Below are 55,748 nucleotides of genomic sequence, written 5' to 3'. Positions count from 1 at the left end.
GCAGCATCTACGACTACCGGGTGCCCGGAACAACGTACGGCTTCACCTACCCGCCGTTCGCGGCTCTCGGCATGCTGCCGATGGCCCTGGTCGGGCTGCACGCGGCGATCGCCGCCGCCCTGCTGCTCAATCTCGCCGCGCTCACGCTGGTCACGGGCATCCTGGCCGGGCCCGAACTGCGCCGCTACCGCTGGTTCGGCTGTGCTCTGGCGGCCTGTCTGCTGGCCCTGCTCGAACCGGTCCGCGACACCTTCAGCTTCGGCCAGGTCAACCTGGTGCTGCTCGCCCTCGTCCTGAGCGACGCCTGGCTGCTGTCGCGCGGGCGGGGCCGCTGGGCGGGCGTCGGTATCGGTCTCGCCGCGGCGGTCAAGCTCACCCCGGCGCTGTTCATCGTGCTGCTGCTGCTCGGCCGCCGTCGGCGGCCCGCCGGTGTCGCTACCGCCGTCGCCGGGGCGGCGACCGCCCTGGCGGCCTGGGCGATGCCGGACGCCTCGCGCTTCTACTGGACCGACGCGCTGTGGGACACGACCCGCATCGGGCGTCTGGACTATGTCTCCAACCAGTCGCTTCAGGGGGTGCTGGCACGGCTCGTGGCACCGGAGGAGCCGAGCAGGGCGCTGTGGGCGACGCTGGCCCTGCTGGTCCTGTGCGTCTGGGCGCGGCGGACCTCGCGTGCCCTCGCCGACGAGGACTGGATCGCCGCCTTCGCCCTGACCGGGCTGGCCGCCTGTCTCGTCAGCCCGATCACCTGGGTGCACCACCTCGTCTGGCTGCTGCCGTCCTTCGCCGTGCTGCTGCGGCGGCGCCGGCTGCGGCTCGCGGCGGCCCTGTACGCGGTGCTGTGCAGCAGCGTGGTGTGGCTGTGGTTCGACGACGCTTCGGGCCTCGACGGCTTCCTCGGCAGCAACACGTATGCGTGGATCACACTCGGGCTGCTGCTGTGGCTGCCGGTGGGTCAGCCGCGCCCCGACCGGCCCGCCTTGAGCCGCAGGGCCAGCGCTACGCCCGCCGCTCCCAGCACGGCGGCCCCGGCGATCTCGGCCGCGCCGGACCAGCCGAGCCCCTGGTCCTCGGGGGGCGCGGCGGCCATCGGCCGTGCGCTGTTCACGGGCTGGGCGGTGTCGGGCCGGGCGGTCGTAGCGGGCCGGGCCGCGCGACCGGGGCGCGTGGCGGGTCCGGAGGGGGCGGAGGGTCCGGCCGCGGGGACGGCACGTGTGTCGAGCAGTGTCCCCACGGGATCGACACGGCCGGCCGCCGCGAAGCCCCAGTCGAGCAGCGAGCGCGCCTCCTCGTACACGGCCAGTCCGCCGCCCGCCTGAGGGTTCATCACCGTGACGACGAGGGTGCGCGTGCCGTGCCTGGCGGCGGCGACCAGGGTGTTTCCCGCGTTGGTGGTGTAGCCGTTCTTGACACCGATCAGACCCGGGTACCGCTCCACCCCGTTGGCGCCGGTGAGCAGCCGGTTGGTGTTCTGGATCCCGTACGTGGAGCTGCCCTCGCCGGGGAACATCGCCTCGGCGGTGGAGCAGTAACGGGCGAAGTCGGGGTTGCGCAGTCCGGCCCGCCCGAACACCGCCAGGTCGTACGCCGACGAGACCTGCCCGGGTGTGTCGTATCCGTCGGGCGAGACGACGTGGGTGTCGTTCGCGCCGAGGGAGCGGGCCTTGGCCTGCATCTGGGCGGCGGTGCTCGTCCAGCCGCCGTTCATCGAGGCGAGGACGTGCACGGCGTCGTTGCCCGAGTTGAGGAAGACACCGCGCCACAGGTCCGCCACGCGGTACGTGATTCCCTCGGCCACGCCGACCATGCTGCTGCCGGCGCCGATGCCCTCCAGTTCCGGCTCCCTGACGGTGTGCAGGGTGGTGCCGGGCAGGGTCGGCAGGACGGTGAGGGCGAACAGGGTCTTGAGGGTGCTCGCGGGCGGCAGTCTGCGGTGGGCGTTGTGTGCGCCGAGGACGTCGCCGGTGCGGGCGTCGGCCACCACCCAGGACAGCGCGGAGACGTCGGGGACCTCGGGCGCGTCGGCCCGGGGCCGTACCTGTGTGCCTTGCTGATAGAGCGTCGAAGGCGGCGGCGCGGCGGGCCGGGGCGCCCCGGGGCCCGCGTCGGAGAGCGCGGTGGCCGGGCTCTGCGCCGCGGCCAGCAGACCGGCCGCGCAGACGGCGGAACAGGTCAGGGCGGTCCGCGCGACCGCGGAGCGAGAAGCGACGGTCCGGAATGAGAATCCGATGGTCATACCGCAAACGTAGGAACGGACGCGGGACACGCCGGGGTGGCCGGGCCGAGCGGCGCCGTCGAGCACCCGGATGCCGCAGGCGCGGCGGGTCAGGACAGCAGGGTGGGCTGGATGTGGCGCAGGAAGGTCGCGTTGTCCGGTGTGGCGCGCAGCCGTTCCAGGAGCGTTTCCAGGCCGGTCTGCCCGTCCCGGGTCAGCAGGGCCCGGCGCAGCCCTCGTACCGCGGTCGACTCGGCCGCCGACAGCAGGAGTTCCTCGCGGCGGGTGCCGGAGGGGGTGATGTCGACCGAAGGGAAGACCCGCCGGGCGGCCAGGGTCCGGTCCAGCCGGAGCTCCATGTTGCCGGTGCCCTTGAGCTCCTCGAAGAAGAAGTCGTCGGCGCGGGAACCGGTCTCCACCAGGGCGGTGGCGAGGATGGTGAGCGAGCCGCCCTCCTCGGCGAGGCGCGCCGCGCCGAAGACCCGCTTGGGGCCCTGGAGGGCGGCGGCGTCGACTCCGCCGCTCAGGGTGCGGCCGCCGGCGGCGGCCGCGTTGTTGTGCGCCCGGCACAGCCGGGTGAGCGAGTCGAGCAGGATCACGACGTCCTGGCCCGCTTCGACGAGCCGCTTGGCCCGCTCGACGACGAGCTCGGCGAGCGCGATGTGCTGCCTGGGCGTCTGGTCGAAGGTGGAGGCGTAGACCTCGCCGCGTACGGAGCGCCGCATGTCGGTGACCTCCTCGGGCCGCTCGTCGAGCAGCACCACCATGAGATGGCATTCGGGGTGGTTGCCGGCCACGGCGGCGGCGATCTGCTGGAGCAGCACCGTCTTGCCGGTCTTGGGCGGGGCGACGATCAGGCCGCGCTGGCCCTTGCCGACGGGCGTGACCAGGTCCATGAGCCGTCCGGCCGGTCCGCTCGCCGGGTGCTCCAGCCGGAGCCGGTCACGCGGGTGCAGCGGGGTGAGGTCGCCGAAGTGCGGGCGGCGGCGCAGCTCTTCGGGGGTGCGGCCGTTGATCCGCTCGACCTCGGTGAGGGTCCGGGACCCGCCGCGGACACCTTCCACGGTGTCGCCCTTGCGCAGGCCGTGACGGCGGATCAGCGCGGGGGAGACCTGGAGATCGTCGGGTGACGGAAGGAGGTTCGGGGAGCGCAGGTGCCCCTTCCCGCTGCCGTCGATGTCGAGGACACCGGTGGCGGTCCGGGCCTGGGGCCGCTGCTGTACGGGAGGGTGTTCGAGTGTGGTGGTGGTCATGAGGTGTCCTCTCGGGGACGGGATCGCATGGGCATGCGTGAGGAAGGGGGAGGCCGCGAAGGCAGGGCGCGGGGCGCGCCTGTGGCTGCGGCGGGAACATCACCTCGGACACGACGGGAGGGATCCCCGGGTGTGTGCGGGAGGCGGTGCAGAGAAGCCGGTCCGCCCGTCGGAATCGACGGCGTGACAACGGGAGAAAGGAACTGGCACCGGCGCCTGAAGAGTGGCGTACACGAGTGCTGATGGCAGAGTACCACCGGTTGGGGTGGTTGAGGTGTGATCCGGGTCTCAGTGCGTCGTGGGCCCGGTGTGCGGCCCGGGTTGGCGCGAACCGCTGAAGGCTGTCCGGGCCGGTGGCGTGCCTGTTCGGGCCTCCGCCGGATTCATCGCCTCCGAGCCGGCGTGGTCTTGACGGCGATGCCCCGGCGTCAGCGCAGGCGCCCGAGGACGTCCGGAGACAGCCGTTCGGCGAGCCGCTCCAGGAGGTCGACCGTCTCGGTGATCGCCGCGCCGTCCTCGGTGCCGAGGGCGGCGCCGAGCGCCGCGTCGATCGGGGTCGCCACGACCTCGGCCCGGCGGCCGGTGATCTCGGGGTTGCGCCGGATCAGGGAGCGGCGGCGGTCGGCGGGGTCGGTCGCGGTGAGGACCGAGCCGGCCTCCCTGAGACGCGCCACGCACGCGGACACGGCGCTCTGCGGCAGGCCCGTGCGGACGGCGACCTCGCCGACCGTCGTGTCGGGGTTGGCGTACACGTCGAGCATCACGATCAGCATGGACCGGGTGCTCGTGGACCGTCGTCCGGCCCCCTCGGCGGGGATGGCCTCCTCGCCGATCTTCATCAGGGTCCGGCCGAGAAGGAAGAGTTCCGCTCCGTTCATGGCCCGGATCGTATCAAGCGAGATGCATCAGGAATAATGCATCTCTCTTGATGTATCAAAAATGATGGAGTACGTTCGGGGCACGCGACATCGAGCGGTGTACGCGAGCGACCAGCCGAGGAGCCCGTCATGCCTGCCACCCGAACCGGCCGACTGTCCGTCCCCGGCGCCGCCCTCCACTACGAAGTGCGCGGTGACGGGCCCCTGTTGCTCGTGTCGCAGAGCGGCGAGGGCGACGCCAACCGCAGCGACACGATGGTCGACCACCTCGTCGACGCGTACACCGTGGTGACGTACGACCGGCGCGGACTGTCCCGCAGCGTTCTCGACGACCCGGCCCGCGGCGCCACGCTCGACGAGCACGTGGACGACGTGGACCGGCTGCTGGCCCACCTCGCCGACGGTCCCGCGCGGATGCTCGGGTGCAGTATGGGCGCCGTCATCGGACTCCGGCTCGCCCGGCGGCGGCCCGAGCGGCTGAGCGTCCTGGTCGCCCACGAGCCCGCCATCCCCGGCATGCTGCCCGAGGACGAGAAGCTGCGCGCGCGGCGGGAGTTGGACGAGATGCGTGAGGTCTTCCACCAGGACGGGTGGATCGCCGGGGTGCGCAGGATCGGCGAGATCCTCGGCATCGACCCGGCCCGTCAGGAGGTCGAACCAGGCGCCGGAATGCCCCCGTTGGACGCCACCCGCGAGGCGAACTTCACCTTCTTCATCGAGTACGACGCCCTGACCATGTGCCGGGCCGAACTCGGACAGGAGGAGATCGCCGCGCTCGGGCGAGGACCGGTCCGCATCGTCCCGGCGGCCGGACGCACCACGCCACGCCAGGTGTTCGACTACCGCTGCGCCGAGGAACTCGCCGCCGGGCTCGGTGTCGCACCGGTCCACTTCCCCGGTGGTCACAACGGCAACCTGACCCACCCGAAGGGCTTCGCCGAGCTGCTGCGCATGCTGATCTGAGCAGGCACAATCGATCGTCGTACGACGCCGACGGGGTCGTACGACCGTCAACTCGGCCCAGCAGCAAGGAGAACACGGTGGACACCTCGGCCGGCACACCGCACCGTCCGGACCCCGCGGGCGGCTGCCCGCACGCCGACAACCAGCGGCTGCTCGCCCGGGGAGCCGTCGCGGCGGTGGAGCTGCCCGGCGCGGTGGAAGGCGCGGTGGTGCTCGGGCACGAGGCGCTGAAGGAGTTCCTCGCCCACCCGGACGTCGCCAAGGGTGCCCGGCACTTCACGGCCCTGCGCGAGGGGAGGATAGCCGCCGGCTGGCCGCTCATGACCTTCGCCACCGTGCAGGGGATGACGACCGCCGACGGCGACGACCACCGGCGGCTGCGCTCCCTCGTCAGCAAGGCCTTCACCGCCCGACGGGTCGAGCAACTGCGTCCCCGCATAGAGGAGTTGACCGCCGGGCTGCTCGACGGCCTGCACGCGGCGGCCGAGGAGGGCGGGGGAGCGGCCGACCTGCGCGAGCACTTCGCGCTCCCGCTGCCGATGAGCGTCATCGGTGAACTCCTCGGTGTCGGCGCCGAGTACCGCGACCGGCTCCACCATCTGACGAACCAGGTCGTCGCCACCGACATCGGCCCCGAGCAGGCCGTCGCCGCCAACCGGGAACTGGTGGCCGTGCTGAGCGCCGTCGCCGCCGCCCGCGCCGAGAACCCCGGCGACGACCTCACCAGCGCGCTGATCGCCGCCCGGGACGAGGAGGGCGACCGGCTCAGCCAGCAGGAACTCATCGGCACCCTGGTACTCATGATCATCGCCGGGCACGAGACCACCCTGAACCTGATCACCAACGCCGTACGGGCGCTGTGCGGGCACCGGGACCAGCTCGAGTCCGTCCAAAAGGGCGAATCGAGCTGGGGGGACGTCGTGGAGGAGACCCTGCGCTGGGACGCCCCCGTCAGCTACTTCCCTTTCCGCTACCCCGTGCGGGACCTGACCGTCGAAGGGACCGTCATTCCCCGGGGCACGCCCGTCCTCGCCGGCTACTCGGCCGCGGGACGCGACCGTGCCGCCCACGGAGCGGACGCCGACCGCTTCGACATCACCCGCTCCCGGCGGCCCGACGCCGTCCGCCACCTCTCCCTCGGGCACGGCGCCCACTACTGCCTCGGCGCCCCGCTCGCCCGGATGGAGGCCACCATCGCCCTGGAACGGCTGTTCACCCGCTTCCCCGACCTGGACCTCGCCGTGTCCGAGGCGGAACTCACCCGGCAGACCAGCTTCGTCGGCAACAGCGTCCAGGTCCTTCCCGTGCGGCCCGGCACCTCCCGCGTCTGACGGCGTTCGAGAAAAAAGATTTCACCGCCTGTCGATTCGCCGGGGCGCCGTCCGTCGGTGGGGTGTAGGAAGCTCACGAGTACCAGGAGGAACCATGAAGTACATGCTGCTGGTCTGCGGCGACGACACCGCCGACGCCTCCGGGATGGCGCCCGTCGAACCGTGGGTCGAGGAACTGGGCGCCCAGCGTGGCGTCCGGCTGCACGGCCACCGGCTCCGACTGCCCGCCGACGCGGTCACCGTCCGGGTGCGCGACGGCGAAGTGCTGCGCACCGACGGGCCGTTCGCCGAGACGAAGGAGTACGTCGCCGGCTTCGACATCCTCGACTGCGCCGACATGGAGGAGGCGATCGAGGCCGCCGCGAAACACCCCGTCGCGACGATCGGCGCCGTGGAGATCCGCGCGTTCTGGGACGACGAGGACGCCGAAGGAGAGATCCGCCGCCTCGACGGCCGTCTCACCGAGGCCCTCCGCGAACGTGACATCGACCGGGCGATGGCCTGCTACGCCCCCGACGTCGAGGTGTTCCACCCCGTCGGCGGCATGGAACAGAGCGGCGCCGACGCCCTGCGCAAGGCGCAGGAACAGTGGTTCGCGACGCTCGCAGGCCCCGCCGACCGTGAGGTGCTCGACTTCCGGGTGCGGATCGACGAGAGCGTCGCCTTCAGCCACGCCCTGGTGCGTCTGCGCGCCCCGCTCGTCAACGGCACCACTCTCGACACCACCGCACGCGTCACCACGGGCTACCGCGCGGCCGGCGACCGCTGGCAGATCGTCCACGAGCACACGTCCGTGCCGTCCGCCGCGGGCCGCCCGCCGGCCGGGGAGACACGGTCGTGAAGTACGCCCTGTTCATCTGCACGCCGGCCGACGGCGAGGAACTCGGCCCCGAGGAGCTCGCCGACGACCCCCGGTTCACCTCGTACGTCCAGGAGGTGCGCGAGCGCGGCACCGTGATCGGCGGCACCCGCCTGCGGCCTGCCTCCGACGCCACCACCGTCCGGGTCCAGGGTGACGAAGTCCTGCTCAGCGACGGACCGTTCGTCGAATCGAAGGAGTACGTCGCGGGCATCGACATCATCGAGGTCGCCGACCTCGACGAGGCCATCGCGCTCGCGTCCCGGCATCCGGCGGCGCTGGGCGGCGGTTCGGTGGAGGTGCGGCCGCTCTGGGAGTGAACGACGGAGTCGAGGAGGCGGTCGCGGCCGCGTTCCGTGAGGAGTGGGGCCAGGTCGTCGCCACCCTGATCAGGGTGACCGGCGACTGGGACCTCGCCGAGGAGTGCGCGCAGGACGCCTTCGCCCAGGCGCTCGACCGGTGGCGGCGCGACGGAGTACCGCGCCGCCCCGGCGCCTGGCTGACCACGACCGCCCGCAACCGTGCCCTGGACGTGCTGCGCCGCGAGGCGGTCGGCGCGCGGAAACTGCGGGAGGTGGCGGTGTCGGCACGCGACGAGGGGCCGTACGACCCGTACAACGCGTACGAATCGTACGACCTGTACGACCCGGATTCCGGCGACGGGAGCGGGGTCGGCGACGACCGGCTGCGGCTGATCTTCACCTGCTGCCATCCGGCGCTGGCCATCGAGGCCAGGGTGGCACTCACCCTGCGCACCCTGGCCGGGCTGACCACGCCGGAGATCGCGCGCGCCTTCCTCGTCCCCGAGGCGACGATGGCACAGCGGCTGGTGCGCGCCAAGCGGAAGATCCGCAACGCGGGCATCCCCTACCGCGTACCGCCCGCGCACCTCCTGCCCGAACGCACCACCGGTGTCCTCGGCGTGCTCTATCTGCTCTTCAACGAGGGGTACGCCGCCACGGCCGGCGCCGATCTCGTGCGCGCGAACCTCTCCGCCGAGGCGATCCGCCTCGCCCGTGTCCTGGCCCGCCTGATGCCAGACGAGCCCGAAGTCCTCGGGCTGCTGGCGTTGTTGCTGCTCCACGACGCCCGGAGCGGTACCCGCGTCGACGCCTCCGGCGACCTGGTCACGCTGGAGGACCAGGACCGTAGCGCCTGGGACACGTCCGAGGCGGACGAGGGCGCCGCACTCCTGGAGACCGCCCTGCGCCGCGGCCGCCCCGGCCCGTACCAGATCCAGGCCGCGATCGCCGCCTGCCACACCACCGCCGTCACGGCCGAGGAGACCGACTGGGCCGACATCGCCGGCCTCTACGGCGAGCTCCGGCGCTTCGTGCCCTCCGCCGTGGTCCGGCTCAACCGGGCGGTCGCCGTGGGCATGGCCGAAGGCCTCGACGCCGGGCTCGCGTTGGTCGCCGAACTGGAGGCGGAGGGCGAGCTGGACGCGTACCACCTGCTGCCCGCCACCCGCGCGGACCTGCTGCGCCGTGCCGGACGCACGGTGGAGGCCGCCGAGGCGTACGACAGGGCCCTCGCACGGGTGGAGAACGCGGCCGAGCGGAGATTTCTGGAAAAGCGGCTCGCGGAGTGTCGATCGGCGTAGGGGCACTGCGGTAGAGGTGCTTTCGTGCGGCGCTTCAGCCGGAAGCCCGCCCGGCTGGAGCCGGGGCAGGCCCCCCTGCGGGGCTTCTCCGGGTCCAATCCGGGTCCGGAAGGACGGTGAAACCCCGTGAACCAAGACCGCACCGCAGCCCCGGACCGAGGCACGGATCAGATTCGGACGCCGAACTGGAAGGGCATGTTGGCCATCGACTCGTTGCGGACGAACGCGCCGGTGTGCGGGGCGTGCAGCACTTGGCCGTTGCCGGCGTAGAGGCCGACGTGGTGCTGGTCGCCGTAGAAGATGACCAGGTCGCCGACCTGTAGATCACTCTGCGAGTAGATGCGGGTGCCCGCGTTGGCCTGGGCCTGCGAGGTGCGCGGAATGGTCACGTCGGCCTGGGCGTACGCCCAGGAGGTGAGGCCCGAGCAGTCGAAGGTGCTGGGGCCGGAGTGGGCGTACGCGTACGGTGATCCGATCACGCTCTGGGCGGCGGCGAACGCGGCGGCGGCGCGTCCCGAGGCGGCCTTGGTGGTGCCGAGGTCGACCCGCTCGGCGGCGCGGGTGGCCCGCTGCTGGTCCTGGGTGGCCAGCGCCGCCTTCTCCTGCGCCGTCAGCGTGTTCAGGAGCTTCTGCGCCGCGCCCAGCTTGCTCTGGACTTCCTTCTTCTTGCTCGCGAGCTCGGTCCGGGTGTCGGCGAGGTCCTTGAGCTTCACGGAGGCCTCGGCACGCTGCTGGGCGAGCGAACGCTGCTTCTCCTGGACCTTCTTGAGCGACTCGGCCTGCTGAGCGGTCAGCTGGTCCATGGCCGAGGCCTTGTCCAGGAAGTCGTCCGGGTTCGAGGAGAGGAAGAGCGCCACGGAGGGGTCGATGCCGCCGGTGCGGTACTGGGCACTGGCCATCGAGCCGAGGCCGTCGCGGAGCTGATTGAGCGCGTCCTGGCCGCGGGCGACGTTGTCCTGCAGGGAGTTGATCTCCTTCTGCAGTTCCTTCTGCTTCTCCTGGGCGCCGTCGAGCTTCTCCGTGGCCTGCTCGGCCTCCTGGTAGAGCTTGTCGACCTTGGTCTTGACCTCGTCCTTGTCGGGCTTCTCGGACGGCGCGGCATTGGCGACGTTGGCACTGAGGGCAACGGCGGCAGCGGCGGCTGTGGTGAGCACGGCCACACGGGTGCGGCTCGGCTGCTTGGGTCGACGGTGGGACGCCACGAAAGCGAGCTCCTTCTTCTTTCGGCCGCCTGCCGAATACGCCGACGAGCGGTGATCCTTTGCTGTCACCCCGGCGAGTGAACAACCGAGCAAAGGTTCGGGTGGCGACTGTAGTGACTCAGTCTTCATTAGAGCAAGTGGCGTTGTAATGCCGGATGTTGAGTGACAGAGACGAGTGACGGCTCCCTTCAGGGTGTTGCCGGTTAGGCGGCAGGTGTTGATTTGGATTCGACCGGTCAAGGCGACACTCTCGGCTGATGTGCGAAATCCCGGGCACTCGCGCGGCCGGTTGTCGAGCTTCGTCGCGATGGCGTCAAGCTCGTCCTGGCTGAACGTCGACAGGTTTGTTCCTTCGGGCAGATACTGCCGGAGCGGCTTCTCGATCGGTCGGGCGTCGGTGATCTGTGAACGCCACTGGCCTTTCACCGTGTGGCGCTTGTTCTTCCGGATCGGGCGGCCGGTTCGAACGCGCCTGCACAGTTCGCGGGGGACCACCTGTCAGCGGGTGGTGTGGATCGTCCGATGGATCGTCTCGTGGGTGATCTGCGTCCGCGGGTCGTCCCCGTGACGCAGACGCAGGTGCCCGACGATCTGTTCGGGCGACCACTCCTCCGGCAGCAGGGGCAGCGCCGTCTGCCTCCAACCGGCACCGTCGCTCTGGCCGGTTGGATCCGAGTCCGTCAAAGCGGATCTGGTTCAGCGGGAACCTTCGGCCGGTTGCCGGACACGTATAGGGCATGGAACTGAATGACGCTGGTCCCGCCGTACCGGTCGGAGGGATATCTGATCGAGAACTGTGGGCGAGGGCCGTCGACGGCGACCGGGAGGCGTTCGGTCGGATCTTCGACCGTCACGGGAAGACCGTCTACAACCACCTGTTCCGGCGGACGGCCGACTGGTCCGAGGCCGAAGACCTCACGTCGACCGTGTTCCTGCATGCCTGGCGTCGGCGATCGGAGACGGTGCTGGACCGCGACTCGGCCCTGCCGTGGTTGCTGGGCATCGCCGACCGCCTGCTGTCGAACACCAGGCGGCGGCTGAGGCGGGCCGAGGCGTTGCTGCGCCGGCTCGTCTCGCACGACGAGTCGGTGGGCGACCACGCGGACCGCGTCGCCGTCCTGGTCGACGACGAGCGTCGTATGTCGGAGATCCACCGGGCGCTGGCTCGGCTGCCGCGCCACGAACGCGAGGTCGTCGAGCTCTGCGTGTGGTCGGGCCTGGATCAGCAGGCGGCTGCGGCAGCGCTGGAGGTGGCGGTCGGAACCGTGAAGTCCAGACTGCACCGGGCGCGGCGGAGGCTGGGGGCCGACCTCGTCGGCAGATCCACGGTTCCGGCGTCATTCAGTTCGAGGAGTCCCGTCAACGCGGAAGAGGTCGCACGATGAATGACATGCCGGGCATTCCCGCGGCTCCTTCCGATCGTGATCTGCCGAACCACCGGCGGACCCGAGAGGAGCTACTGATGAAGATCGGTCCAGAGGACAACCGTGCTTCGCTGCGACGCAGGTGGGGAGTGCCGCTGGGTGTTGCCACCGGCGTCGCGGCGGTGAGCGTCGCGGCCGTGGCCGTCTTCAGCGGGGTAGGGGATGCCAAGCCGCTTCTCGCCGGTCCTGCCGGAAACCCGACGAGCGTCGCCGCGCCACCGAGTCCGATCACAACGCGTGGCTCCACGTCGGCCGGAGCCGGGTCGGCGCCGTCGTCGACTCGCACGACTTCCACCCCGGACGCGTTCGCCGTCACCAGCGGGACGACGAGCCCGATCGACGCGGGGACCGTCGCCAAGATCCTGGCCTCCTGCCTGGGCTCGGATGCCTCGAGCTACCACGCGGTGGTCGCGGCCCGCGCTCCCGTCGCCTCGCGGGACGGGGACGGTGTGGTCGTCGCCGTCAACTCCGCCGATCAGTACGTGCAATGCCAGTCGAAGGGCGACAAGGGCAACAGTCAGGATTCCCCGCCCACGTTCATCAACAATCGCCTGTGGGGCACCGGTCGTACGATCGAGTATTTCGACTCCATTAGCGAGGCCACCGGCAAGGGGCGATATCTCATGTTGGGCGCCGGGCATTACACGTCCGACATTGCCAAGATCGCCATCAGCTACGGCGATAATCCGAAGCAGTACCCGGCGGTCATGGCAGGCGGCGCGTTCGTCTACGCGGCGGCTCTCTCCGTCGACAACCCCGGCTCGCACTATGCGGGCCCGAGCCCCTACGTCCATGCCTACAACGCGTCCGGTGAGGAGATCTACAATCAGGAGAAGGACCCGCAGTTCACCAACAACCGGTAAATGGGCCAGTCGGTCGACCTTATTGCTGCCCGGCGAAGCCGAAGGACTGCGCGCCGGTCTCGCCGGCGCTGAGGATGAGTTCGCCCGGATCGACAGGCGTTCCCGCAAGTAAACGGTCGTCGGTCTCGGTGTGCCTACGGCCTGGAGCGAAGATCATCGAGTGCCGTGCAGATCGGGCGGACGCCGGTGCTCTCGGCAGCAACTGGCGCGAGCTGCCTGTCGAGCGGATCCGTGAACTACGGCGTCACAAGAACCTGACAGCCCATCTGGAGAGGCTTCTCAGCCACCTGTAGTCCGGCTACGACGGCTGCTCACCGTTGTCGAAGGCGGCGGCGACAGGCCGGCCGACCGATGCCGCGTACCACCACCGCCCCGGCCCACCCGCCCGGCAGTCAGCCGGCGGGCGGGCAGGGAAGCGGTGGACGAGGGGGCGCCGACGGCCTCGGCAGGGTTGCGGGTGGGGGGCAACTGACCATGGGAAAGCCGAGATCGGTGCCGTGTGACACGGCGCCTGCCTTGCCGGTGAAGGGTGCACGTGTACGGACGGTCGATGGCGGCTGCCAAGGCCGCGCCCAAGTGCAGGAGTTGACGGAGTTCGTGCGCAGCCGGGGCCACCCCCGATCGTGTCCCGGCTGCGGGGTGCGGCCGATGGCGTTCACCGTCCCGTGGACGGACGTCTGCTCGGAGAGCCCGCACGGCGCGGGGCTTGACGTGTGAGGTCCGATGCCGTGTCATCGTGAAAGAGACAACGACGACGGGTGACGCGATGGTGACAGAGGGGAATGGCGGCCCTGGTGCCGAACCCGCACGCGACAATGTGAGCCCACAGCCCAACGCTCCGAAACCTCCACGCGAGCAAGACGGTTGGGCTGCAGGCAACGTACCTGTGATCATCCTGGCTCTCGTCGTCCTGGTGCTGGGGATCGCGGGCATGGCGTCCAACGGCAGCGTCACCTGCCCCGGCGGAGCCACCAGCTGCGGCACTCCCTGAAACAACGCCACCGCATCTCGACATCGGGCGCCTGACGATCAGGCTGAGGGCGGACGCCGGTAGAAGCGTGGCGATGCGGCACGCGCTCTCACCATCGCGCACCAGGCACTCCGGCCAGGAGCTCTGACTGCTGCTGCCGGGCCGATTCGGCCCCGCCCGTCAGCGGGACGTGAGCCACCGCCTGCTGCGGCAGCGCTCGTGCTGCCGTCGTGGGGTTGTGGGTGAGGACCCGCAGCCGCCACAGTGCGTGTCCTCACCACTGTCCTGGGAGGTGTGGACAAGTGACAGGATCGAACAGCTGTGCCAGGTGGGCTGGTCAGTAGCCGCCGCTCTGTGACGACGACTGCTTGGTGATCTGCTTGCCATCAGTACCCAGCACGTACCACTTGGCGCCGAAGGCGTCGATCCCCTGGCCGTTGGTCTGCCCGGCCTTTGTGTCGTCGGCGAACGTGTAGAGCGGGTGACCGTTGTACGTCACCTGCTTCGAGCCGTCGCTGCGCGTGATGGCCGAGAGAAGTTTGCTGTTGACGCCGCCCTTGGCGATCGTCTTTCCGTTCGCCTTCAACGGCGGCCAGGCCTTGGCGCAGTCCCCGTTGCACGTGGACTTGTTCTTCTGGTCGGACTGGAAAAGGTAAAGGGTGTGTCCCTTGCCGTTGACCAGGATCTTGCCGAGCGGTGTGGACTTGGTGGACACCGTCGCGGAGGACGAAGTGCTCACGGCCGGCGCCGCTGCGTGTGCACCGCTTGCCGAACTGTGGCTGTCGCCTTGGGCGTACGCGACGGTCGTCGCGGACAGGAGAAGCGCCGATCCAGTGGCGGCGATGAATCCTCTGGTGTGTCTATTCACGAGAATCGCCTCGGAGAGTGTATTGCGGCCTCCGCTCGTGGGCGCGCGCCGCACATCTCCCAGTACACCCCGAAGCCGACGAGCTGGCCACAGCGTCGGTCGTTCACCCAAGACTCTGGTGAGCGGCCCAGTCAACGGGTAAGTCATGCCGGACCCGCAGACTGGAGACCTCATCGCGGAGCCACGAAGGTGGTGACGGAGGGGATCGAAATTGTCACGAAATGTGACTAAGGGTTTGTGTCATCTGCAGTGGCATCGTCCTGCAGAGCGGCGGCATCGCAGATCCGCATGGTGGTGACGCACCCGGCCAGGCCGGGTACAACTACCACTCCAGCGTCCGCCAGGACTACGCCGGCAGGCTCGCAGGTAAGTACAAGGGCACCCTCTTCACTGCCGCGTCACGTCACCGCAACCCCCGGCCGCCGCGTCCTGGAGGTCTACGACGCGGACGCCTTCCTCGGCGACAGCGCCGCCCTGGACGCCTGGGGTGCGTCGCCGTGGACGCCCTCACCGGCCCCCAGGTGAGACTGGACGCGGCCCCGCTGACTGGCTGCACGCCTTCCCATGTGGAGAACTGGCTTGTCCACCGCATGACACGGCCCGGCAGTCTGGCGTACAGCGTCGCCGGCGATCCGGTCTTCGCCGACCTCGGCCTGGCGATCCGCTCCCAGCGGGCCGGCGACGCCGTCCTGACCCGCCCCCTCTTCCTGCTCCACGACTGGCTCGACCTGTGGCACGCGCTGCCGAGCGAGGAGTGGAACTGCTCCTGAAGCGTGGTTTCCGTGCGGTGTCCTCCCCGGCGTCCGCCCTCGGATGCGGGCAGACACGGCTTCCCGGACCGGGGGAGGCGGGTTGCCTCCCTGACCCCTCTACCGTGCCGACGCCGTGAGGCCGGGCAACATGCGCCGCCGCGTGCGGGCTTTGCCGTGAGAGGCTCACCTCAAGGGGCCAGGCAGCTGGCCGTGCGGTGTCAGTGGTTCTCCCAGTCCGGTGCGAAGAAACGGGCCCCGCTGACGACGGTGTCTCCGGCTCGGGTGGCTCGCACGGACATGGTGAGCTCTTCCGGTCCCGGACCGCCGTCGCAGTGGACCAGCCAGCCCAGGCCGTGCTCCTCGATGTGCCGGATCACCTCTGCGTCGACCTCGGAGACCTTCCGGCCGATCAACGGGATGCCGTCCCATTCGACCTGGAGCCCGGTGTGCCCGTGCACGGTCACGGCAGCCAGGGCGGGAACGCCGTCCGGGTACCAGTAGTGGGCGCTCACCCTGGCCTTGTCGAACCGTTCCTCGCTCAAATACCACTGGCCGGCCCCGTGCTGTGACCACTGGTGCCGGCCCCGGCGGTTGGCCGGCACTTCACCGTGCAGCGCGGCGGCCACCTGGTGCGTGGTCATCCCGAACCGAAGCGGGCCGACCCGCTCCAGCGCCGTCCAGTCCCAGCGGGGCCGGTCCCGGTCCAAAGTCACCGGCCACGTGCCGGAGTTCGTCTCCACATCGCGGACGTCGTGCCACCGGATGACCGGCGTCGCCGCGTACGGATCCTCGGCCAGCGCGGGGCCGACCAGCAGGTCATCGGTGATCATTGCGTCCCCCCGGCTCCGCGTACCCGTCGGGCGACAACCCCCAGTCCTGCGCGGCACCCATGGGCAACCCCCAGGCCGCCACCTCCGGATCACCGCTCCAGTTCACCCGGACCGAAACCCCCACCCGCCGGGCAAGGTCGTGGATGTCAGCACGCGCCTGGGACGGCACCCGGGCGATCAGCCCGACGTCCCCCACCCGCACCTGCGGCCCGGACAACGCATCGACCGCCACGGCGACCAGAAGCGGCCCCGGCCCGTAGACCGCAGTCACGCCCACATCCCGGTACCGCTGCGAACACAGCCCGTTCTGCGAGCTGCGTGAAACGGAAGCGACCGCCCCGTCCAGCGCCTCCTTGACCTGATTCGGGCTCATCCCGAACTGCAACGGCCCGACCCCCACCAACGGCTCGAGCACCCACCGCGCACGCTGCGACTCCGGCTTCCTGGTCCACCAACTCACCAGCACGTCCCCGGGATCACTTCGAACAGCCTCGGCCTCCACCAGCCGGTGATCTTGACGGTCACCCTATGCAGGCCCACTGACAACGCGGTCCTTGATGTTGCCGGAGGACGGCATGCGCACGTGCTGGTGGACGGACTGGCAGCACTGGTTCTGACGCTGAAGCGGTAGCGGTCAACGAACTCCTGACAGCCGCTGACATTGCCTTGACCAGTGGATTTGTGTGGCTGAGAGTGGCCGTACTGATCGACTGGGGTGGGAAGCATGACGCACGACGAATGCGCGGACCGCTGCGAGGAGTTCTTCGCTGTGGGCGGGTTCACGCAGGTCCGGAAGCTGTCCGAAGCCGGCCTGGAGGAGCTTGGGCCCGATCCGGTGCTCTACCGGTGGCTCGGCCTGGCACACGCGGCGGAGGATGAGGACGACCACGATGCCGAGGCGGAGAAGGCCTACGAGTCCGGGCTCGCACAGTGGCCCGACGACCTCGGACTGCTCGTCTCCTACCTGGAGTTGTGCCTGCGGGCCGACGGCTGGACGTACCCGGGGCGTAGCGGTCGAGCTGTCGTGCTCAAGGAGCGGATCGCTGTCCTGGCTCCGGCGGGTTCGCCAGAAGCGGCGCGGGTGGAGGACGCGCTCGGCTGGGCCGGGCGCGGCTACTGGCAGGACGTACGGGAGAGGACGGCCACCGTGCGGGCCGAGCGGGCCGCTTTGACGTCCCACAGCGCTGATGTGGCAGAAGCGCTGGAGCGGGGCGGGCAGGCGCCCGCGCATCCCGAGGACCTGCGGGCCGCCGAGGTGGCGGCCGCGCTGGAGTTGCTGGCCGGTCCGTGGCGGGCCCCGCTCCGGCTCATGGTCCGTCATCGGGTGGCCGCATACGTCGCCACGTTCGTGCTCGTCCTCGCCACCAACAGAGCGCTGGTACTGAGCGGGACTGTCTCGTACAGCGTGTGGGGCTGGATCTGGTACGTGCCCCTCCTGCTGGCCGACGGAAGGCTCAAGCTGGCCCGGCGGGTGGCTCGGCAGCGGGTGATCGCCGCGATGGAGGCCCGGCACGCCGACACCGTCGCCTCCGCGGACTAGTGCCCCGGCAGGCAACGTTCGCCCCGTCGCGACGCCCGGCACGCTCCCCCGAGCTCTTCGAGCAGGGGGACCCCCACTCGCCGCACCGGGCACAAGCCCAAGTACGTCCAGTACGAGGGCTTGCACCCGGCACGCCGAGAGCACGCACCGGACGCCGCTCCTTGACGGGCAAACGTTGCCTGCCGGGGCACTAGCTGGCCTTTCCTTAGCGACTCGACGAGGGCCGATAAGACGGCCGCAAGAGGCCCTGCCCCTGGAGGGGGTAGGGCCTCTTGCGGCGCAAGGGGTCTGCGATGGGGGGCTTTCGTGCCCGGCGCTTCAGCCGGAAGTCCGCCCGGCTGAAGCCGGGGCAGCCTGCCGACGGGGCTTCTCTGGGGCCGATCTGGGTCCGGAAGGACGGTGAAACCCCGTGAATGATCAACGCGGTCGGGATGGCGCCGCACCTGCTGACCTGTATGGACGAGGAAAAGAGGGGTGCTCAGGGAAACAGGAGGCAACGTTCTGGAGAAGCGGCTCGCGGAGTGTCGATCGGCGTAGGGGCTCTTCGTCGGTGGGGTGAAGCAGCGCTCCTGGCCGGTATCGGGCGGGAGCACGTACACACCGGACCCCCCAGCCCAGGAGGCTCTCTCCCATGATCGCTCAGGCCCCCACGACCCCGTCAGCCCCGGTATCCAGGTCAGCCCTGGTATCCCCGTCACGGCTTCCCGCACTTCGCCTGCTGTTCGCCCGCCGCGCACGGCCGAAGGCGGTCGGTCCCACGCGGACCGCTTCACCCGCGGAGGAAGCCGTCCCCAGCACCCCGGACGTCTGGCTGGCCTGCCTTCGCCTGGGAGGCTGACCCGGCCCCGCCCGCCGTGACGGGGGCGGGCCGGGCGTCGGCTCAGCCGCCGGGGCGCGGGGCGGGAACGGCGGTCGGTCAGGATCCGCGCCGTGCGTCTGCGAGCTCGAACACGCCGTAGCCGAATCCTCGGGCGTTCACCGTGCCGGCGTCGATCCCGACGCCGTCCGATTCCAGGGAGCGCAGGCCGGTGGCCCACTCGACGACACAACTCGCCTGTTCCCGACGCGGGTTGACCACGACGAGGTACCGGCCGCCTCGCACGTACACGAACGGGTATCCGGCGTGAACCACCTCGACCGAGCCGGCCGGCCCCAGTTCCGGTGTGCCGGTGCGCAACGCGACCAGGCGGCGTACGAGATGCAGGAGCGAGGTGTCGTCGGCCCGCTGGGCGGCGACCGTCGGGCGCTCCGGGGACGGGTCGAGAGGGAGGTACAGGCGGTCGGAAGGGGCCGTGGAGAAACCGGCGTTGGGGCCCTCGTCCCACTGCATCGGCGTACGGGAACCCGCGCGGTTGTAGCGCGGGCCCAGGACACTGCCCTCCTTCTCGGGCAGTCCCGGAACGTAGCGCATGCCGATCTCGTCGCCGTAGTAGATCGCCGGCAGGGTCGGCCAGGTGAGCTGGAAGACGAAGGCGACGGGCAGCTGACCGGCCGTGCGGGGGCCGCAGTTGAGACGGGAGAAGTCGTGGTTGGCGGTCGGCAGCGCGATGAACCCCTGTTCCCCGAGCGCGTCGGCCGCACCGCGCCAGGCCTCCAAGAAGGGGCGCGGTGAGCCGCGGCCCTCGGCGTCGAAGAAGCAGTCGAGCGGGTCCCAGGCCTCGTTGACCGTGCCCTCGCCGTTGCTCCACAGCGAGCGCAGGGCGAGCCCGTCGGTGGGGCCGCCGAACTGGAGGAAGAAGTCCGCGTGGAATCCCGCCGGGACGGACACCTCGGGTTCGCCCCACTCCGAGAGCAGCACGGCCTCGGGGTGCGCGCCGTCCAGCCAGTGCCTCAACTCCGTCCAGACCGCGGCGGTCTCCCGCTTGTCCGGGTCGTCCTTCACGAGCGAGGCGGCCATGTCCACACGGAAGCCGGCCAGTCCGAGGCCCAGCCAGTGGTCCATCACCGTGCGCAGCGCGGCGCGGTTGGCGCGCGGACCCGGTGCGTCGACCGGCAGGCGCCAGGGCTCGTCCGGACGGGGGCGCCCGTAGCCGAAGTTGAGGGCGGGCTGGAACGCGAAGAAGTTCGGCAGGTACGCCCCCGGGCGGGTCCCGGGGGAGGGGACGAATCCGTCCGGGAGACGGCCCTCGGGTGCCCAGATGTACCGGTCGTCGTCCGGATCGTCCATCGCGGCCCGGAACCAGGGGTGCTGGTCTGAGGTGTGGCCCGCCACGAGGTCGAGCAGGACGCGGATCCCGCGGCGGCCCGCTTCGTCGACGAGGCGGGCGAGGTCGTCGTACGAGCCGTAGCGGGGTGCGACGCGCAGGTAGTCGGCGACGTCGTACCCGGCGTCGCCGAACGGGGACACGAAACACGGGTTGAGCCATACGGTGTTGACGCCCAGCCACGCGAGGTGGTCGAGGCGCTCGGTGATCCCGGCGAAGTCGCCGATGCCGTCACCGTCGGAGTCGGCGAACGACTGCGGATAGATCTGGTAGAAGACGGCGTCGGCCAGCCAGGCGGGGGCGGGGCGGAACGAGGTCATGCCGGTGACGATAGATCAGCGCACCGGGCGTCCGCTGCCCCACAGGCCGCCGTTCGGCCGCTGGTCGCCTCCCTGCCTCGGACGCGGGGCTGCCCCGGTCCGGATGCGGGTGCCCGCCCCGGTCGCGGGTGTCCCGGCCCGGGGAGGGCGTCGTGCCAGGCGGCCCGGCCGATACCCGGCCGACGATGGCGTCATGGGTGACGGCGGCGGCGATCCGAACCGACCGCGCCGCGACCGCGGCCGTCCACGCGGGCGCTGCCCGCTGCCCGTAACCCTTAAGCTCGGCGAGATGTTCTCCCCGCAAGGTCCCACCCTCCGCGAACTGACCGTGCAGGCACTCTCGTCGATCGAACGCGGTTACGACCTGCTCGCGCCCAAGTTCGACCACACGCCGTTCCGGACCCCTGACGCGATCCTCGAAGCCGTGGGAAGCGCCCTCGCGCCGATGGGGCCGTTCGCCGCGGGACTCGACCTCTGCTGCGGCACCGGCGCGGGCATGGAGGTCCTGCGGGAGCTGTGCCGGGAGAGCGTCACCGGCGTCGACATCAGCACCGGCATGCTGGCGGTCGGGCGCTCGCGGCTCGAGGCCGGTGGGCGACCGTCCCCCGCGACCGGTGATCGACCGTCCCCGGCAGCTGGTGATCGACCGTCCCCGGCGGGCGACGGCCGGCCGTCCACGGCAGGCGAGGGCCGGCCGCCGACGGTTGCCCTCGTGCGCGCCGACGCCCGTGCCCTGCCCTTCGGGCCGGCCTTCGACCTCGTCGTGAGCTTCGGTGCCTTCGGACACTTTCTGCCAGATGAGCTGCCCGGCCTGTTTTCCGGCGTCCACGGCGTCCTGCGCCCGGGCGGACGTTTCGCGTTCCCGGTCATGGCTCCGCCGCGGCCCGGCTCGGTCTGGTACTGGGCCCTGCTGGGCTTCGACACGGTGATGCGGGTGCGCAACGCCGTCCGGCGTCCGACCTTCGTCATGTACTACCGCACGTTCCGACTGGGCGACGTGGAGCGGGAGCTGGCGCGGGCCGGATTCCGGACGGAGCTTCACGCGCTGAACGAGTTCGGCCGGCGACGGGACGGCAGCCCGCGGGCCCGGATGGTCGTGGCCACACGTGAGGACACCCCGGCAGGACCCGCCGGCGCCGCGTGACACTGTTCGCCGATCCCCAGGTTCACTTGGCCGCAGGCAGCGTGAACTCGTAGACCAGGGCGTCCTGTTGGGCAGCCACGGTCAGGTCGGTGATTTCCAGGGGGCGGTCGTACTGGTCGTGCACGCGCCGGGTGACCCGTACCGACTGCGGGAGCCTGGTGATGGCGTCCCGGTGATGCAGGGTCAGGCCCGCCTTGCGCATCCAGTCGTAGGCGCGTGACAGCTGCGCCGAGGCGTGGCCGTCCGCGCGGTCGCGGTAGCGGGCGAGCTCCTCCACCTCCGTCACCGCGATGTCGGAGAACGATGTCACGGCCGAGCGCAGTCCGCTGCCGTCGGCCGCGGCGGACTCGTAGCGGTGGACCAACGTCGCCCGTAGCGGCGCGAGTCCGAGGGCCTCCGCGTGTTCCGGTGGAGGAGTCTCCCAGGTCACGGTGGTCCGCCGGCACCCGTCGGGTTCGCCGGTGTGCGCGCCGACGGGGAAGTCGAGGGACGGGACGTGCTCGGCGCCGGTGCCGGACAGCGTCGCATGGCTGCCGCGCCGGTCGGTGGATACCTGACCGTCGCGCCGCAACCTGTGCAGCGCCTGTCGTACGGTTTCCCGGCTGACGCCGAACCGGTTGGCCAACTCGCGTTCCCCCGGCAGTCGTTCTCCGGGCGGGATGATCCCGTCGCGCAGCTCGCCGAGCAGTTGTGCGGCGATCCGCGCGTACAGCGGTTCGTGGTCGGTCGGATGGGTGGTGCGGGCCATGTCCGCGCCTCCTGCATGGTGACATGAAGTAGCCGTGTGAGCTCGGTGCGCCACCACATGTAGCATTGGTCTAAACCACTAGCAAAGGGCGTCCAAGGACTTCGGCCGAATTCCGCCCGCGCTCCCGGTCGCCCGGCGCCGTGCTCGGAGGGCTCCGCCCGCGGCGTCCTCGCGTGCGGACATCCTTGGGCCGAGGGCGATGCGTTGGCCCGCCCGACCAGCCACGCATCTCGGCGCACCCCTGTCTCCGGGGCCGCGAGATAGCGAGACCCGCCCCACTCATAGTGTCCGAAAGTCCCCGGCCGGGCGCCGATCGCGCGGGCCCCGGACCGAAGGTCTGTCAGCAGGCCCAAGGGAAAGTCTGTCAGCAGGCCCAAGGGGATGCGGCAGCAAGTCCATCCGATCCTCTCGCCAGGTTCAACGGCCGTGCAGGGACGGTTCGTTCCCGAATCGAGTGTGACGATTCGCCCGGCCCGCACCTCTGTCGGCGCACCCCGTGGTCGCGCATACTCCTGGCCCCGGCCGGACGGTGAGACGACCGTCCACCCAGGCCCGGGACGAGAGGAGACGGTGCACAGTGAGCGCGGCGGCCGCGGGGACTTGGAAACTGGGCGACCTGGAGGTCAACCGGATCGGCTACGGAGTGATGCGACTGACCGGCAACGGCATGGCCGGGAACTCGGACGGCCCGCCGATCGACCGCGACCTCGCGGTCGGCCTGCTGCACCGGGCGATCGACCAGGGCGTCAACCACATCGACACAGCCTCCTTCTACTTCTCTTCGCTGCGCTCGGCCAACGAGCTGATCAACCGCGCGCTGTCGTCCCGCCGGGACGACGTGGTCGTCGTCACCAAGGTCGGGCCGGTCCGCGACCCGGCCGGCGAGTGGTACGCCATGGCCCGCCCCGACCAACTGCGCGGTCAAGTGGAGGAGAACCTGCGGCAGCTCGGTCGGGACCATCTCGACGTGGTGAACCTGCGCCGGAACGGTCGTGACACGCACTCCGTCGCCGAGCACTTCGGGGCGCTCACCGAACTGCGCGAGGCGGGCCTGATCCGTCACCTGGGCCTCTCCAACGTGGGCCCCGAGCATGTCACCGAGGCCCGGTCCATGGCTCCGGTCGTCTGCGTGCAGAACTCCTACGGGCTCGACGCGCGCGGGGCCGACGAGAGCGGACTGGTGGATCTCTGTGGCGAGCTCGGCATCGCCTTCGTCCCGTTCTTCGCGGTCTCAGGACTGCGCCGGGAGGCGGCGGCCGGGCAGGAGCGGGACGACCGGGTCCGTACAGTCGCCCGCGCCCACGGCGTGACGCCGGTCCAGGTGCGGCTCGCCTGGACCCTCCACCGCGGGCCGCACGTCCTGGCCATCCCGGGCACGGCCGACCCAGCCCACCTCGACGAGAACATCGCGGCCGGCGCCCTGCGGCTCACCCCGGAGGAGCTGGAACTCCTCGATGCGCCGGCAGGCGGCGGGGCGTCGGGCGGAGGCGGGGCGTCGGCGTAGAGGGCGCCCCAATACTCCAATGCAGGGGAGGCGTTGTCAGGGGCCAGCCGTAGGCTCGCCGCGTCAGGGTTCGGTGGATGGAGGCGACGTGAGTTTTGACCTTGCGGTGTGGTTCGAGTCCGGGCGCGTCTCGGTCGCCGACGCCACGCGCACGTACGAGCGGCTGTGCGACGGTGACCTGACCGGTGCCGGAGTCGTGGCGAACGAGGCCGTGGCCGCCTTCCACCGGGAACTGACCGACCGGTTCCCCGGGCTTTCGGCCACGGCGGACGACGACGCGCGGGCGGAGGCGTCACCCTGGGCAGCCGGCCTCGACGTCTCCGCCGCGCATGTGATCATGCCGATGTCCTGGAGCCGGGCCGATGACACGGCACCCGAGATGGTGGCCCTCGCCGGCCGGTACGGTCTGGTCTGCCTCGACCCGCAGGCCCAGGTGCTGCACCGTCCGCCCGCGCAGCGCGGGGCCGACGGGCTGAGTCTTCGGCCGTGTGTCGGGCTGAAGGTGGAGGACGCGGACCCCGAGGTGATCGACCGTGCCGTGCGCCGGCTGTCCGCGGAGAACTGGTTCCTGATCCTGGAGCGGCGCAGCGGCCACTTCCTGCAGGTCGGCCACGGCCCCAACGCGGGCCTCGCCACGGACGGCTTCGCCGTCGAACACCGGGAAGGGTCGATGGAACACCACTACCGCTGCGTGCTGAGCGGGCGGGACGAGGTGGCCGCGCTCTGCGCCGACTACGCGGCGGGAGCGAGCACCTGGAGCGTTGACGCACAGTGGGCCGGCCTCTTCTGACACGACCGTGTCTTCTGGGGCGACCGTCCGACGGACGGCCCCGGCCCTTCGCCGGTCCCGGTCCGAGGCCGTCCCGTCCGGTTCCTCCGAGGCCGCGCCGCCCCCTACTTCATCGGTGGAGATCTCTCTTCTCCCCGCGCGCCCGTGACCATGCCCCCGGTATGTTTCGGGAACAGGCCGATACAGGCCGCGCGAAAATCGCGCGACCTGTATCGATAATCCGGAGGGAATTCGGTTGATCCCGGTGTGGAATTCAGTTCCGAGCGGGAATGAATTCGTATCCGGGAAGGGTCGCGCGTCGGTACGGCCCCTCCCGGGGAGTTGCCTGATCGTCCACTAGAGGATTTCGATGTCCTTGACCAGCGGAGGACGGCTCGGGAAAGTGATGTCGGTCCACCGGTTGATGCGCACCGAGTCGCCGTTCGCGTCGTAGTAGATGAGATCGTTGTTGCCCGTCGAAATGCGGTCCACCCACCATGAGCCGAAGTTGGTCCGGCCCTTGTTGGCGTAGCAGTCCACGCTGGACCTCCCGTCCAGGTGCGACCAGATCTTCAGGTAGTCCGCCCCGCCACGGCACTCTATGTGGTCGATGGCGAACGCGTTACCGGTGGGCATGGCCATCGTGACGGCCATGGTGGCCGCTGCCGCCACGGCCACGGAACGGGCTACCCTCATCGTCCTTGAGATCACAACTTCTCCTTCATTCAACATTCGAACAGGGAGAGCACGGCACGGCCGGACGCATGAAGGCTTGCCAAAAGGGTGTCTTCCTGCCTCCGTGCGACCCTTCCGTCGTCTTGTCTCTCGGGCTTTCCCCTTGAAGATCCTACAAGGCGTCTGTATACGGCAAGGATCTATGGCCCCCCGGACCGGAATGTGCCCCTGAATGTCTAGATCGGGACCACTTGGAGCGGGGTTAAAGCCTGATTTTCGGCCGCCCGTAAGACCTTTTGGCCAGGTAGGAGAAAGGTGCCTCTGGCCGACAAGAATGCGGATTGTCGACGTCCTTTTTCCTGCTGCGGAGGTACTTCCCGGGCGAAGAGGCGTATCGGGTCCTCTCCACGTGTCCGCGTTTGCGGGCGGTGGCCGCGGAGTGATGCCCCAGGCCCGCACCGGCGGGCAACCCGGCCGGCAGTCACGGCGGAAACCGTCGCAGTACTAGGTCGTCCGCCACGGAAGAGCGGGTACGGACCCGGGGGTGCTGTGCCAGTAGTCCCGTGTCTCCACCGCGAGTCCCGCGGCATCGAAGCGGACGAAGACACAGCCCGCGAGTGTCGTGGGACGGCCGTCCTCCTGTGCGAGGACGCGGAACTCCGCGACCGCACGGCCGTCCTGGCCGACCAGCGGGTCGGAGAAGCGAACGTCGGTCGTGGTCTCGGACGCGAAGGACCAGCGCAGATACGCGGCGAGCTCGTCCCGGCCGCGGTGGGGCTCCCGGAACGGCATGGACCGGTGGACGCACGCGTCCGAGTACAGCTCCAGGATCGCCTCGACGTCATGGGCCGCCCAGGCCCGCTCCCACACCCGCACGAAGCGCCGGGCCGCGGTGATCGTGTCCATCACGGCCCTCAGACCCGCGCGGGCAGCCAGCGCAACTGCGCGGCCTGCTGGTAGGGGCCGCCGCCCTCATGGTCGTTGAAGTCGTACACCTCGATCTCCTTGTCCTCGTTCGCCCAGGCGTTGAAGGCCGCGAAGACCGTCGACGGCGGGCAGGTCTGGTCCTCCAGGGCCGCGGAGAACAGGGCGGGTGCCCGGCCGCGCGCGGCGAAGTGCACCCCGTCGAAGTAGGAGAGGGTGCGCCGCACCTGTTCCGTGCGGCCGCGATGGGTTTTGAGGTAGTTGCCGATCTCCCGGTACGGGGTGCGGTCCGTGAGAACCGTGGCACGCGGGAAGTCGCACAGGAACGGCACGTCGGGAGCGACCGCCGCCAGATCGGGCACCAGAGCGCCGACCGCGATGGTGATGCCGCCGCCCTGGCTGCCGCCCAGCGCCGCGACGCGCGCCGCGTCGACCAGCGGGTGCGAGCGGGCCGCCTCCACCGCGCGTACCGCGTCCGTGAACAGCCGCCGGTAGTAGTAGGTCTCCGGGTCCTCGATCCCCCGTGTCATGAACCCCGGGAAAGCGGGCGCGCTGCCCACCGGGTCCGGGGTCTCGCCCCCGCCCCACGCGCTCGCCTGGCCGCGGGTGTCCATCACGAAGTGCGCGAAGCCGGCCGACGCCCACAGCAGATGCGTGTGCGGGAGTCCGCGTCCGCCGCCGTACCCGATGAACTCGACGACCGTGGGCAGCGGGGAGTCCGCCCACGCCGGCACGGTCAGCCAGCCCTTGATCGGATGCCCGTCGAACCCGGCGAACGTGACGTCGTGGACCGTGACGGTCTTCAGCGGGGAGCCGACCGGCTCGAAGCGGGCGGCGAGGTCGTGCTCGCGGGCTTCCTGAAGCGTCTTGGCCCAGAAGGAGTCGAAGTCCGCGGGCTCGGTGGACGCGCTGCGGTAGGTGCGGAGTTCGTCGAGCGGGAGGTCGAACAGGGCCATCAGGGACCACCTTTCGGCACACGGGCGCGGATGATCACACCGTACGTCCGCCTTTCGGGGCCCGCTACGACCGCGCCGGGAACGGGGGAGACTCCTGGCGGTCTGGCGGTCTGGCGGTCTGGCGGTCTGGCGGTCTGGCGGTCTGGCGGTCTGGCGGTCAGGTGGTCAGGTGGTCAGACCGTCAGGCCGTGCGCCGGGTCCAGTCCGGTTCCGTCCGCGCCCAGTCGTGCTCCCACTGGGCCAGCCGGCGGCGCGCCAGAGCCCTGCGTACGCAGAGATGCGCGACGAAGAGGACGGAGACGGCGCCCGCGGACGCGAAGACGCCCATGGCCAGGGCTTGTTGCAGGATCACCGAGGAGTTCGGCGCCGGACGCACGATCCGTCCCCGCGCGTCGGTCCACACGTCGACGCGCGTACCGCGCCGCAGACCCGCGGGCACGCCCACCAGACGGGTCTGCCGCGTCCCGTCCGACCCTGTCCAGCGAACCCGCGCGGACGGCGAAGGCGGTCTGGCGCCGGGCCTCGACGGCACCGCTGTCGGCACGTCCTCCAGCAGCACGGCACGGATGTGGTGCTGGGCGGCGCGCCGGGCCGCCGCGTGTGCCTGCGCGCCGTCGTACGTCCACCACGCGGCCCCCGCCCCCACGAGCGGTGCGCCGACGCACAGCAGAACACAGACGGCCAGCGCCCACCATGCCTCGACGACATCGGAACGGCGCCGCAGCGGATTGCGGCGCCAGCGCCAGCCGCGCACCCGGGTTCGCATGTCCCCTCCTCACTGCCGCGCGCCGCGCCGACGCCCGGACGATCCCGGCGACCGGCGCCCCGCGGCCCCGGCGCCGAACAGCCCGCCGACCGCGGCCGGTTCGCCGCACCTGACATTCCGAACCCGGCACACAGCACCCGGCACCCGGCACCCGGCATCCGGTTTCTGGCGTCGGCCCGTGCGGTGCTGCACGGCGAACGACTGATCCCCGCCCGCCGTGGAACCCGTACACCACCGCGTCGGCGAACAGGAGCCCCGATGGCGAGACGGACCGCCGCCGCCCGCGACACCCGGGCGCACACCCGACTGCCCCGCCCCCGGCCGGATACACCCGCCGGCCCGGATTCCCGGTGATTCCGGGCGCGAAAGGCCTCCCGGCACCAGCCGTCCACACCCCGAAAGGCATCGGTCATGAACACCGGCACCACCATCACCGCAGGAATCGACGGTTCGCGCGCCAGTCTGGACGCCGCCGACTGGGCGGCCCGCGAGGCCGAACGCCGACGCCTGCCGCTGCGTCTGGTGCACGCGGGCACACCGCAGCGTGTCGCCGCGCGCGTTCCGGACGTCGACGTGCCCGCGGGGTGCGCCAGGTCGGCGCTCGACCGGGCGGCGATCCAACTGTCGTACGCGCACCCGGCGTTGGACATCCTCGCGCGCCACACCGATGCGCCCGCGGTGCCCGCGTTGCTCGCGGCGGCCGCAGAGTCGCAGACGCTGGTCGTCGGCTCCCGCGGTCACACCGGCCACCCCGCTCCGGCAGGCTTCCTGGCCGGGTCCGTCGCCCTGGCCGTCGCGGCCGCCGCGGAGCGCCCCGTCGTTCTTGTCCGGGAGGGTGAACTCCCGCAGGACGAGAGGGCGTTCACCACCGGAGACGTACTCCCGGGAACCGTGCCCTACCGCCCCGTGGTCCTCGGCCTCGATCTGGAGCACCCCGCCGACCAACTGGTCGGCCACGCTTTCGAGACCGCCGCCGTCCGCTCGGCACCGCTCCTCGTGGTGCACGCCTGGACCCCGCCCCCGGACGATGACCGCGTCCCGGCCGAGCCGTCGGCCACCGTGGCCTCGCCCGGCGGCACGCACGACCGGGAGACCGCCCGACGACACGCTCTGAGCGACACGCTCCGGCCCTGGCGCGCCAAGTTCCCCGACACCCCGGTCTCGGCAGAGGTCGTCCACGGCCATTGCGCGGACAGGCTGCTGAGGGCGTCCACCGGCTCAGGCCTGCTGATCGTCGGCCGCCGCGCGGGCGAGCGCCTGGGCCGCGCGGCACGGACCGTCATCCGCCAGGTGACCTGCCCGGTCGTCGTGGTGCCGCACAGCTGACGCGCCCTGCCCCGCGTCCCGCCGCATGATCCAAACGACAGGCCCTAGCCGAACCGCTCGATCCGAATCCGGTCCACCGGCTGCCCGGCTTCCACCAGCAGGCGCGAGGCGTGCTCGGCGAATCCGTTGGAACCGCAGATATAGGCCTCCCACCCACCGGGCGGCTGTTCGGCCAGGAGGGGCGCCATATGTGCGGCGGTCATACGTCCGACGGGCACACCGTCCGGGGCCGCGCGGGTGAACACGGCTGTGGTCTCGTCGCCGTACTCCGGTGCGTAGATGAGTTCCTCGGGGCTGCGCGCGGAGACCAGGAGGCGCAGCGGTACGTCGAGTCCTTGCGCGCGCCGGTGCCGCAGCATCGACATCAGCGGCACCACCCCGGACCCGGCGCCGACGAGCAGCGCCGGCCGGTCCCCGGGCCAGGCGAAGAAGCCGCTGAGCGGACCGCGTACCTCGACGGAGTCGCCGGGCCGGGCCACGGTGTGGAACCAGCCGGAGACCTCGCCGCCGTCGACATGGTCCAGCGTCAGCTCGATGTGACCGGTGTCGTCGGGTGAGGACGCGATGGAGTAGTGGCGCTGCGCCACATATCCGTCCCCGGCGGTGAGCCGCAGCATCAGATGCTGGCCGGGCAGATGCCCCTCCCACGCGGGCACGGCGAACCGGAACGTCGACGCGTGCGCGGTCTCGCGGCGGATCTCGGTGAGCGTGGCGGTCTGCCAGGTGGTGGCCGTGCTCGTGTTCACGGCGATGCGTCCGGGCACGGCGAACCGTGTCGGCGGGACGAAGGTCGTCGGCGGTACGAAGGTCTTCGGCGCTACGAAGGTCGTGGTCTCAGTCACCGGAGTAACGCTGCTCTTCCCAGGGGTTGCCGCGGGCGTGGTAGCCGTTCTGTTCCCAGAATCCCGGCTCGTCGTGGTCGAGGATCCGGATCCCCGCGATCCACTTGGTGCTCTTCCAGAAGTACAGGTGGGGCACGATCAGCCGGGCGGGGCCGCCGTGTTCGGCCGGAAGCGGCCGGCCGTCGTACTCCCACACGATCCAGGCGCGACCACCGGTGAGGTCGGCCAGCGGGAGGTTCGCGGTGTACCCGGTGTGCGAGTACGCGACCGCGTGGGTGGCGGCCGGGTCCGGTCGTACGGCCTCCAGCAAGGCGTCCAGGGACACACCGCCGAAGCGCACCCCGAACTTCGACCAGCTCGTCACGCAGTGGATGTCGCCCTCGTACGACGAGGCGGGCAGCTCGTGCGCCTGCTCCCAGTCCCAGGTCCGCGGCTCGGCCACCAGGCCGTCGATCCGCAGGGTCCAGTCGGCGGGAGCCAGGTCCGGGGTCACCTCGGCGGACAGGACGGGCCAGTCGTCGCCGGCGTCGTACTGGCCGGGCGGCAGTCCGGCGTTGTGGACGCGCGGGCGGCCGGTGAAGCCTCGCGTGACGTTCATAGGGGTGGTGCCTCCAGGACCGCAGGGGGACGACGGTCCGCGGATCGAGCGTGGCCGCCGGGGCTGCGGCCCGCGGATCGAGGGTGACGGGTACGGGCACGGACCGGTGGCCCGGGCACGTGTCGCTGCTTGACCAGTCAACGGTACGCGCACACGGATCGTGCTTCGAGCCGGTACCGGGCGCTGATCATTGCGTACGTATGAACTCTTCCGGAGCCCGGGAATAGCCGCGCCCTGATCCTCCTTGCTCCTGAAGGCGACTCCGGTGGCTCGTACACGCACCATCGGAGAGCGGCGTCACGGTGATCGGTGACCGTGGACCACAGCGAAGGAGAGTGAGGGAGCAGATGGCCGAGGCGTACGTCTCCACACGGTTCGAGGGCCCGGAGACACAGGAGACCCCCGTCGGCCGTCACCCTCTCGACAACCCGGCGCTCGGCTCCCTCACAGGGCCCCACGCGCACTTCGCCGAACGGCGTGGACGTGTGCTGCGCTACCCCCTGGACGTGTCCCCGTGGCTGGCGCTGCCCGATGATCCCGGCGCCGCCGACTGGGCGGACCTGGCGGCCCTGGTGGGCCCCGGGGGAGATGCCCCGCTGGCCGGTTTCGACGGGCGGACCCCGGACGGCTGGGAGGTGGTCTTCAGCCTCGAGGGAGTCCAGCTCGTGGACGACGGGCTGGACGCGGCGCCCGACGCCGAGGCGGTACGGCTCGGCCCCGCCGACGTGCCGGACATGCTGGACCTGGTGGAACGGACCCAGCCGGGCCCGTTCGAGCCGCGCACGGTCGAGCTGGGGACGTATCTCGGGATCCGCCGTGACGGCGCCCTGGTCGCCATGGCCGGCGAGCGGCTCCACCCGCCGGGCTGGACCGAGATCAGCGCGGTCTGCACGGACCCCGGCCACCGCGGCGAGGGCCTGGCCACACGTCTGGTCCTGGCCGTCGCCCACGGCGTCCGGGAGCGTGGTGAGACCCCGTTCCTGCACACGGCCGCGAGCAACACCGGCGCCATCCGCCTCTACGAGTCGCTGGGATTCCGGCTGCGCCGCAGGGTCCGCTTCATGGCCGCACGGGTGCCGGAACACCTGGGCGACGGCGGGACCGCGGGCGTGGGGTGACACCACAGGGTGCCGGGTCAGTCGCTCCGCGGCCCTGATTCCGGCTTCCCCGTGCCGAGGACGGGGGCCGCGGCGTTGTAGCGCAGCAGATACGACGCGAAGCGGGCGAGGTCCTCTTCGGGCCAGCCCGCGAGCCGCTCGCGGAACGCCGTCCGGCGGCTGCGGGTCACCTGGGCGAGGATCTCGCTGCCCGCGGCGGTCGGATACAGCACCTGGACGCGGTGATCCTCGGGGTCGGTGCGCCGCCCGATCAGCCCGGCCCGCTCCAGCGCCGCCACCTGACGGCTCACCGTCGACTTGTCCAGCGCGTAGTGCGCGGCGAGGTCCGTGGCCCGGCAGCCGCCGACCTCCTCCAGATGGCCGAGGAGGGTGTACGAGACCAGGGACAGCTCGGGATGCATGCGCCCCGCCGAGGCGCGCGCCCTCCGGGCGAACACGGTCATCTCCCGCTGGATGATCTCCACCGCCGCGTCGGCCGTCACGCCGTCGGCCGGTGTCCCGGTGGTGACGGCGTGCTCACCGGCCCCTTCGGATGCCATGACGGGACCTCCCTGAGCCGCCCTGGTTGCATAGTACAACTTGGGACAGGAGGGGCGAGAGTCACGCATGTCGGCCCGAGTGGATCCGGCGGCGAGCGGTCCGCGCCCGAAAGCCGGCTGTCGACCCCCATCGGGCGGTCGCTCCTGTAGGGTGATCGTCCCGGCCGAGGACCGTCTCGGCCGACGAGTGGCCGAGGAGGTGAGACCCATTACCGCTGTGTCAGGTCGGGTGCTCTCCTCTCCAGCCAACGTGGTCGCCGTCTGACGGTGGCCGTGGGAGCGCCCTTCGGTTCGTCGAAAGGCCCTCGGCTTCATGCCTCCTCTCTCTCCTGACGTTCCCGACGCGGCAGACCCCATGGTCGCCGCGCTCCGCTCCGCCGGCTGTGTCTTCGCCGAGGACGAGGCGGAGCTGATCCGCTCCGCCGCCCGCACCCCGGACGAGGCCTCCGCGATGGTGGACCGCCGCGTCGCGGGACTGCCCCTCGAACACGTCCTCGGCTGGGCCGAGTTCCACGGTCTGCGCATCAGCCTCGACCCCGGCGTCTTCGTGCCGCGCCGCCGTACCGAGTTCCTCGTCGAGCAGGCCGTCGCGCTCGCGCACGGCGCGTCCGTCGTGGTGGACCTGTGCTGCGGCTCGGGCGCCGTGGGCGCCGCGCTGGCTGCGTCCCTCGGCGGTCCCGAACTGCACGCCGCCGACATCGACCCGGCGGCGGTGCGCTGCGCCCGCCGCAATGTCGCGCCGTTCGCCGGCCGGGTCCACGAGGGGGACCTCTTCGCGGCACTGCCCGCCACGCTGCGCGGCCGGGTCGACGTCCTGGCCGCCAACGTGCCGTACGTCCCGAGCGACGAGGTCGGACTGCTGCCCTCGGAGGCCCGCGACCACGAACCCCTGGTCGCCCTCGACGGCGGCGCCGACGGACTCGACCTCGCGCGCCGCGTCGCCGCCGGGGCGCCGCGCTGGCTGGCCCGCGGCGGCTGCGTCCTCGTCGAGACGAGCGAGCGCCAGGCGCCCACGGCCGTCGAGGCCTTCGCCCGCGCCGGACTGATCGCGCGCCTGGCCGTCTCGGAGGAGAGGTACGCCAACGTGGTGATCGGCGTGAAGCCCTGACCGGGCGGGCCGGACGAGGCGACATGCCGCGTTCGGCCCTCGGTCGGCCGATCGCGCCGCCCCGCGCGCCACACTCCGGCTGACGGCAGGTGACAGAGGGAGGCCCGGACATGAGCAGCACCCCCCGGACGTTCGACGCGTGGGACATCAAGGAGTCGGGGCCCGCGGACGCGGGCGTCCGGGTGCTGCTGCTGCCCGGCGGGATGTGCAGCACCGCGTTCTACGACGATCTGATGGCCGCGCCGCCGCTCGCCTCCGCGCCGGTGCGGCTGGTGGCCGCGACCCTGCCGGGGCACGCGGGCACCACGCCGCCGCACGATCTCTCCATGGAGAACTACGCGGCGCTGGCGGGCGCCCTGGCCGCGGAGCGGGGCTGCGACGTCGTGGTCGGCCACAGCATCGGCGCCAACGTCGCCCTGGAGATGGCGGCCGGCGGGCACTTCACCGGTCCCGTCGTGCTGCTCTCGCCCACGTTCTCGGCATCCGACGAGGACAAGGCGCTCGCGATCGCCAACAGCCTCGGGCGGGTGCCCGGCATCGGGGCGCTGACCTGGTCCGGTCTGGTCAAACTGACGCCCCGCGTCATGGTGAGCCAACTGCCCCGGGCCCGGCGTGAGGCGCTGACCGCCGAGTTCGAGAAGAACGACCCGGCGTTCTGCCGCCAGGTGATCCGGCACTATTTCGACTATCTGGACCGGTACCCGGACCTGGTCTCGCGGCTCCGCGACTCGGGTGCGCCCGCCTGGGTCGTGCGCGGCGACCGCGACGACGTCGGTCTGTCGGAGGACGAGCGCGCCGGACTGGAAGCGGCTCCCGGCGTGACCCTGGTCTCGGTCCCCGACGCGGGCCACCTGGTGATGGTCGAGCAGCCGGATACGGTCGCCGAACTCGTGGCCCGGGTCGCCCTCGGCTGACCCCGCCTCCGGCCCGCACGGATGCTCCTCCGGCTCGCGCCGATGCTCGCCGGCCCGCGCCGCGTGCTCCCCGGGTCCGCGCCGCGTGTCCCTTCGACCCGCGCCGGGGCTTCCCCCGGCTTCCCGCCGAGTGATCCTCCTCATTGTGCAACTAGTTGCATAACGCGCGGCCCGTCGTCTACAACAGACGTACGACGACACCGCGCACGGAGGGCCCGATGAGCCGTTACCCGCATCTGCTGAACCCGCTCGACCTGGGCTTCACCACCCTGCCCAACCGCGTGCTCATGGGCTCCATGCACGTGGGCCTGGAGGAGGCCGAGCGCGGCTTCGAGCGCATGGCGGAGTTCTACGCCGCCCGCGCGCGAGGCGGCGTGGGCCTGATCGTCACCGGCGGCATCGCGCCCAACGACGCCGGACGGCCCTACGAGGGCGGCGCCAAGCTGACCACCGAGGCCGAGGCCGAGAAGCATGCCGGCATCACCGCCGCGGTGCACCGCGAGGGCGGGAAGATCGCGATGCAGATCCTGCACTTCGGCCGGTACGCCTACCACCAGGACCTGGTCGCCCCCAGCGCGCTCCAGGCCCCGATCAGCCCCTTCGTGCCGCACGAGCTCAGCGACGCCGAGATCGAGCAGACCATCGACGACTACGCCCGCGCAGCCCGGCTCGCCCGGCAGGCCGGCTACGACGGCGTCGAGATCATGGGCTCCGAGGGCTACCTCATCAACGAGTTCATCGCCCTCCAGGCCAACCGGCGCGACGACCGCTGGGGCGGCTCGTACGAGAACCGGATGCGCTTCCCCGTCGAGATCGTCCGCCGCGTACGCGAGGCCGTGGGTGACGACTTCATCGTCATCTACCGTCTGTCGATGCTCGACCTGGTGCCCGGCGGCTCCTCGCTCGACGAGGTCATCACGCTCGCGCGGGCCGTCGAGGCCGCCGGAGCGACGATCATCAACACCGGCATCGGCTGGCACGAGGCCCGTATCCCCACCATCGCGACCTCGGTTCCGCGCGGCGCGTACGCCTGGGTGACCAAGAAGGTCATGGGCTCCGTCTCGATCCCGCTGGTGACCACCAACCGCATCAACACCCCTGAGATCGCCGAGCAGTTGCTCGCCGACGGCCACGCCGACATGGTCTCGCTGGCCCGGCCGATGCTCGCCGACCCCGACTTCGTCGCCAAGGCCGAGGCCGGACGCCCGGAAGCCATCAACACCTGCATCGGGTGCAACCAGGCCTGCCTCGACCACACCTTCAGCGGCAAGATCACCTCCTGCCTGGTCAATCCGCGCGCCTGCCACGAGACGGAGCTCGTCCTCGCGCCGACCCGGCTGCGCAAGACCGTCGCCGTCGTGGGCGCCGGGCCCGCCGGACTCGCCTGCGCCGTCAGCGCCGCCGAACGCGGCCACGACGTCACGCTGTTCGACGCCGCCGCCGACATCGGCGGCCAGCTCAACGTGGCCCGCAAGGTCCCCGGCAAGCAGGAGTTCGACGAGACCATCCGCTACTTCCGCACGCAGCTCGAACTGCACGGTGTGGACGTCCGGTTGAACACGCCGGCCACCGTGGAGACGCTGGAGACGTACGACGAGGTCGTCGTCGCCACCGGCGTCAGCCCGCGCACCCCGGAGATCCCGGGCGTCGACCACCCGAGCGTCGTCGGCTACCTCGACGTCCTGCGCGACGGAGCCCCCGTCGGCGACCGCGTGGCCATCCTCGGCGCCGGCGGCATCGGCTTCGACGTCGCCGAGTTCCTCACCGACAGCGGCGACAAGGCGAGCGAGGACCCGGCGACGTACTTCCGCGGCTGGGGTGTCGACATGGACTACCGGACCCCCGGCGGTCTAGGCGCCCCCGAACGGCCCACCCCGCCGCGCACCGTGCACCTCCTCCAGCGCAAGGCCTCCAAGGTCGGCGCAGGACTCGGCAAGACGACTGGCTGGATCCACCGCACGGAACTCAAGCACCGGGGCGTCACCATGGTTCCGGGCGTCCAGTACGACCGGATCGACGACGCCGGACTGCACGTCACCGTCGACGGGAACAGCCAGGTCCTGGAGGTCGACACGATCGTGCTGTGCACCGGACAGGAGCCGCGCCGCGACCTGTACGAGGCGCTGCGCGCCACCGGCCGCGGTGTCCACCTCATCGGCGGCGCCGACGTGGCCGCCGAACTCGACGCCAAGCGGGCCATCAAGCAGGGCACGGAGCTGGCGGCGGCGCTCTAGGGTCCCGTGCCGGGGACCGCCGAGGGACCCGCTGGGGGGAGCACCTCCTTCTGGTCGACGGCGGTGGTGGGCGGCCCGCGCTGCCGGGCCCGCCCGCCGCACGTCGTACCGGCCGCACGAATTTCGCGGAGAAGCACAACCGTTTTGGAGTGTCGCGGGTCACATCAGGCAGGAGCAAACGTCTCCAAAGATCGCAAGGGGGAAATATGCGATTCAACCGTTCCGCCCTGATGGCCGGTGCCTTCGCCGCCCTGATGGTGGGGGCCACCACCGCCATGGCGGCGCCCGCCTCGGCCGCGGCCAACACCACGCCGCAGAAGGTCTGCGGCAGCGCCTACAAGACGGTGAACTCGGCGCCCATCGGCTCTCTGGGCACCGTGTACCTGACGTACAACTCCTCGAACGGCAAGAACTGCGTCACCACCATCCGCAACAGCCCGGGCACCGCCGTGGAGATGGCCGCATGGGTCTACGTCTCCGACACCGGCCTGGGCGACGACGACTACGGGCTGTACACGTCGTACGCGGGACCGACGTACGTGTACGGCAAGGGCCACTGCGTCGACTGGGGCGGCCAGATCAAGAACGTGTACACCCAGGTGTCCGGCTCCAACTGCGGCGCCTTCAAGGAGCAGCGCGTCACGTTCACCCGCTGACCCGCAGCTCCGTACGGCCACCGCGCGCCACCCGGTGGCCGTGCGGGGACGCCTGACCCGACTCGCCCCGGCTGGACTCACCGAGTCCCGCCGGGGCGAGTGCCCTGTCGCGGTGTCCGGCGGAGCGCGGCCGGACACCGGGCGGCGCCCCGGGGGCTCCCTAGGATGACCTCATGTCACTCCCGCATGCGATCCTCACCGCCCTGCTCGAGAAGCCCTCGTCCGGCCTCGAACTGACCCGGCGGTTCGACAAGTCGATCGGCTACTTCTGGTCGGCGACGCATCAGCAGATCTATCGCGAGCTGGGAAAACTGGAGGCCGAGGGATACATCAAGGCGCTTCCCCCTGAGCAGCACGCCCGGGGTCAGAAGAAGAGTTACGAGGTCCTGCCCGCGGGCCGTGCCGAACTCGCCCGCTGGACCGCCGCCTCGCAGGACCCGAAGCCGCTGCGCGACACGATGCTGCTGCGCCTGCGCGCCGCGGCCGTCGTCGGCACCGCGGGCGTCGAGGGCGTGGAGGCCGATCTGCGCCGCCATCTCGCCCTGCACCGAAGCCAGTTGGCCGAGTACGAACAGATCCAGGACCGGGACTTCCCGCCGGAGAAGAGCACGCCCGAGGACCGGCTGCGCCATCTCGTCCTGAGGGCCGGTATCGACCTGGAGACCTTCTGGACCCAGTGGCTGACCCACGCCCTGGCCGAGTTCGAAAGCATGCGGGCGAGCGACTGAGCGCCGCCCTGGTGCCCGGCCGCAGCCGGGCGTACGGCCGGAGAGCGGATCCCTTCCATGAGGAGCCCGGCACAAGGCGGCCGCCCGCGACCGGAGCCGGCGGAACGGCCGCCCGTCGCGACGGGCCCCGGATCAGAGCCGGTGGGGCTTGGAGCGGCGGCGCAGGAACCAGGCCGCCGCCACCGTGCCGGTGACGACCAGGGCGCCGCCGCCGACGACCGTGGCCGTGCCGTAGTCCTTCACGGCCCCGCCGAGTCCGCCCATGACACCGCGCGACGGCGACGGTGAGACCGTCGTCGAGATGGTGGGGGTCGCGGGGGTCGCGGGGGCCGCGCTGGCCGCGACGACGATCGCCTGGGTACCCGCCGTCGTGCCGTCCTGGCAGACGACGATCACCGTGAACGTCCCGGGGCTGACGCCCGTCCAGGCCGCCGACTGGTTGCTGCTCGTCCCGGTGAGCGGCATCTGGCGCCCCTGGGCGAAGTTCGTCTGCCCGCTGGAGAGCAGCGAGGCGTTGCCGAAGCTGCTTCCGTTGCTGGGGCAGGCGCTGGTGGTGACCGAGACCGAGGTGCCACTGGTGCTCACGGAGATCCCGGAACCCCATGCGACGGCCGCCGGCGCGGCCAGGGTGAGCGGAAGCGCAGCGGTGGCGGCCACGGTCAGGCCGGAGCGGAGAAGTCTCTGAGTCGTACGCATAGGAACTGCCCTCCAGCGGCACGGTTGGCGGTACATCCCATGCGCCGCCGAGGATTGGAAGGCCCGTGCTGCCTCGGTGCGAGCCAATGCGCCCTGGCCGGGGCGCGCATGCGGACGGGGACCGGGCAGGTGACGAATTCCATCGTCCGGCGGACCGGGCGGCGCCGATACCGGGGCGGTGGTGGTCAGCGGCCCGTCGTCACGGAGCGCTCCGCGGACAGCGCGCCCCACGTGCCGTCGGGCAGCTTCGCCCGGATCCGTACCCGGTGCGTCACGTCCGCCTCCCGGCCGACGTAGAAGCTGTGGTTGCAGGTGCCGCGGGGCGGGCTGCCGCCCCAGACGAGCGAGGTCACCTCACGCCCGTCGAGCTGGATCCGGTACTCCGTGATCACCCCGTCGACCTCGGGCGCCGTCCACGCCAGGTCGATGAAGTACGCCCCGTCGCGCCGGTGGGTCGTCGCCCGGAAGTCGGCCGGTGCCGTGCTCCGGTCGTCCGCGGGCCCCGGCGCGGTGGTGATCCGGACGGAGCCGCTCGGCGCCGAGACGTTGTCCGCGGCGTCGCGGGCCCGCACGGTGAAGACGTAGGCAGTGCCCGGCCGCAGCCCGGTGACGACGGCGGCCGTCTGCGCGCCGCCCACACTGTGGATCTTCGAGGTGCCCTGGTAGATGTCGTACGAGGCCACGCCTCGCGTGTCGGAGGACCTGGTCCAGGACAGCTGGACCGCCCGGCCGCCCACGGCCCTCCCGTGCGGGCCGCCGGGGCGGGTGGGCGCGGTGCGGTCGGCCGCGACCGCCGCCGGGGTGGTGGCCCGCGCCGGCCGGCTGAGCGGCCCCGGGGTCCCGTCCGCGTTGCGGGCCCGGACCCTGAAGACGTACGAGGTGGACGGTTCGAGCCGGGTGATGTCCACCATGTGCTCCGAACCGGGTACTTCCTTGACCTTGGTGGTGCCGCGATACACCTCGTAGCGGGTGATCCTCGGGTCCTCGGTGGTGAGGTTCCACATGACGTGCACGCTGGTCGAGCTGCCCGCGGCGGCGGTCACTCCCGTCGCCGCGGCGGGCAGCCGTTCGCCCTGGCCGGACGTCGGGGCGCCCCAGCCGCAGGAGGTGAGCGCGAGCAGCGCTCCGCACACCAGGGCGCGTGGAACGGTGAGGGGAACGCTTCGCACGGGTCTGCCCTCCCTCGACGGGATTGGTCTGTACCTATAAGACACGGGTGACGCGACCGCATCAAGAGGGCGGACGTCGTTGGCCGGACCGTCGCGGGGGTACGTATGCTGATCCCGACGCGGTGTGAACTCGCCCCACTGTCAGGGGAGTTCCTGCCCGCGGCGCGGAACGCTGTCGTCGCTGATCCCGCGCCGACGCGCGCGGCCGAGCGGCCGGAGCCGGACCCGGCTCCGGCCGCTCGGCCGTGCGGCGCCCGCGGAAGCGGCCGTGCACCGTCCGGCCCCCTCCCGGTGGACGCGCTCTCGGAGGCCCACCAGATTTGGGCAGATGAGCGTCCATGTCCCCCAGGAGAGGGTCTCCCATCGTGCGTGCCCAGTCGCTGACGCTGGCCGCGGCCGCGGCGGCCGCCCTGCTCGCCTCGGCCCCGGCGGTGCTGTCCACGACCCCCACCACTGGCCGGCCAGGAAGCCCCGTCGCACCCGCCCGGGAGGGCTCCGTCCGAGCAGCCGACCTGCTGGCGAAACTCGGCGGCTGCACCCCCGTCTCGCACGGGCGATACCGCAGCGACGACGGCACCCGGGCCGCCATCCCGGTCTGCGGTGTCCCGGGCGCGGTCTTCTGGACGGCCGACATGGACATCGACTGCGACGGCAGACCGGGCCCCCTGTGCAACAGCGACACCGACCCGCTCTTCTCCGGGTCCACGGCCTTCCAGCAGCCTGACGGCCGATATCTGAGTGCAGAGACCCTGCCCTACGTCGTCGTGCCGGCGCCGAGCGACATCTGGAACTACCGGGACCATGGCATCGGGCCCGGCTCGGTGGCGGTCGTGATCTACCGGGACCGCGTCCAGTACGCCGTCGTCGGTGACACCGGCCCGCAGGACATCATCGGCGAGGCCTCGTACGCGACGGCCGCGGGACTCGGAATCCGCGCCGATCCCCGTGGCGGCGGTACTCCTGCCGGGGTCACCTACCTCGTGTTCAAGGACGCCCGGGTGTTACCCATCCAGGATCATGCCGCGGCGGTGGAGGCGGGGGAGCGGCTGGCCCGGAAACTCCTGGGCGGCGGCTGAGGACTGTCCCGTCGTCAGACGGCGGCCCAGCCGTTGTCGACGGGCAGGATCACGCCGTTGACGTTGCTGGCCGCGTCCGAGGCGAGGAACACGATCGCCGCGGCCTGCTCCTCGGCCTCGGCGAGCCGCCCGACGTTGCCCATGTAGGCGCCGAGGACGGCCGGGCCGTGCGCGCCCGCCTCGATGTCCACGGTGATACCGGTGCTGGTGCCGCCCGGGGCGATGGCGTTGGCGCGGATGCCCTTGCCCCGGTACATCACGGCGAGGGACTTCGTGAGCCCCACGATGCCGTGCTTCGAGGCGGTGTACGCGGCCCCGGCGGCACTGCCGCGCAGACCCGCCTCCGAGGCGGTGTTCACGACGACTCCCTTGCCCGCGGCGAGCATGTGCGGCAGCACCGCCCGGGTCAGCAGGAACGGGGCCGTGAGGTTGACCCGGATGACCCGCTCCCACTCCGCGTCGCTGACCTCGGCCACCGCCGACATGCGGTCCATGATCCCGGCGTTGTTCACCAGTACGTCCACGCCGCCGAACCGCTCCACCGCGGTCGCGGTCACCCGGTCGACGACCTCCTGCTCGCTGAGGTCGCCCGTCACGGCCACGGCGCCGCCACCGGCCCCCTCTATCTCGCCGACCACCGACGCGGCGCCCTCGGCGTTGAGATCGGCCACGACCACCCGTGCGCCCTGGGCCGCGAAGGCGAGGGCGGTGGCACGGCCGATGCCCGAGCCGGCGCCGGTGACGATGACGCTGCGGCCGTCCGCTCCAGTGGTGCTCATGACGTTCTCCCGGGGGTGTGTGCGAGTGCGGGCGAGGTGCCGCGCCGCCACAGTACGACTTATTGTCGCTGAATGACAGAAAGTCTTCGGGGGGAGATCGCTAGAATCGGCGCAGCCGCAGTCCCGGGCGGCATATGCGGACGAACCGAGAACCGAGGAGTCATCAGTGCCGGACGGCGCGATCGACGAACACCCCGGCCGGGGCCGCGGCCGTACCGGGCGGCCGCCGCTCACCGACGAACGCAAGGCCGAGATCCGGCTGGAGATCGCCCGCGCCGCGGTGGAACTGTTCGTGGACCAAGGGGTGACCGCCACCACCGGGGACCAGATCGCCCAGGCCGTCGGCCTGTCCACGCGGACCCTGTGGCGCTACTTCCCGGGCAAGGAGGCGTGCGTGAGCCCGCTGTTCGCGGCCGGCATCGACGCGATCGCCGCGGCGCTGCGGGCCTGGCCCGCGGGCACCCCCCTGGAGGACGCGCTGGAGCAGGCGTCCATGAACGGCGAGGTGCTGATGGCGAGGCCGGAGCCGCCGAGGGTCCGTACGCTGCTGAGGCTCACCCGTACCGAACCGGGGCTGCGTGCCGTCTGGCTTCAGGCCCATGACGAGGCCGAGCCGGTGTTCGCCCGAGCGCTCGCCGACCGGGCCGGGCTGGGCGCAGTCGACCTGCGTTCGGAGATCCAGGCCGCCATGCTCAACGCGGCGCTGCGCGCGGCGGTCGAGCACTACGCCTGGCGCACCGACGACGCGGAGCCCGATCCCGCGACGGCCCGGGCGGAACTGGCCGGTACCATCCGCTCGGCCCTGGTGGTCGCGGCGAACGGAATCACCTGACCCGGGCTTTCACGCTTCCCGTGCCCGTACATGACGGCGGCGCTCACCCTTTCCGGCGCCCGTCCCGACGGCAGAGCCCACGCTTCCCGCGTACGCTCCGGATCACGGGCTGCCGGTTCTCGGTCCGGCCGGTTCCTGCGTCGGCCGTCCTCGCGCCGGGGTGTTGCCGTCCTCATGCCGGGCGGCGCTGTGCCTTCCGGCCCTCACACCTTCCGGTAGGTGTACGCCTCCGTCGCCGCGGCCTCCACCGCCGCGAGGTCGGCGCCCGCCGAGGCCGTGACCACGGCGGCCACCGCCCCCTCGACGAAGGGGGCGTCCACCAGCCGTGTGCCGTCCGGCAGTTCGTCGCCCTCGGCGAGCAACGCCTTGACGGTGAGCACGGCGCTGCCCAGGTCGGTGAGCACGGCGACCCCGGCACCGCGGTCCACGGAGGCCGCGGCGGCGGCGATGACGTCCGCGCTGGTGCCGAGCCCCCCGTCCAGGGTGCCGCCCGCCGGCGCGACCGGAGCGAGCGCCCCGCCGCCGGCCAGGCCCTTCGCCAGCTCGGCCACGGACGCGGCGACGGCGGCGCTGTGCGAGACCAGCACTATGCCGACGCGTCCTTCCTCGGTGTCACTCACCTGCCGCCTCCACCAGCGCCGCGATCAGCAGGGCCGAGGACGTGGCGCCAGGGTCCTGGTGCCCGATGCTCCGCTCGCCCAGATAGCTCGCCCGGCCCTTGCGGGCCTGCAAGGGTGTCGTCGCCAGGGCACCCTCCTCGGCGGCGGATTTCGCCGCGGCGAACGACTCGGCGAGCGCGTCGACCGCGGGCACCAGCGCGTCGATCATGGTCTTGTCGCCGGGGGCGGCTCCGCCCAGCGCCATGACCGCGTCGACGCCCGTGCGCAGCGCGTCCGTGAACTGTTCGCCGGTGACCTCGGGGGCGTCCCCGAGCGCCTTGCCGGTCCGGCGCAGCAGCGTGCCGTACAGCGGCCCCGACGCGCCGCCGACCGTCGAGATCAACTGCCTCCCGGCGAGCGTGAGTACGGCACCGGGGGTGTCCGGAGCCTCCTTCTCCAGCGTGGCGGACACGGCGGCGAATCCGCGCTGCAGATTGCTGCCGTGGTCGGCGTCGCCGATGGGCGAGTCCAGGTCGGTGAGCCGCTCCGCCTCGCGGTCCACCGATGCGGCGGTCACGGTCATCCAGCGGCGGAAGAATTCGGCGTCGAGCACGGAATCTCCTTGCGTGGTAAGGGAGTTGACCTGATTGCCGGTCAAGGGCCGGTGGACCGGGCCCGGTTGCCGTACCCGGCCCACCGGTGGGGGTTCACACACCCCAGCGCAGCCCCGGTGTCTTCACCGGCGCGTCCCACAGGCGCAGCAGGTCCTCGTCCACCTCGCACAGGGTCACCGAGGCACCCGCCATGTCGAGGGAGGTGACGTAGTTGCCGACCAGGGTGCGCGCCACGGGGATGCCGCGCTCGGCCAGCACCCGTTGCACCTCCGCGTTGAAGCCGTACAGCTCCAGCAGCGGGGTGGCGCCCATGCCGTTGACGAGGAGCAGCACCGGATTGCGCGGCGCGAGATCGTCCAGGATGGCGTGCACCGAGAAGTCGGCGATCTCGCGCGAGGTCATCATCGCGCGCCGCTCCCGGCCCGGCTCGCCGTGGATGCCGACACCGAGTTCGAGCTCCCCGGCCGGCAGATCGAACGTCGGACTGCCCTTGGCCGGTGTGGTACAGGCGCTGAGCGCGACGCCGAAACTGCGGGAGCGCTCGTTGACCTGCCGCGCCAGCGCCTCGACCGCCTCCAGGGGCGCGCCCTCCTCGGCGGCGGCGCCCGCGATCTTCTCCACGAACAGCGTCGCGCCCGTTCCGCGCCGCCCGGCCGTGTACAGGCTGTCGGTGACGGCCACGTCGTCGTTCACCAGGACCTTGGCGATCCGGATGCCCTCGTCCTCGGCCAGCTCCGCCGCCATGTCGAAGTTGAGGACGTCGCCGGTGTAGTTCTTCACGATGAACAGCACGCCCGCGCCGCTGTCCACGGCCGCCGCGGCCCGCACCATCTGGTCAGGAACCGGGGACGTGAACACCTCACCGGGGCACGCCGCCGACAGCATGCCGGGTCCCACGAATCCGCCGTGCAGCGGCTCGTGCCCGGACCCGCCGCCGGAGACGAGGCCCACCCTTCCCGCGACCGGGGCGTCCCTGCGTACGATCACGCGGTTGTCGACATCCACCGTCAGTTCCGGATGGGCCGCCGCCATGCCCCGCAGCGCGTCCGCCACCACCGTCTCCGCCACGTTGATGAGCATCTTCATGGGAACCTCCTGGCGAGATCGACAAACGAGTTTCTGATCTGCGTTTTCCCTGGTCAAACCTGGTGTGGATAGCTCTTGCTCGCGACGGTCCTCAGTTTTGCGGGGCCGGATTCGCGGGGACGGTCGGATGCGGGTCGGCGGGAGTGCTGTCCTTCGCAGTATTGACCTTGCGGCACCGAAGGTCACGCGCGCGGACGCTCGGGCAGGTGCGCGCGTGGTCGAAAACGCTCTGCTGTCGACGTCTGGGGGCGGGTCGCCATGAGGGGGGTACGTGCTCGTGGCCGACGTGACAGTGGCGGGGGAGGGGGCTCCGGCGTGAAGGTCGGGAAGAGGGCGCTCGAATCCGTTGGCGACCTGGTGTGCGGAAATCTCGGTTCTGACGATTCTGGCGGCTTGCCGGAGTCGAAGCGCTTTCCTTGCCGCTCCAAAGCAGGCAGCACCGAAGTTCTTCGCCGAGAACGGTACGGACCGGGCTTACGACGGTTCCGCCCGGCACCGCTGGGTGGCGGAAATTCTTGAAGCGATACCGGCCGGGCCGTATGACGGCCCTGCCCGGCCCCGGAGGCTTTCGCCAGGCTGACCGACCATCCGGTGAGCACCGCCGATGCTCTCGATGAGGGGCCTGACCGTCCGAACGCGCTTCACCGGCCCGATCAGGTGCTGATGCGGGAGGGCTTCGAAGCCTTCTGCGCCGACGGCGGACACTGCTGTCCCCGCCATCTCGGGAGGCATACCGTATCGGCCCTTGCGGCGAACCCCCACCGCCTTTCCAGACCGCAGAGGTGCGACGCCGCGCCGATCCTGCCGCGTTCCTCGACAGGGTCGTGCAGGCGAACCCGGGACCGATTCGATCTCAAGGAGGCCGGCCGCCCCGGGCCGGACCGCTGCGGCCTCGCCGCCCAGTTCCGCCTCCGGCCCGTCCGGCTTTTCGGTCGTGGCGCGGATCCGCTCCTCAAGGATGGCGTCCGCTGTCGTCAGTCCGAGGCCAGCGGATCGCGATGGTCCGCCTCGTCCAGCTTCCAGTAGCCCTTCGCGTAGGCGCGGCGCCGGTCCAGGCCGATGCCTTGCGTGAAGTGGCGGCGGATGTCCTTGACGGCGCCGGACTCCCCGGCAGCCCACGCCGCGACGTGCTCGCGCGGATGGGGGGCTTTGAGGACGGCGTCCCGGAGGGCTTCCCCCTTCGGCCGGCCAGTGGTTCGGTGGACCCAGATGATGTCCAGGTCGGCCTGCCCGCTCACTTCGGTCTCGGCCTGAGGCCCTTCCACTTCCAGGTAAACGGCGCCACGCACACCGGGTGGCAGGCTCTCGGCGATGGTGAGGACCGCGGGCTGGGCGCTTTCGTCTCCTGCCAGGAGGTAGAACGTGGCGTCCGCGTCAGGGCGGAAGGCCCCCCTGGGGTCGCCGAAGGAGACCTCTTGGCCCGGCTCGGCGGCTTCCGCCCATCGTGCCGCCGGGCCCTTGCCGTGCAGGACGACATCAATGTCGATACGCGGCTCCGCCGAGGAGTAGTGGCGCACGGTGTAGGCGCGGCCGACGGTCTGTCCGTCAAGGGGATCGGTCACGAACAGCTTCACCCACTGTGTGGGTTCGTCGCAGCGGAAGGCCGACATGCCGGGCCCTTCGAGGCTGATGCGTGCCATGCGCGGGGCGATGCGGGAGACCGACTTCACCGTGGCGGCGTAGCGGGTCCGGCGTGCGCGGAACATATGGGGGACAGCCTTTCAGCGGGACGGACCGGGGGAGGGGCGGACTCCGGCGCGCGGAGAGTCGTGCCGGGGAGCCAGGGCGGCGACGGTCAGGCGTTTGACGAATCCGGGATCCATCGGTTGACCCGTCATGAAGGCCCGGTAGAAGGCCGGGCCCACCGTCAGGTCGAGGAGCTGGTCGGCGTCGTGCCTGTTCAGGACGGGGGCGGGGACCGGACCGGAGGTGAGGGCGTCACCCAGTAGTGCGCGGTCGTACTGGAGTCGGCGCGTCAGTACCTGACCGCGAAGCGTGGCTGCGGTCGCCGGGTCCTGCAGCGCGTGGCCGATGAGGGCGAACAGAACGTGCCCCGTGGAGGACCGCGTGAAGACGTGGATCGCGTGGTTGGTGTGGTGTTCCAGCGCGGCCTGCGCGTCTTCGGCCCGGGGTGGCCAGGGCGCTCCGTCTCGCAGGTCTTCCTTCAGGACGTCGAGAAGGATGCTCACTTTCGATCGCCACCGTCGGTAGATGGTCTGCTTCGCGACCCCGGCGCGCTCGGCGATGGCGCTGACCGTCATGGCGTGGAATCCGAGATCGGTCAGCAGATCGCCGGCGGCGCGCAGGACAGCGACTCGTGCGGCTTCTCTGCGTCGTGGCACGGTCTTGGGGTGTCGCTCCGGGAGTTCGATGTCCGGCCCCGGTGTGCTGTGCTGCTCGTCCACGGTCGCTCCTCCTCGTCGCGGCGGGGTGGCCGGCCTCGGGGAGGGGCCTGTCCGGCAGGTCGGCCACAAGAAAGATTAGACGCAACGGTGCGTATAGTCAAAGAGTCATGCGTGGGGTCCCGTTTCTCCCCGGCGGGGGGGGGCGGGGAGAAACGGGAGTCCTGGGACCGCCGACGCACGGCCGGATCAGGATTGAGCCACCCGGGTTCCGGGAGCCGCGTCGGCGGACCGCGCGACGCCGAACAGCAGCCGCGTGCGCATCCGGTACACCGGTTCATTCCGCTGATTGACTGCCTCGACGACGAAGTGGACCGTACCCGTGCCCGGGCGCCTGGGATGCAGTGAGGCGTCTTCCACCGTGACCCGCCCGCGTAGTTCGTCACCCGGGCGTACGGGATTCAGAAAGCGGACCTCATCCATTCCGTACGACCCCCGGCAGGTGGAGTCGGCGAGCAGCGCCTGCACGAACTGGCGCATGATCACGGCTCCGGTGTGCCAGCCGCTGGCCACGAGGCCGCCGAAGGGGGAGTCGCGGGCGGCCTCCGGATCCAGGTGGAAGGGCATGGGATCCCAGGAGCGCGCGTAGTCGATGATGTCCTCGCTGGTGAGCCGGGTGGCCCCCAGCTCGTAGACGCTGCCGACGGGAAAGTGCTCGAAGTGCCGCACAGGGCCTGTCCTCCGTCCTTGGAAGGCGGTGCTCAGGTGAGGGATGCCGCGTAGTCCGCGCCGACGGGCACGGGCGAAGGGTTTGTGGCGACGGGCCCGGGCCGCGGCGGGGTGAGGCGGCGCTTCTCGGCGCTGTACCACTCGGCGACCCGGAATGCCAGATCCATCGACTGCCCGCGGTTGAGGCGCGGATCGCAGGCCGTCTCGTACCGCAGATGCAATTGGTCGGAGAGGACCTCGTTGCCTCCGCCCACGCACTCGGTGACGTCCTCGCCCGTCAACTCCACGTGCACACCGCCGGGATGACTGCCGAGCGCCCTGTGCACCTCGAAGAATCCGGTGATCTCGTCGAGGATGTCGTCGAAGTGCCGGGTCTTGTGCCCACTCGGCGCGGTGAAGGTGTTTCCGTGCATGGGGTCGCATGCCCACACCACTTCCGCACCGGTCGTGCGCACGGCCTCGACCAGTCCGGGCAGCTGCTCGCGCACCCGGCCGCGTCCCATCCGCGCGACGAACGTCAGACGGCCGGGCGTGCGGTGCGGATCCAGCCGGTCGATCAGGGCCCGTACGTCATCGGCGCCGGCGTCGGGTCCCAGCTTGACGCCGACCGGGTTGCTCACCTGGGCCGCGAACGCGACGTGGGCACCGTGCAGTTGGCGGGTGCGTTCACCGATCCAGAGCATGTGTCCGGACAGGGCGTACCGGCGTCCGGTGTCGGGGTCCGTGCGCACGAGGGCCGACTCGTAGTCGAGCAACAGTGCTTCGTGGCTGGCGAACACCTCTGTGGTGCGCAGCGTCGAAGTGTTCATGCCGCAGGCGCGGATGAAGCCGAGTGCCGCGTCGATCTCGTCCGCCAGCCGTTCGTAGCGGCGGCCCGCGGGGGAGAGGGCCACGAAGTCACGATTCCACTCGTGTACGTGGTCGAGATCCGCGTGCCCTGAGGCGGTGAGGGCCCGCAGCAGATTGAGGGTCGCGGCGGACGCGTGGTAGACGCGCTGCAGACGGGCCGGGTCGGGGTCGCGGGACTGGGCGGTGAACTCCAGCCCGTTGACGGCGTCGCCGCGGTACGCGGGCAAGGTGACGCCGTCCCGGGTCTCGGTGGGTTGCGAGCGGGGTTTGGCGTACTGGCCGGCGAGACGGCCGACCTTGACCACGGGGACTGCCGCCGCGTACGTGAGCACGGCGGCCATCTGGAGCAGGACCTCCAGCTTGTTGCGGACGGATTCCGCGCTGACGGAATCCAGTGTCTCGGCACAGTCGCCGCCCTGAAGCAGAAAGGCCTTGCCGCGAGCCACTTCGCCGAGGCGGTCGCGGAGAGTGTCGCACTCCCTCGCGAACACCAGGGGCGGCGCGGATGCCAGGGCCGACAGGGTCGAGCGCAGCGCGGCAGGGTCGGGCCAGTCGGGCTGCTGTGCTGCGGGCAGGGCCCGCCACGATTCGAGATCCGAATTTTCCACGGAGAGAACCTCAACGCCTTCTGTCCAAGGGCGGGCGGGCACCGGGGCCGCGGTTGGCCGTGCGGCGCAGCCTGGCACGGGCGGACAAGGCGTGTGCAGTGGGTCGTTGAGGCTAGAAGGGCGGATCTAATACCCAGGCACTAGCCCCAGCGGCCGACTGTCGGGACAGGTCCGCCTGTTGAAGGATTTCGCCCAGGCGCAGAACACGGCAGATGAAGCAGCTCGGCGCCCTGTCTCTGCCAGACGACCGGCCTCGAAAGGTGATTCCTCCATGAGCAGCACCACCAACCCGCCCGGGACCGTAACTCGTCCGCAGACCGGGGACGAGTATCTGCAGAGTCTCCGTGACGGCCGGGAAGTGAGGATCTACGGCGAGCGGGTGGAGGATGTGACCACTCATCCCGCCTTCCGGAACAACGCCCGCATGGTGGCCCGGCTGTACGACGCGCTGCATGACCCCGAGCGCAACAGCAAGCTTGTCGTTCCCACGGACACCGGCAACGGAGGGTTCACCCACCCCTACTTCAAGGCGCCCTACACCTCGGGGGACTTGAAGGCTTCCGCGCGCGCCATGGAGGAGTGGGCGCGGATGACGTACGGCTGGCTCGGCCGCACCCCGGATTTCAAGGCCGCCTTCCTGTCCACCCTCGGATCCAACAAGGAGCACTACGCGCCGTTCGAGGACAACGCGTCCACCTGGTACCGCAAGGCGCAGGAGAACGTCCTGTTCATCGGCCACGGCATCGTCAACCCGCCGATAGACCGTAACCGCGGGCTCACCGAACTCAGGGACGTGATGCTGACGGTGGACCGGGAGACGGACGCCGGCCTCGTTGTCTCCGGAGCCAAGGTGGTGGGCACGGGTGCGGCGGTGGCTCAGCACATCTTCATCGGGAGCTACGGGCGTATTCCGGACGGGGCCAAGGACTTCTCCGCGTACTTCATCGTGCCGACCAACAGCCCGGGCCTGAAGGTGATCTCCCGGCCGTCGTACGAATTTTCCGCGGCCACGGTCAGCAGCCCCTTCGACCAGCCGTTGAGCAGCCGCTTCGACGAGAACGACGGAATCCTGGTATTCGACCAGGTACTCATTCCGTGGGAGAACGTCTTCTGCTACGACGTGGACAAGGCGAACAACTTCTTCTACGGCTCGGGGTTCTTCTACCGGGCCATGTTCCACGCCTGCGTCCGCTTCGCGGTGAAGATGGACTTCATGACCGGTCTGCTCGCCAAGGGGCTGGAAACAACGGGGACTTCGGAGTTCCGCGGCGTGCAGAGCCGCCTCGGTGAGGTACTCGCCTATCGCAACATGTTCTGGGCCCTGGTGGACTCCATGACGGAGAACCCGACCAAGTGGTCCGACGGAACCGTCACTCCGAACGGTGAGACGGCGCTGGCCTTCCGCGTCCTCTCCTCCTCCATCTTCCCCAAGGTCCGCGAGATCTTCCTGCGGGATCTGGGCAGTGCCCTGATCTACAACAACTCTCACGCCCGTGACTGGTCGGACCCCGAAGTCCGTCCCTACCTGGACAAGTACGTCCGCGGTCTGGGCGTCGAGGCGATCGACCGGGTCAAGCTCATGAAGCTGGCTTGGGATGCCGTCGGGACGGAGTTCGGCGCCCGGTGGGAACTGTACGAAATGAACTACGCGGGCAACCACGAGCAGATCCGCTTCGAAGCACTCCACGCCCAGCAGGCCTCGGGCAAGTTCGACCAGTACAAGCAACTCGTCGACCAGTGCCTGTCCGAGTACGACGAGAACGGTTGGAAGGTCCCGGACCTCATCAACCCCGAGGACATCACCGTCGTCGGTACCGGTGCGTTGAGCGCGGCGTCGGTGGCCGAGGCCACACGGTGACGATGCCCGTGGCTCCGGCCGGCTCCACCGCGCCGCCCGGAGCCACCGATGTTCTCGACAAGAGCCGACTGAGGCATATTTTAGGGCAGTTCGTGACCGGCGTGTGCGCGGTCTCGACGCGCTTCGACGGCCCGTCCGGCCCCTGCCACGACGCCATCGCCGTGAACTCGTTCACGTCGGTGTCGCTCGACCCACCGCTCGTGTCGATGTGTCTGCGTGGCGATTCCACCTTTCTGGAACGCGTGCGGACGACAGGTCAGTGGGCCGTCTCCTTCATGGGGAACCGGTCGCGTTCGCTGGTCGGCGTCCTCACGACACCTGCCGCAGAGCGTCCTCCGGTGGAGGAGGCCGCGGAATGGGTCGTCGGCCCGCGGACCGGGTGCCTGGTCCTGCCCGACGGCCCCGGAACCCTCGAATGCGATCTGCACCTGACCCAGAGGCTGGGTGACCACGTGCTCGTCGTCGGACGTGTTCTTGGCGCGGCGTCCCGCGACGACGACCCGTTGGTCTTCCACCGCGGCAGTTTCACCGGAGTCGCGCCGCCGAAGTGACCAGCAGATCCCCAGCAGCGAACACGAGAGGAGGCACCATGGCCCGGAGGCGTCCGTACGTGGCGGTCGTGGGTGGCGGCATCGGCGGTCTGGCCGCAGCCATCGGACTACGGCAGCGGGGCATCGAGGTGGTTGTCCACGAGCAGTCGACGGAGGTGGCACACCAAGGGGCCGGTATCGCTGTCGGAGCGAACGGCCACAGGGTGTTCCGGGAGCTGGGAGTCGCCGAGAGCCTGAAGGGATCGGCGGTCGAACCCCTGCGCGCCGACTTCCGGCATTGGAATACGGGGCGGCGCATGGTGTCGCACCCCCTGGCCGGAGCGTACGAGGAACGGTTCGAGGCCCCCTTCTGGACCGTGGAGCGGGCAGCCGTTCAGCAGGCGCTCCTGGCCCGGCTGGGCATGGGGCACGTGCGTCTGGGGGCGCGCTGCACCGAGGTCGAGAGTACGGATCACGGGGCCGTGATCCGTTTCGCCGACGGCACCGAGTCGGAAGCCGACGCGGTGATCGGGGCCGACGGTATCCATTCGGTGGTGCGTCACAGCGTCTTCGGCCCCGAGGCCGCCGTGTTCTCGGGCACCAGTGGGTACCGAGCCCTGATTCCCATGGAACGTCTGCGTCACGTGCCTCAGCTCGCCGAGCCGGTCCTGTGGCTGTGGCTCGGCCCCGGCAGACACTTCATCGCCTATCCCGTGGCGGGTGGGAGCGCCCTGAACTTCCTGGCTGTCGTTCCCGATCACGACTGGACGGTCGAGTCCTGGTCCACGGAGGGAGATACGGCCGAGCTGCTGGCGGCCTTCGCCGGGTGGCATCCGTTCGTCACCGACATTCTGGCGGCCTGTGAGCGGCCCGGACGCTGGGCCCTGTACGACCGGGAACCGCAGCGGACGTGGAGTTCGGGGCCGGTGACGCTGCTCGGTGACGCCGCCCACGCGATGCTGCCGCACCACGGCCAGGGCGCGAACCAGTCGCTGGAGGACGCGGTGGTCCTCGCCCACGTCCTCGGCGGTGCGGATGCCGACGGGGTCACGGCAGCCCTGCGTACGTACGAGCAGCTGCGGCGGCCGCGCACCCGTCTGTTGCAGGCCGGCTCCCGTAAGAACGCCGACTGCTTCCAGCTGCCCGACGGGCCCGAAGCACAGGCGCGCAATATCCGGTTGGCCTCGCTGCCCGACGACGTCGCCTGGATCCACGGGCACGACGCCCTCGGCCAGTTGCGGTCTCCCTCGGCTCCGGCTCCGGTCTGACAGTCGACGAACGGTGAGGAAAACCATGGCAAGGATTTATTCCTTCGAAGGAAACATACCTGTCGTGCACCCCACGGCCTTCGTCCATCCGGACGCCGTCCTGATCGGTTCGGTCGTCGTCGGACCAGGGTGCTACGTCGGTCCCCTCGCGAGTCTGCGAGGTGACTTCGGGAACATCGAGATGCGAGCGGGTTCCAACGTGCAGGACAGCTGTGTCCTGCACTGTTTCCCCGGGGCCGACACGGTCGTCGAGGAGGACGGCCATGTGGGGCACGGCAGCGTGTTGCACGGGAGCAGGGTGGGCCGGGACAGCCTCATCGGCATCAAGGCCGTGCTGATGGACGGCGTAGTAGTGGGGAACCAGGCGTTCGTCGGCGCGGGCAGCTTCGTCAAGAGCGGTTTCCATGTACCGGAACGGCACCTCGTGACGGGAAGTCCGGCCAGGGTCATCCGGGAGCTCACCGCGGACGAGATCGCCTGGAAGGGCAACGGCACCAGCCAGTACCAGAAGCTGGCGCAACGCTGCCTCGACGGGCTTCGTCCGACGGAGGCCGCGACCGAGCGCGTCGCTGCCGGCAACACGGCCCCCGCCGAACCCGAGCACGTCACTCTGCACGAATTCCGCGCCCGCTGAGGCCGGGGTAGCGGGAGATGTATGTGCCGAGCCCTGTCGCGCGACTCTGATCCGGCAGGGCGCCCAGCACGCCCACTCCGAAGTCTGAACTGCCGCTGAGCATCTGCAAGTCGACGAAGGGAACCCAGCGATCATGGGTAGGCTGCGCTGGCTGACCGCGGGGGAGTCGCACGGACCCGCGCTCGTCGCGACGCTGGAGGGACTTCCCGCCGGCGTGCCGATCACCACGGAGATGGTGGCGGACCAACTGGCACGGCGGCGCCTCGGATACGGGCGCGGGGCGCGGATGAGGTTCGAGCGGGACGAGGTCACCTTCCTCGGTGGTGTCCGGCACGGGCTGACCTTGGGCTCCCCGGTGGCGGTCATGGTGGGCAACACCGAGTGGCCGAAGTGGGAGCAGGTCATGGCGGCCGACCCGGTGGACCCGGCCGTGCTCACGGACCTCGCCCGCAATGCGCCGCTGACCCGGCCCCGGCCCGGTCACGCGGACCTGGCGGGCATGCAGAAGTACGGCTTCGACGAGGCGCGGCCGATTCTGGAGCGGGCCTCCGCGAGGGAGACCGCAGCCCGGGTCGCGCTGGGTGCGATCGCGCGGTCGTACCTGAAGGAGGCCGTGGGGATCGAGATCGTCTCCCATGTGGTGGAGCTGGCCGCCGCGAAGGCGCCGTACGGGGTCTATCCCAAACCCTCCGATGTGCCTGCGCTGGACGCGGACCCGGCGCGCTGCCTGGACGCGGACGCCGGCAAGGCGATGGTCACCGAGATCGACCGGGCCCACGAAGACGGTGACACCCTCGGGGGTGTCGTGGAAGTGCTTGCCTACGGGGTGCCGGTCGGTCTTGGTTCACATGTGCACTGGGACCGCAGACTGGATGCCCGGCTGGCCGGTGCGCTGATGGGGATCCAGGCCATCAAGGGAGTCGAGGTCGGCGACGGATTCGAGTTGGCGCGGGTGCCGGGCTCGAAGGCGCACGACGAGATCCTGGCCACCGAGGACGGTGTGAAGCGCGCTTCGGGGCGCTCGGGTGGCACGGAGGGCGGGCTGACCACGGGTGAGCTGCTGCGGGTGCGGGCGGCGATGAAGCCGATCGCCACCGTGCCGCGCGCGCTGGCCACGATCGATGTGGCCACCGGCGAGGCGGCCAAGGCGCACCACCAGCGCTCGGACGTGTGCGCGGTGCCGGCCGCCGGGATCGTCGCCGAGGCCATGGTCGCTCTGGTACTGGCGGACGCCGTCGCGGAGAAGTTCGGCGGTGACAGCGTGCCGGAGACCCGGCGAAACGTGACCTCGTACCTCGACAACCTACGGATCCGGTGAGCGGTTCCGGCGGGCCGCGGGTCGTCCTGATCGGCCCGATGGGGGTGGGCAAGTCGACGGTGGGCGGACTGCTCGCCGAGCGGCTCGGCTGCGCGTACCGGGATACCGACGATGACATCGTCACCGCGCAGGGCCGGGCGATCGCGGACATCTTCGTCGACGAGGGCGAGGCACACTTCAGGTACCTGGAGAAGGCCGCCGTCGCCGCCGCGCTGGCCGAGCACGACGGGATCCTGGCCCTGGGCGGCGGCGCGGTCCTGGACGCCGACACCCGTGAGCTGTTGACCACGCGCCCGGTCGTCCATCTGTCGATGGACGTCGAGGAGGCGGTCAAGCGCACCGGTCTGAACGTGGCGCGCCCACTGCTTGCGGTCGACCCGCACAAGCGGTGGCGGGAGCTGATGGACGCGCGCCGCCATCTGTACACCGAGGTGGCCCGGGTGGTCGTGGCCACCGACGGCCGCACACCCGACGAGGTCGCCCAGGTGGTCCTCGACGCAATCCTCCTGCCCCGCTCGTGGTGAACACCACGAGCGGGGCAGGAGGGCCGGAACTTCCGGATCTCACAGCATTCGAAGCAGCGAGAACGGCTGCTCGATCAGATCCGCGACGAGGCGGAGGAATCCGCCCGCTGCCCCGCCGTCGCACACGCGATGGTCGAAGGTGAAAGACAGCTGGCACATCTGGCGGATCGCGAGCTCACCGTCGACGACCCATGGACGGGGCAGGATACGACCCACGCCGAGCATCGCCGCTTCCGGGTGATTGATGATCGGGGTGGATCCGTCGACACCGAAGACCCCGTAGTTGTTCAGCGTGAAGGTCCCCCCGGACAGGTCTGCGGGGGCCAGCGTTCCCTCGCGTGCGCTGGTGGTGAGACGGGCGATTTCGGCGGACAGCTCCGGAAGTCTCATCCCCTGTGCGTTCCTGATGACGGGTACGAACAGGCCGCGCTCCGTCTGTGCGGCGAATCCGAGGTGGACCGACGGGAGTCGAACGATCTCCTGGCTGCTGTTGTCCATCGTCGCGTTGAGTTCTGGGTACTGAGCGAGCCCGGCCACGCAGATGCGTGCGAGGAGGGCGAAGAGGGAGATCTTGGCGTTGCCCGACGCCGACAACTGCTGTCTGATGTCCAGG

At 70.9% G+C, this 55,748-nt stretch carries 55 protein-coding genes and 1 pseudogene (2 of these 56 only partly in view); 28 read left to right on the top strand and 28 right to left on the bottom strand.

Annotated elements, in window-relative coordinates:
• A protein-coding gene (locus OG485_RS06610) for a glycosyltransferase 87 family protein (protein ID WP_328674254.1) crosses the window boundary here: on the top strand, positions 1-1,319 show its 3' portion. 157 nt of this gene lie to the left of the window's left edge; 1,319 of the gene's 1,476 nt are visible here — the last part of the coding sequence; its start codon lies beyond the left edge, outside the window; its stop codon occupies positions 1,317-1,319.
• A 59-nt stretch (positions 1,320-1,378) separates the two neighbouring features.
• Here the strand turns inward: OG485_RS06610 and OG485_RS06605 are convergent.
• The 3 genes and pseudogenes from OG485_RS06605 to OG485_RS06595 form a co-directional block, all read right to left on the bottom strand.
• A pseudogene (locus OG485_RS06605) lies at positions 1,379-2,236 on the bottom strand (D-alanyl-D-alanine carboxypeptidase family protein); the annotation flags it as partial.
• Positions 2,237-2,325: 89 nt separating this feature from the next.
• Entirely contained in the window at positions 2,326-3,468 is a 1,143-nt protein-coding gene (gene rho, locus OG485_RS06600) for a transcription termination factor Rho (RefSeq protein ID WP_328665049.1), read from the bottom strand.
• A 428-nt stretch (positions 3,469-3,896) separates the two neighbouring features.
• On the bottom strand, positions 3,897-4,346 hold the full coding sequence (locus OG485_RS06595) for a MarR family transcriptional regulator (RefSeq protein ID WP_328665048.1): 450 nt from the start codon (positions 4,344-4,346) through the stop codon (positions 3,897-3,899).
• Between the two features lie 129 nt (positions 4,347-4,475).
• On the opposite strand from OG485_RS06595, the gene OG485_RS06590 reads away from it, so the two are divergent.
• The 5 genes from OG485_RS06590 (at position 4,476) to OG485_RS06570 (ending at position 9,102) form a co-directional block, all read left to right on the top strand.
• Positions 4,476-5,309 (top strand): alpha/beta fold hydrolase, encoded by an 834-nt coding sequence (locus OG485_RS06590; protein ID WP_328665047.1) that lies wholly within the window; start codon positions 4,476-4,478, stop codon positions 5,307-5,309.
• 77 nt (positions 5,310-5,386) lie between these two features.
• A complete protein-coding gene (locus OG485_RS06585; protein ID WP_328665046.1) occupies positions 5,387-6,640 on the top strand; it encodes a cytochrome P450 family protein in 1,254 nt (417 codons plus the stop codon).
• Between the two features lie 94 nt (positions 6,641-6,734).
• On the top strand, positions 6,735-7,481 hold the full coding sequence (locus OG485_RS06580; RefSeq protein WP_328665045.1) for a nuclear transport factor 2 family protein: 747 nt from the start codon (positions 6,735-6,737) through the stop codon (positions 7,479-7,481).
• Positions 7,478-7,819: a YciI family protein gene (locus OG485_RS06575; protein ID WP_328665044.1), complete on the top strand. Its 342-nt coding sequence runs from the start codon at positions 7,478-7,480 to the stop codon at positions 7,817-7,819. Before OG485_RS06580 ends, OG485_RS06575 begins: the two co-directional genes overlap by 4 nt.
• Positions 7,810-9,102 carry an RNA polymerase sigma factor gene (locus tag OG485_RS06570; protein WP_328674253.1) on the top strand — a complete coding sequence of 431 codons (1,293 nt, stop codon included), beginning with the start codon at positions 7,810-7,812 and terminating at the stop codon, positions 9,100-9,102. Before OG485_RS06575 ends, OG485_RS06570 begins: the two co-directional genes overlap by 10 nt.
• 167 nt (positions 9,103-9,269) lie before the next feature.
• Here OG485_RS06570 and OG485_RS06565 read toward each other — a convergent pair whose 3' ends face one another.
• A complete protein-coding gene (locus OG485_RS06565; RefSeq protein ID WP_328674252.1) occupies positions 9,270-10,304 on the bottom strand; it encodes a C40 family peptidase in 1,035 nt (344 codons plus the stop codon).
• 498 nt (positions 10,305-10,802) lie between these two features.
• Positions 10,803-10,988: a hypothetical protein gene (locus OG485_RS06560; RefSeq protein ID WP_328665043.1), complete on the bottom strand. Its 186-nt coding sequence runs from the start codon at positions 10,986-10,988 to the stop codon at positions 10,803-10,805.
• Between the two features lie 53 nt (positions 10,989-11,041).
• Here OG485_RS06560 and OG485_RS06555 point away from each other — a divergent pair, with 53 nt between their 5' ends.
• Both OG485_RS06555 and OG485_RS06550 read left to right on the top strand, forming a co-directional pair.
• Positions 11,042-11,689, top strand: a complete 648-nt coding sequence (locus OG485_RS06555) for an RNA polymerase sigma factor (RefSeq protein WP_328665042.1) — start codon at positions 11,042-11,044, stop codon at positions 11,687-11,689.
• A gap of 77 nt (positions 11,690-11,766) precedes the next feature.
• Positions 11,767-12,591, top strand: coding sequence for a hypothetical protein (locus tag OG485_RS06550; protein WP_328665041.1), 825 nt, complete (start codon positions 11,767-11,769; stop codon positions 12,589-12,591).
• A gap of 1,307 nt (positions 12,592-13,898) precedes the next feature.
• Here the strand turns inward: OG485_RS06550 and OG485_RS06545 are convergent.
• Positions 13,899-14,300 (bottom strand): COG4315 family predicted lipoprotein, encoded by a 402-nt coding sequence (locus tag OG485_RS06545; RefSeq protein ID WP_326783293.1) that lies wholly within the window; start codon positions 14,298-14,300, stop codon positions 13,899-13,901.
• 626 nt (positions 14,301-14,926) lie between these two features.
• Between OG485_RS06545 and OG485_RS06540 the strand changes: the two genes are divergently transcribed.
• The gene (locus OG485_RS06540) at positions 14,927-15,199 is read left to right on the top strand and encodes a hypothetical protein (protein ID WP_328665040.1); all 273 of its coding nucleotides are present in this window, start codon (positions 14,927-14,929) and stop codon (positions 15,197-15,199) included.
• Positions 15,200-15,399: 200 nt separating this feature from the next.
• Here the strand turns inward: OG485_RS06540 and OG485_RS06535 are convergent, their stop codons facing one another.
• Positions 15,400-16,011, bottom strand: a complete 612-nt coding sequence (locus tag OG485_RS06535) for a hypothetical protein (RefSeq protein ID WP_328665039.1) — start codon at positions 16,009-16,011, stop codon at positions 15,400-15,402.
• Positions 15,998-16,426: a hypothetical protein gene (locus OG485_RS06530; RefSeq protein ID WP_328665038.1), complete on the bottom strand. Its 429-nt coding sequence runs from the start codon at positions 16,424-16,426 to the stop codon at positions 15,998-16,000. Before OG485_RS06530 ends, OG485_RS06535 begins: the two co-directional genes overlap by 14 nt.
• 309 nt (positions 16,427-16,735) lie before the next feature.
• Between OG485_RS06530 and OG485_RS06525 the strand changes: the two genes are divergently transcribed.
• Complete coding sequence (locus tag OG485_RS06525; protein WP_328665037.1) at positions 16,736-17,551, top strand: hypothetical protein; 816 nt, start codon at positions 16,736-16,738, stop codon at positions 17,549-17,551.
• Positions 17,552-18,467: 916 nt separating this feature from the next.
• On the opposite strand, the gene OG485_RS06520 is transcribed toward OG485_RS06525, so the two are convergent.
• On the bottom strand, positions 18,468-20,075 hold the full coding sequence (locus tag OG485_RS06520) for an alpha-amylase family glycosyl hydrolase (protein ID WP_328665036.1): 1,608 nt from the start codon (positions 20,073-20,075) through the stop codon (positions 18,468-18,470).
• Between the two features lie 289 nt (positions 20,076-20,364).
• Here OG485_RS06520 and OG485_RS06515 point away from each other — a divergent pair, with 289 nt between their 5' ends.
• Positions 20,365-21,219 carry a class I SAM-dependent methyltransferase gene (locus tag OG485_RS06515; RefSeq protein WP_328665035.1) on the top strand — a complete coding sequence of 285 codons (855 nt, stop codon included), beginning with the start codon at positions 20,365-20,367 and terminating at the stop codon, positions 21,217-21,219.
• 22 nt (positions 21,220-21,241) lie between these two features.
• Here OG485_RS06515 and OG485_RS06510 read toward each other — a convergent pair whose 3' ends face one another.
• Positions 21,242-21,967 (bottom strand): GntR family transcriptional regulator, encoded by a 726-nt coding sequence (locus tag OG485_RS06510; protein WP_328665034.1) that lies wholly within the window; start codon positions 21,965-21,967, stop codon positions 21,242-21,244.
• 577 nt (positions 21,968-22,544) lie between these two features.
• On the opposite strand from OG485_RS06510, the gene OG485_RS06505 reads away from it, so the two are divergent.
• The gene (locus OG485_RS06505; protein ID WP_328665033.1) at positions 22,545-23,471 is read left to right on the top strand and encodes an aldo/keto reductase; all 927 of its coding nucleotides are present in this window, start codon (positions 22,545-22,547) and stop codon (positions 23,469-23,471) included.
• An 88-nt stretch (positions 23,472-23,559) separates the two neighbouring features.
• On the top strand, positions 23,560-24,261 hold the full coding sequence (locus OG485_RS06500; protein ID WP_328665032.1) for a hypothetical protein: 702 nt from the start codon (positions 23,560-23,562) through the stop codon (positions 24,259-24,261).
• A 336-nt stretch (positions 24,262-24,597) separates the two neighbouring features.
• On the opposite strand, the gene OG485_RS06495 is transcribed toward OG485_RS06500, so the two are convergent.
• From OG485_RS06495 to OG485_RS06480, 4 genes are all read right to left on the bottom strand, one after another.
• The gene (locus OG485_RS06495; protein ID WP_443048663.1) at positions 24,598-24,936 is read right to left on the bottom strand and encodes a beta/gamma crystallin domain-containing protein; all 339 of its coding nucleotides are present in this window, start codon (positions 24,934-24,936) and stop codon (positions 24,598-24,600) included.
• A 483-nt stretch (positions 24,937-25,419) separates the two neighbouring features.
• A complete protein-coding gene (locus OG485_RS06490; RefSeq protein WP_328665030.1) occupies positions 25,420-25,821 on the bottom strand; it encodes a nuclear transport factor 2 family protein in 402 nt (133 codons plus the stop codon).
• A gap of 8 nt (positions 25,822-25,829) precedes the next feature.
• Positions 25,830-26,795: an acetylxylan esterase gene (locus OG485_RS06485; protein WP_328665029.1), complete on the bottom strand. Its 966-nt coding sequence runs from the start codon at positions 26,793-26,795 to the stop codon at positions 25,830-25,832.
• A 181-nt stretch (positions 26,796-26,976) separates the two neighbouring features.
• Complete coding sequence (locus OG485_RS06480) at positions 26,977-27,561, bottom strand: Rv1733c family protein (protein ID WP_328665028.1); 585 nt, start codon at positions 27,559-27,561, stop codon at positions 26,977-26,979.
• Positions 27,562-27,972: 411 nt separating this feature from the next.
• On the opposite strand from OG485_RS06480, the gene OG485_RS06475 reads away from it, so the two are divergent.
• On the top strand, positions 27,973-28,887 hold the full coding sequence (locus OG485_RS06475; RefSeq protein ID WP_328665027.1) for a universal stress protein: 915 nt from the start codon (positions 27,973-27,975) through the stop codon (positions 28,885-28,887).
• Between the two features lie 44 nt (positions 28,888-28,931).
• On the opposite strand, the gene OG485_RS06470 is transcribed toward OG485_RS06475, so the two are convergent.
• Together OG485_RS06470 and OG485_RS06465 are read right to left on the bottom strand one after the other, a co-directional pair.
• Positions 28,932-29,729: a ferredoxin reductase gene (locus OG485_RS06470; RefSeq protein ID WP_328665026.1), complete on the bottom strand. Its 798-nt coding sequence runs from the start codon at positions 29,727-29,729 to the stop codon at positions 28,932-28,934.
• Complete coding sequence (locus OG485_RS06465) at positions 29,722-30,327, bottom strand: sulfite oxidase-like oxidoreductase (protein ID WP_328665025.1); 606 nt, start codon at positions 30,325-30,327, stop codon at positions 29,722-29,724. Before OG485_RS06465 ends, OG485_RS06470 begins: the two co-directional genes overlap by 8 nt.
• Before the next feature lie 347 nt (positions 30,328-30,674).
• Here OG485_RS06465 and OG485_RS06460 point away from each other — a divergent pair, with 347 nt between their 5' ends.
• Positions 30,675-31,445 (top strand): GNAT family N-acetyltransferase, encoded by a 771-nt coding sequence (locus OG485_RS06460; protein WP_443048902.1) that lies wholly within the window; start codon positions 30,675-30,677, stop codon positions 31,443-31,445.
• Between the two features lie 17 nt (positions 31,446-31,462).
• Here OG485_RS06460 and OG485_RS06455 read toward each other — a convergent pair whose 3' ends face one another.
• Entirely contained in the window at positions 31,463-31,888 is a 426-nt protein-coding gene (locus OG485_RS06455) for a MarR family winged helix-turn-helix transcriptional regulator (protein ID WP_328674251.1), read from the bottom strand.
• Between the two features lie 409 nt (positions 31,889-32,297).
• On the opposite strand from OG485_RS06455, the gene OG485_RS06450 reads away from it, so the two are divergent.
• The 5 genes from OG485_RS06450 (at position 32,298) to OG485_RS06430 (ending at position 37,624) form a co-directional block, all read left to right on the top strand.
• Positions 32,298-33,092 carry a putative protein N(5)-glutamine methyltransferase gene (locus OG485_RS06450; protein ID WP_328665023.1) on the top strand — a complete coding sequence of 265 codons (795 nt, stop codon included), beginning with the start codon at positions 32,298-32,300 and terminating at the stop codon, positions 33,090-33,092.
• Between the two features lie 110 nt (positions 33,093-33,202).
• On the top strand, positions 33,203-34,006 hold the full coding sequence (locus OG485_RS06445; RefSeq protein ID WP_328665022.1) for an alpha/beta fold hydrolase: 804 nt from the start codon (positions 33,203-33,205) through the stop codon (positions 34,004-34,006).
• A gap of 218 nt (positions 34,007-34,224) precedes the next feature.
• Positions 34,225-36,240, top strand: coding sequence for an NADPH-dependent 2,4-dienoyl-CoA reductase (locus tag OG485_RS06440; RefSeq protein WP_328665021.1), 2,016 nt, complete (start codon positions 34,225-34,227; stop codon positions 36,238-36,240).
• 206 nt (positions 36,241-36,446) lie between these two features.
• A complete protein-coding gene (locus tag OG485_RS06435; RefSeq protein ID WP_328455646.1) occupies positions 36,447-36,896 on the top strand; it encodes a spore-associated protein in 450 nt (149 codons plus the stop codon).
• A 173-nt stretch (positions 36,897-37,069) separates the two neighbouring features.
• Positions 37,070-37,624, top strand: coding sequence for a PadR family transcriptional regulator (locus tag OG485_RS06430; RefSeq protein ID WP_328665020.1), 555 nt, complete (start codon positions 37,070-37,072; stop codon positions 37,622-37,624).
• 132 nt (positions 37,625-37,756) lie between these two features.
• Here OG485_RS06430 and OG485_RS06425 read toward each other — a convergent pair whose 3' ends face one another.
• Positions 37,757-38,320 carry a hypothetical protein gene (locus OG485_RS06425; protein ID WP_328665019.1) on the bottom strand — a complete coding sequence of 188 codons (564 nt, stop codon included), beginning with the start codon at positions 38,318-38,320 and terminating at the stop codon, positions 37,757-37,759.
• Between the two features lie 185 nt (positions 38,321-38,505).
• Complete coding sequence (locus OG485_RS06420) at positions 38,506-39,489, bottom strand: fibronectin type III domain-containing protein (RefSeq protein WP_328665018.1); 984 nt, start codon at positions 39,487-39,489, stop codon at positions 38,506-38,508.
• A 365-nt stretch (positions 39,490-39,854) separates the two neighbouring features.
• On the opposite strand from OG485_RS06420, the gene OG485_RS06415 reads away from it, so the two are divergent.
• Entirely contained in the window at positions 39,855-40,565 is a 711-nt protein-coding gene (locus OG485_RS06415; protein ID WP_328665017.1) for a glycoside hydrolase family 75 protein, read from the top strand.
• Between the two features lie 14 nt (positions 40,566-40,579).
• Here OG485_RS06415 and OG485_RS06410 read toward each other — a convergent pair whose 3' ends face one another.
• Positions 40,580-41,344: an SDR family NAD(P)-dependent oxidoreductase gene (locus OG485_RS06410; RefSeq protein ID WP_328665016.1), complete on the bottom strand. Its 765-nt coding sequence runs from the start codon at positions 41,342-41,344 to the stop codon at positions 40,580-40,582.
• A gap of 166 nt (positions 41,345-41,510) precedes the next feature.
• Here OG485_RS06410 and OG485_RS06405 point away from each other — a divergent pair, with 166 nt between their 5' ends.
• Positions 41,511-42,176, top strand: a complete 666-nt coding sequence (locus OG485_RS06405; protein ID WP_328665015.1) for a TetR/AcrR family transcriptional regulator — start codon at positions 41,511-41,513, stop codon at positions 42,174-42,176.
• A gap of 203 nt (positions 42,177-42,379) precedes the next feature.
• Here the strand turns inward: OG485_RS06405 and OG485_RS06400 are convergent, their stop codons facing one another.
• The 7 genes from OG485_RS06400 to OG485_RS06370 all read right to left on the bottom strand — a co-directional run bounded on the left by OG485_RS06400 (position 42,380) and on the right by OG485_RS06370 (position 49,003).
• On the bottom strand, positions 42,380-42,796 hold the full coding sequence (locus OG485_RS06400; protein WP_328665014.1) for a PTS fructose transporter subunit IIA: 417 nt from the start codon (positions 42,794-42,796) through the stop codon (positions 42,380-42,382).
• Positions 42,789-43,388: a dihydroxyacetone kinase subunit DhaL gene (gene dhaL, locus OG485_RS06395; protein WP_328665013.1), complete on the bottom strand. Its 600-nt coding sequence runs from the start codon at positions 43,386-43,388 to the stop codon at positions 42,789-42,791. The genes OG485_RS06400 and dhaL overlap by 8 nt, the downstream gene beginning before the upstream one ends.
• Before the next feature lie 94 nt (positions 43,389-43,482).
• Positions 43,483-44,475, bottom strand: coding sequence for a dihydroxyacetone kinase subunit DhaK (gene dhaK / locus OG485_RS06390; protein ID WP_328455665.1), 993 nt, complete (start codon positions 44,473-44,475; stop codon positions 43,483-43,485).
• A gap of 974 nt (positions 44,476-45,449) precedes the next feature.
• Positions 45,450-46,181 carry a siderophore-interacting protein gene (locus OG485_RS06385; RefSeq protein ID WP_328665012.1) on the bottom strand — a complete coding sequence of 244 codons (732 nt, stop codon included), beginning with the start codon at positions 46,179-46,181 and terminating at the stop codon, positions 45,450-45,452.
• Between the two features lie 15 nt (positions 46,182-46,196).
• Entirely contained in the window at positions 46,197-46,880 is a 684-nt protein-coding gene (locus tag OG485_RS06380) for a TetR/AcrR family transcriptional regulator (protein WP_328665011.1), read from the bottom strand.
• Positions 46,881-47,066: 186 nt separating this feature from the next.
• On the bottom strand, positions 47,067-47,546 hold the full coding sequence (locus tag OG485_RS06375) for a MaoC family dehydratase (RefSeq protein ID WP_328665010.1): 480 nt from the start codon (positions 47,544-47,546) through the stop codon (positions 47,067-47,069).
• 32 nt (positions 47,547-47,578) lie between these two features.
• Positions 47,579-49,003 carry a class II 3-deoxy-7-phosphoheptulonate synthase gene (locus OG485_RS06370; RefSeq protein WP_328665009.1) on the bottom strand — a complete coding sequence of 475 codons (1,425 nt, stop codon included), beginning with the start codon at positions 49,001-49,003 and terminating at the stop codon, positions 47,579-47,581.
• 271 nt (positions 49,004-49,274) lie between these two features.
• Between OG485_RS06370 and OG485_RS06365 the strand changes: the two genes are divergently transcribed.
• From OG485_RS06365 to OG485_RS06340, 6 genes are all read left to right on the top strand, one after another.
• Positions 49,275-50,861 carry a 4-hydroxyphenylacetate 3-hydroxylase N-terminal domain-containing protein gene (locus tag OG485_RS06365; RefSeq protein ID WP_328665008.1) on the top strand — a complete coding sequence of 529 codons (1,587 nt, stop codon included), beginning with the start codon at positions 49,275-49,277 and terminating at the stop codon, positions 50,859-50,861.
• Positions 50,862-50,863: 2 nt separating this feature from the next.
• A complete protein-coding gene (locus OG485_RS06360) occupies positions 50,864-51,412 on the top strand; it encodes a flavin reductase family protein (RefSeq protein ID WP_328665007.1) in 549 nt (182 codons plus the stop codon).
• A gap of 38 nt (positions 51,413-51,450) precedes the next feature.
• The gene (locus OG485_RS06355) at positions 51,451-52,659 is read left to right on the top strand and encodes an FAD-dependent monooxygenase (protein WP_328665006.1); all 1,209 of its coding nucleotides are present in this window, start codon (positions 51,451-51,453) and stop codon (positions 52,657-52,659) included.
• Positions 52,660-52,723: 64 nt separating this feature from the next.
• Positions 52,724-53,293 carry an acyltransferase gene (locus OG485_RS06350; protein ID WP_328665005.1) on the top strand — a complete coding sequence of 190 codons (570 nt, stop codon included), beginning with the start codon at positions 52,724-52,726 and terminating at the stop codon, positions 53,291-53,293.
• Between the two features lie 133 nt (positions 53,294-53,426).
• Positions 53,427-54,611, top strand: a complete 1,185-nt coding sequence (gene aroC / locus OG485_RS06345; RefSeq protein WP_328665004.1) for a chorismate synthase — start codon at positions 53,427-53,429, stop codon at positions 54,609-54,611.
• 38 nt (positions 54,612-54,649) lie between these two features.
• Complete coding sequence (locus tag OG485_RS06340; RefSeq protein WP_328674250.1) at positions 54,650-55,135, top strand: shikimate kinase; 486 nt, start codon at positions 54,650-54,652, stop codon at positions 55,133-55,135.
• A 39-nt stretch (positions 55,136-55,174) separates the two neighbouring features.
• Here OG485_RS06340 and OG485_RS06335 read toward each other — a convergent pair whose 3' ends face one another.
• Positions 55,175-55,748, bottom strand: partial view of a dihydrolipoamide acetyltransferase family protein gene (locus OG485_RS06335; protein WP_328665003.1) — the final stretch only. It continues 728 nt past the right edge of the window; the window shows 574 of its 1,302 coding nt (coding positions 729-1,302); the start codon falls outside the window, past its right edge — the gene reads right to left on this strand; it ends in the stop codon at positions 55,175-55,177.

It is taken from the genome of Streptomyces sp. NBC_00328 (assembly GCF_036139655.1).
Lineage (GTDB): Bacteria > Actinomycetota > Actinomycetes > Streptomycetales > Streptomycetaceae > Streptomyces.
Note: the sequence above shows the minus strand (reverse complement) of the source record. Positions and strands in the feature narration are given on the sequence as shown.

What these genes read in the sequence shown, in the direction of transcription:
- dhaK (WP_328455665.1), bottom strand. Translation starts at nt 44,475, where the DNA reads ATGAAGATGCTCATCAACGTGGCGGAGACGGTGGTGGCGGACGCGCTG.
- OG485_RS06360 (WP_328665007.1), top strand. Translation starts at nt 50,864, where the DNA reads ATGCCCGTGGCTCCGGCCGGCTCCACCGCGCCGCCCGGAGCCACCGAT.
- OG485_RS06595 (WP_328665048.1), bottom strand. Translation starts at nt 4,346, where the DNA reads ATGAACGGAGCGGAACTCTTCCTTCTCGGCCGGACCCTGATGAAGATC.
- OG485_RS06485 (WP_328665029.1), bottom strand. Translation starts at nt 26,795, where the DNA reads ATGGCCCTGTTCGACCTCCCGCTCGACGAACTCCGCACCTACCGCAGC.
- OG485_RS06435 (WP_328455646.1), top strand. Translation starts at nt 36,447, where the DNA reads ATGCGATTCAACCGTTCCGCCCTGATGGCCGGTGCCTTCGCCGCCCTG.
- OG485_RS06450 (WP_328665023.1), top strand. Translation starts at nt 32,298, where the DNA reads ATGCCTCCTCTCTCTCCTGACGTTCCCGACGCGGCAGACCCCATGGTC.
- OG485_RS06480 (WP_328665028.1), bottom strand. Translation starts at nt 27,561, where the DNA reads ATGCGAACCCGGGTGCGCGGCTGGCGCTGGCGCCGCAATCCGCTGCGG.
- rho (WP_328665049.1), bottom strand. Translation starts at nt 3,468, where the DNA reads ATGACCACCACCACACTCGAACACCCTCCCGTACAGCAGCGGCCCCAG.
- OG485_RS06460 (WP_443048902.1), top strand. Translation starts at nt 30,675, where the DNA reads ATGGCCGAGGCGTACGTCTCCACACGGTTCGAGGGCCCGGAGACACAG.
- OG485_RS06525 (WP_328665037.1), top strand. Translation starts at nt 16,736, where the DNA reads ATGACGCACGACGAATGCGCGGACCGCTGCGAGGAGTTCTTCGCTGTG.
- OG485_RS06430 (WP_328665020.1), top strand. Translation starts at nt 37,070, where the DNA reads ATGTCACTCCCGCATGCGATCCTCACCGCCCTGCTCGAGAAGCCCTCG.
- OG485_RS06410 (WP_328665016.1), bottom strand. Translation starts at nt 41,344, where the DNA reads ATGAGCACCACTGGAGCGGACGGCCGCAGCGTCATCGTCACCGGCGCC.
- OG485_RS06520 (WP_328665036.1), bottom strand. Translation starts at nt 20,075, where the DNA reads ATGACCTCGTTCCGCCCCGCCCCCGCCTGGCTGGCCGACGCCGTCTTC.
- OG485_RS06465 (WP_328665025.1), bottom strand. Translation starts at nt 30,327, where the DNA reads ATGAACGTCACGCGAGGCTTCACCGGCCGCCCGCGCGTCCACAACGCC.
- OG485_RS06455 (WP_328674251.1), bottom strand. Translation starts at nt 31,888, where the DNA reads ATGACCGTGTTCGCCCGGAGGGCGCGCGCCTCGGCGGGGCGCATGCAT.
- OG485_RS06385 (WP_328665012.1), bottom strand. Translation starts at nt 46,181, where the DNA reads ATGTTCCGCGCACGCCGGACCCGCTACGCCGCCACGGTGAAGTCGGTC.
- OG485_RS06355 (WP_328665006.1), top strand. Translation starts at nt 51,451, where the DNA reads ATGGCCCGGAGGCGTCCGTACGTGGCGGTCGTGGGTGGCGGCATCGGC.
- OG485_RS06515 (WP_328665035.1), top strand. Translation starts at nt 20,365, where the DNA reads ATGTTCTCCCCGCAAGGTCCCACCCTCCGCGAACTGACCGTGCAGGCA.
- OG485_RS06340 (WP_328674250.1), top strand. Translation starts at nt 54,650, where the DNA reads ATGGGGGTGGGCAAGTCGACGGTGGGCGGACTGCTCGCCGAGCGGCTC.
- OG485_RS06555 (WP_328665042.1), top strand. Translation starts at nt 11,042, where the DNA reads ATGGAACTGAATGACGCTGGTCCCGCCGTACCGGTCGGAGGGATATCT.
- OG485_RS06510 (WP_328665034.1), bottom strand. Translation starts at nt 21,967, where the DNA reads ATGGCCCGCACCACCCATCCGACCGACCACGAACCGCTGTACGCGCGG.
- OG485_RS06475 (WP_328665027.1), top strand. Translation starts at nt 27,973, where the DNA reads ATGAACACCGGCACCACCATCACCGCAGGAATCGACGGTTCGCGCGCC.
- OG485_RS06495 (WP_443048663.1), bottom strand. Translation starts at nt 24,936, where the DNA reads ATGAGGGTAGCCCGTTCCGTGGCCGTGGCGGCAGCGGCCACCATGGCC.
- OG485_RS06550 (WP_328665041.1), top strand. Translation starts at nt 11,767, where the DNA reads ATGAAGATCGGTCCAGAGGACAACCGTGCTTCGCTGCGACGCAGGTGG.
- OG485_RS06365 (WP_328665008.1), top strand. Translation starts at nt 49,275, where the DNA reads ATGAGCAGCACCACCAACCCGCCCGGGACCGTAACTCGTCCGCAGACC.
- OG485_RS06425 (WP_328665019.1), bottom strand. Translation starts at nt 38,320, where the DNA reads ATGCGTACGACTCAGAGACTTCTCCGCTCCGGCCTGACCGTGGCCGCC.
- aroC (WP_328665004.1), top strand. Translation starts at nt 53,427, where the DNA reads ATGGGTAGGCTGCGCTGGCTGACCGCGGGGGAGTCGCACGGACCCGCG.
- OG485_RS06445 (WP_328665022.1), top strand. Translation starts at nt 33,203, where the DNA reads ATGAGCAGCACCCCCCGGACGTTCGACGCGTGGGACATCAAGGAGTCG.
- OG485_RS06440 (WP_328665021.1), top strand. Translation starts at nt 34,225, where the DNA reads ATGAGCCGTTACCCGCATCTGCTGAACCCGCTCGACCTGGGCTTCACC.
- OG485_RS06580 (WP_328665045.1), top strand. Translation starts at nt 6,735, where the DNA reads ATGAAGTACATGCTGCTGGTCTGCGGCGACGACACCGCCGACGCCTCC.
- OG485_RS06535 (WP_328665039.1), bottom strand. Translation starts at nt 16,011, where the DNA reads ATGATCACCGATGACCTGCTGGTCGGCCCCGCGCTGGCCGAGGATCCG.
- OG485_RS06490 (WP_328665030.1), bottom strand. Translation starts at nt 25,821, where the DNA reads ATGGACACGATCACCGCGGCCCGGCGCTTCGTGCGGGTGTGGGAGCGG.
- OG485_RS06590 (WP_328665047.1), top strand. Translation starts at nt 4,476, where the DNA reads ATGCCTGCCACCCGAACCGGCCGACTGTCCGTCCCCGGCGCCGCCCTC.